Annotated in this window: 50 protein-coding genes, 1 tRNA gene and 1 pseudogene (1 of these 52 running past the window's edge); 22 read left to right on the top strand and 30 right to left on the bottom strand. The window is 63.9% G+C overall.

Going from position 1 to position 44,211, the window contains the following annotated elements:
• The first annotated feature begins 141 nt into the window (after window positions 1-141).
• On the top strand, window positions 142-690 hold the full coding sequence (locus CK215_RS16275) for an ankyrin repeat domain-containing protein (RefSeq protein WP_095831497.1): 549 nt from the start codon (window positions 142-144) through the stop codon (window positions 688-690).
• A 34-nt stretch (window positions 691-724) separates the two neighbouring features.
• Here CK215_RS16275 and CK215_RS16270 read toward each other — a convergent pair whose 3' ends face one another.
• Entirely contained in the window at window positions 725-1,252 is a 528-nt protein-coding gene (locus tag CK215_RS16270; protein ID WP_066989470.1) for a gamma carbonic anhydrase family protein, read from the bottom strand.
• 19 nt (window positions 1,253-1,271) lie between these two features.
• A complete protein-coding gene (locus CK215_RS16265) occupies window positions 1,272-1,616 on the bottom strand; it encodes a hypothetical protein (RefSeq protein ID WP_066989468.1) in 345 nt (114 codons plus the stop codon).
• A 109-nt stretch (window positions 1,617-1,725) separates the two neighbouring features.
• On the opposite strand from CK215_RS16265, the gene CK215_RS16260 reads away from it, so the two are divergent.
• The 3 genes from CK215_RS16260 to CK215_RS16250 all read left to right on the top strand — a co-directional run bounded on the left by CK215_RS16260 (window position 1,726) and on the right by CK215_RS16250 (window position 4,553).
• Window positions 1,726-2,448, top strand: coding sequence for a hypothetical protein (locus CK215_RS16260; protein ID WP_095831496.1), 723 nt, complete (start codon window positions 1,726-1,728; stop codon window positions 2,446-2,448).
• Window positions 2,449-2,580: 132 nt separating this feature from the next.
• The gene (locus tag CK215_RS16255) at window positions 2,581-3,819 is read left to right on the top strand and encodes a cytochrome P450 (RefSeq protein WP_095831495.1); all 1,239 of its coding nucleotides are present in this window, start codon (window positions 2,581-2,583) and stop codon (window positions 3,817-3,819) included.
• A gap of 26 nt (window positions 3,820-3,845) precedes the next feature.
• Complete coding sequence (locus CK215_RS16250; protein ID WP_095831494.1) at window positions 3,846-4,553, top strand: transporter substrate-binding domain-containing protein; 708 nt, start codon at window positions 3,846-3,848, stop codon at window positions 4,551-4,553.
• An 18-nt stretch (window positions 4,554-4,571) separates the two neighbouring features.
• Here the strand turns inward: CK215_RS16250 and CK215_RS16245 are convergent, their stop codons facing one another.
• From CK215_RS16245 to CK215_RS16225, 5 genes are all read right to left on the bottom strand, one after another.
• A complete protein-coding gene (locus tag CK215_RS16245) occupies window positions 4,572-4,916 on the bottom strand; it encodes a cupin domain-containing protein (protein WP_066989461.1) in 345 nt (114 codons plus the stop codon).
• Between the two features lie 5 nt (window positions 4,917-4,921).
• Window positions 4,922-6,202 (bottom strand): O-acetylhomoserine aminocarboxypropyltransferase, encoded by a 1,281-nt coding sequence (locus CK215_RS16240; RefSeq protein ID WP_066989881.1) that lies wholly within the window; start codon window positions 6,200-6,202, stop codon window positions 4,922-4,924.
• 155 nt (window positions 6,203-6,357) lie between these two features.
• A complete protein-coding gene (locus CK215_RS16235) occupies window positions 6,358-6,879 on the bottom strand; it encodes a CoA-binding protein (protein ID WP_066989458.1) in 522 nt (173 codons plus the stop codon).
• Window positions 6,876-7,652, bottom strand: a complete 777-nt coding sequence (locus CK215_RS16230) for an AAA family ATPase (protein WP_095831493.1) — start codon at window positions 7,650-7,652, stop codon at window positions 6,876-6,878. The genes CK215_RS16235 and CK215_RS16230 overlap by 4 nt, the downstream gene beginning before the upstream one ends.
• Window positions 7,653-7,697: 45 nt before the next feature.
• Window positions 7,698-8,519 (bottom strand): enoyl-CoA hydratase, encoded by an 822-nt coding sequence (locus CK215_RS16225; RefSeq protein ID WP_095831492.1) that lies wholly within the window; start codon window positions 8,517-8,519, stop codon window positions 7,698-7,700.
• A 148-nt stretch (window positions 8,520-8,667) separates the two neighbouring features.
• On the opposite strand from CK215_RS16225, the gene CK215_RS16220 reads away from it, so the two are divergent.
• The 3 genes from CK215_RS16220 (at window position 8,668) to rpsI (ending at window position 10,295) form a co-directional block, all read left to right on the top strand.
• Window positions 8,668-9,129 (top strand): PaaI family thioesterase, encoded by a 462-nt coding sequence (locus CK215_RS16220; protein ID WP_095831491.1) that lies wholly within the window; start codon window positions 8,668-8,670, stop codon window positions 9,127-9,129.
• A 225-nt stretch (window positions 9,130-9,354) separates the two neighbouring features.
• Window positions 9,355-9,819: a 50S ribosomal protein L13 gene (rplM, locus tag CK215_RS16215; protein WP_066989450.1), complete on the top strand. Its 465-nt coding sequence runs from the start codon at window positions 9,355-9,357 to the stop codon at window positions 9,817-9,819.
• Entirely contained in the window at window positions 9,819-10,295 is a 477-nt protein-coding gene (gene rpsI / locus CK215_RS16210; RefSeq protein ID WP_066989448.1) for a 30S ribosomal protein S9, read from the top strand. Before rplM ends, rpsI begins: the two co-directional genes overlap by 1 nt.
• Window positions 10,296-10,353: 58 nt before the next feature.
• Here rpsI and CK215_RS16205 read toward each other — a convergent pair whose 3' ends face one another.
• The gene (locus tag CK215_RS16205) at window positions 10,354-11,262 is read right to left on the bottom strand and encodes a LysR family transcriptional regulator (RefSeq protein ID WP_095831490.1); all 909 of its coding nucleotides are present in this window, start codon (window positions 11,260-11,262) and stop codon (window positions 10,354-10,356) included.
• Window positions 11,263-11,274: 12 nt separating this feature from the next.
• On the opposite strand from CK215_RS16205, the pseudogene CK215_RS16200 reads away from it, so the two are divergent.
• Window positions 11,275-11,589 (top strand): annotated as a pseudogene (locus CK215_RS16200) (aldo/keto reductase); the annotation flags it as partial.
• A gap of 202 nt (window positions 11,590-11,791) precedes the next feature.
• Here CK215_RS16200 and CK215_RS16195 read toward each other — a convergent pair.
• A complete protein-coding gene (locus CK215_RS16195; RefSeq protein WP_095831489.1) occupies window positions 11,792-12,850 on the bottom strand; it encodes a glycerophosphodiester phosphodiesterase family protein in 1,059 nt (352 codons plus the stop codon).
• A gap of 232 nt (window positions 12,851-13,082) precedes the next feature.
• Here CK215_RS16195 and speB point away from each other — a divergent pair, with 232 nt between their 5' ends.
• Window positions 13,083-14,084 (top strand): agmatinase, encoded by a 1,002-nt coding sequence (gene speB, locus CK215_RS16190; RefSeq protein WP_067000830.1) that lies wholly within the window; start codon window positions 13,083-13,085, stop codon window positions 14,082-14,084.
• 29 nt (window positions 14,085-14,113) lie between these two features.
• Window positions 14,114-15,046 carry an N-acetyl-gamma-glutamyl-phosphate reductase gene (gene argC / locus CK215_RS16185; RefSeq protein WP_067000827.1) on the top strand — a complete coding sequence of 311 codons (933 nt, stop codon included), beginning with the start codon at window positions 14,114-14,116 and terminating at the stop codon, window positions 15,044-15,046.
• Between the two features lie 22 nt (window positions 15,047-15,068).
• On the opposite strand, the gene CK215_RS16180 is transcribed toward argC, so the two are convergent.
• Entirely contained in the window at window positions 15,069-16,160 is a 1,092-nt protein-coding gene (locus tag CK215_RS16180) for a COX15/CtaA family protein (RefSeq protein WP_095831488.1), read from the bottom strand.
• Window positions 16,161-16,312: 152 nt separating this feature from the next.
• Between CK215_RS16180 and CK215_RS16175 the strand changes: the two genes are divergently transcribed.
• Window positions 16,313-16,528, top strand: coding sequence for a DUF2842 domain-containing protein (locus tag CK215_RS16175; RefSeq protein ID WP_067330098.1), 216 nt, complete (start codon window positions 16,313-16,315; stop codon window positions 16,526-16,528).
• A gap of 247 nt (window positions 16,529-16,775) precedes the next feature.
• Window positions 16,776-17,021: a hypothetical protein gene (locus CK215_RS31795; RefSeq protein ID WP_245418697.1), complete on the top strand. Its 246-nt coding sequence runs from the start codon at window positions 16,776-16,778 to the stop codon at window positions 17,019-17,021.
• Window positions 17,022-17,033: 12 nt separating this feature from the next.
• On the opposite strand, the gene CK215_RS16165 is transcribed toward CK215_RS31795, so the two are convergent.
• Complete coding sequence (locus CK215_RS16165; RefSeq protein ID WP_095831487.1) at window positions 17,034-18,092, bottom strand: polysaccharide deacetylase family protein; 1,059 nt, start codon at window positions 18,090-18,092, stop codon at window positions 17,034-17,036.
• Between the two features lie 81 nt (window positions 18,093-18,173).
• Here CK215_RS16165 and CK215_RS16160 point away from each other — a divergent pair, with 81 nt between their 5' ends.
• On the top strand, window positions 18,174-19,403 hold the full coding sequence (locus CK215_RS16160; protein ID WP_095831486.1) for a GNAT family N-acetyltransferase: 1,230 nt from the start codon (window positions 18,174-18,176) through the stop codon (window positions 19,401-19,403).
• Window positions 19,404-19,458: 55 nt separating this feature from the next.
• Here the strand turns inward: CK215_RS16160 and CK215_RS16155 are convergent, their stop codons facing one another.
• Window positions 19,459-21,663, bottom strand: coding sequence for an exopolysaccharide transport family protein (locus tag CK215_RS16155; protein WP_095831485.1), 2,205 nt, complete (start codon window positions 21,661-21,663; stop codon window positions 19,459-19,461).
• Between the two features lie 263 nt (window positions 21,664-21,926).
• Here CK215_RS16155 and CK215_RS16150 point away from each other — a divergent pair, with 263 nt between their 5' ends.
• The 5 genes from CK215_RS16150 to CK215_RS16130 all read left to right on the top strand — a co-directional run bounded on the left by CK215_RS16150 (window position 21,927) and on the right by CK215_RS16130 (window position 26,793).
• The gene (locus CK215_RS16150; RefSeq protein WP_067000804.1) at window positions 21,927-22,490 is read left to right on the top strand and encodes a polysaccharide biosynthesis/export family protein; all 564 of its coding nucleotides are present in this window, start codon (window positions 21,927-21,929) and stop codon (window positions 22,488-22,490) included.
• A gap of 8 nt (window positions 22,491-22,498) precedes the next feature.
• Window positions 22,499-23,629, top strand: coding sequence for a glycosyltransferase (locus CK215_RS16145; protein ID WP_095831484.1), 1,131 nt, complete (start codon window positions 22,499-22,501; stop codon window positions 23,627-23,629).
• Between the two features lie 139 nt (window positions 23,630-23,768).
• On the top strand, window positions 23,769-25,301 hold the full coding sequence (locus CK215_RS16140; RefSeq protein ID WP_095831483.1) for an undecaprenyl-phosphate glucose phosphotransferase: 1,533 nt from the start codon (window positions 23,769-23,771) through the stop codon (window positions 25,299-25,301).
• 113 nt (window positions 25,302-25,414) lie between these two features.
• Window positions 25,415-26,662, top strand: coding sequence for an O-antigen ligase family protein (locus tag CK215_RS16135; protein ID WP_095831524.1), 1,248 nt, complete (start codon window positions 25,415-25,417; stop codon window positions 26,660-26,662).
• A 54-nt stretch (window positions 26,663-26,716) separates the two neighbouring features.
• Window positions 26,717-26,793, top strand: a tRNA-Pro gene (locus tag CK215_RS16130).
• 45 nt (window positions 26,794-26,838) lie between these two features.
• Here CK215_RS16130 and CK215_RS16125 read toward each other — a convergent pair.
• On the bottom strand, window positions 26,839-27,297 hold the full coding sequence (locus CK215_RS16125) for a YbaK/EbsC family protein (RefSeq protein WP_095831523.1): 459 nt from the start codon (window positions 27,295-27,297) through the stop codon (window positions 26,839-26,841).
• Between the two features lie 176 nt (window positions 27,298-27,473).
• A complete protein-coding gene (locus CK215_RS16120; RefSeq protein WP_067330074.1) occupies window positions 27,474-27,740 on the bottom strand; it encodes a helix-turn-helix transcriptional regulator in 267 nt (88 codons plus the stop codon).
• A 305-nt stretch (window positions 27,741-28,045) separates the two neighbouring features.
• Between CK215_RS16120 and CK215_RS16115 the strand changes: the two genes are divergently transcribed.
• From CK215_RS16115 to CK215_RS16105, 3 genes are all read left to right on the top strand, one after another.
• Complete coding sequence (locus CK215_RS16115; RefSeq protein WP_067000792.1) at window positions 28,046-28,645, top strand: hypothetical protein; 600 nt, start codon at window positions 28,046-28,048, stop codon at window positions 28,643-28,645.
• 228 nt (window positions 28,646-28,873) lie between these two features.
• Window positions 28,874-29,068 carry a hypothetical protein gene (locus tag CK215_RS30780; RefSeq protein ID WP_127246941.1) on the top strand — a complete coding sequence of 65 codons (195 nt, stop codon included), beginning with the start codon at window positions 28,874-28,876 and terminating at the stop codon, window positions 29,066-29,068.
• Between the two features lie 406 nt (window positions 29,069-29,474).
• The gene (locus CK215_RS16105) at window positions 29,475-29,735 is read left to right on the top strand and encodes a hypothetical protein (RefSeq protein ID WP_067000787.1); all 261 of its coding nucleotides are present in this window, start codon (window positions 29,475-29,477) and stop codon (window positions 29,733-29,735) included.
• A gap of 105 nt (window positions 29,736-29,840) precedes the next feature.
• On the opposite strand, the gene CK215_RS16100 is transcribed toward CK215_RS16105, so the two are convergent.
• The 7 genes from CK215_RS16100 to CK215_RS16070 form a co-directional block, all read right to left on the bottom strand.
• Complete coding sequence (locus CK215_RS16100; RefSeq protein ID WP_095831482.1) at window positions 29,841-30,143, bottom strand: DUF883 family protein; 303 nt, start codon at window positions 30,141-30,143, stop codon at window positions 29,841-29,843.
• Between the two features lie 105 nt (window positions 30,144-30,248).
• Complete coding sequence (locus tag CK215_RS16095) at window positions 30,249-30,788, bottom strand: MerR family transcriptional regulator (protein ID WP_095831481.1); 540 nt, start codon at window positions 30,786-30,788, stop codon at window positions 30,249-30,251.
• A gap of 125 nt (window positions 30,789-30,913) precedes the next feature.
• Window positions 30,914-31,237 (bottom strand): integration host factor subunit alpha, encoded by a 324-nt coding sequence (locus tag CK215_RS16090; protein WP_067000778.1) that lies wholly within the window; start codon window positions 31,235-31,237, stop codon window positions 30,914-30,916.
• 102 nt (window positions 31,238-31,339) lie between these two features.
• Entirely contained in the window at window positions 31,340-32,311 is a 972-nt protein-coding gene (locus CK215_RS16085) for a beta-ketoacyl-ACP synthase III (RefSeq protein WP_067000775.1), read from the bottom strand.
• A gap of 9 nt (window positions 32,312-32,320) precedes the next feature.
• Entirely contained in the window at window positions 32,321-33,391 is a 1,071-nt protein-coding gene (gene plsX, locus CK215_RS16080; protein WP_067000757.1) for a phosphate acyltransferase PlsX, read from the bottom strand.
• A gap of 130 nt (window positions 33,392-33,521) precedes the next feature.
• Window positions 33,522-34,070, bottom strand: a complete 549-nt coding sequence (locus CK215_RS16075; RefSeq protein WP_095831480.1) for a DUF177 domain-containing protein — start codon at window positions 34,068-34,070, stop codon at window positions 33,522-33,524.
• 11 nt (window positions 34,071-34,081) lie between these two features.
• Entirely contained in the window at window positions 34,082-34,624 is a 543-nt protein-coding gene (locus CK215_RS16070; protein WP_095831479.1) for a ubiquinol-cytochrome C chaperone family protein, read from the bottom strand.
• Window positions 34,625-34,741: 117 nt separating this feature from the next.
• On the opposite strand from CK215_RS16070, the gene CK215_RS16065 reads away from it, so the two are divergent.
• Window positions 34,742-35,257 (top strand): outer membrane protein assembly factor BamE, encoded by a 516-nt coding sequence (locus CK215_RS16065; protein ID WP_067000750.1) that lies wholly within the window; start codon window positions 34,742-34,744, stop codon window positions 35,255-35,257.
• A 141-nt stretch (window positions 35,258-35,398) separates the two neighbouring features.
• Here the strand turns inward: CK215_RS16065 and CK215_RS16060 are convergent, their stop codons facing one another.
• The 9 genes from CK215_RS16060 to glyA form a co-directional block, all read right to left on the bottom strand.
• Window positions 35,399-37,540 carry a sodium-translocating pyrophosphatase gene (locus CK215_RS16060; protein WP_095783254.1) on the bottom strand — a complete coding sequence of 714 codons (2,142 nt, stop codon included), beginning with the start codon at window positions 37,538-37,540 and terminating at the stop codon, window positions 35,399-35,401.
• 235 nt (window positions 37,541-37,775) lie between these two features.
• On the bottom strand, window positions 37,776-38,996 hold the full coding sequence (locus CK215_RS16055; RefSeq protein ID WP_067000744.1) for an MFS transporter: 1,221 nt from the start codon (window positions 38,994-38,996) through the stop codon (window positions 37,776-37,778).
• Entirely contained in the window at window positions 38,993-39,487 is a 495-nt protein-coding gene (gene nusB, locus CK215_RS16050) for a transcription antitermination factor NusB (protein ID WP_095783252.1), read from the bottom strand. The genes CK215_RS16055 and nusB overlap by 4 nt, the downstream gene beginning before the upstream one ends.
• Window positions 39,484-39,978: a 6,7-dimethyl-8-ribityllumazine synthase gene (gene ribH, locus CK215_RS16045; protein WP_067000738.1), complete on the bottom strand. Its 495-nt coding sequence runs from the start codon at window positions 39,976-39,978 to the stop codon at window positions 39,484-39,486. Before ribH ends, nusB begins: the two co-directional genes overlap by 4 nt.
• Before the next feature lie 287 nt (window positions 39,979-40,265).
• Window positions 40,266-40,883: a riboflavin synthase gene (locus CK215_RS16040; protein ID WP_095778642.1), complete on the bottom strand. Its 618-nt coding sequence runs from the start codon at window positions 40,881-40,883 to the stop codon at window positions 40,266-40,268.
• A gap of 61 nt (window positions 40,884-40,944) precedes the next feature.
• Window positions 40,945-42,072, bottom strand: a complete 1,128-nt coding sequence (ribD, locus tag CK215_RS16035; protein WP_170950315.1) for a bifunctional diaminohydroxyphosphoribosylaminopyrimidine deaminase/5-amino-6-(5-phosphoribosylamino)uracil reductase RibD — start codon at window positions 42,070-42,072, stop codon at window positions 40,945-40,947.
• A gap of 2 nt (window positions 42,073-42,074) precedes the next feature.
• Window positions 42,075-42,554 (bottom strand): transcriptional regulator NrdR, encoded by a 480-nt coding sequence (nrdR, locus tag CK215_RS16030; RefSeq protein WP_059184872.1) that lies wholly within the window; start codon window positions 42,552-42,554, stop codon window positions 42,075-42,077.
• Window positions 42,555-42,771: 217 nt separating this feature from the next.
• Window positions 42,772-43,350: a hypothetical protein gene (locus CK215_RS16025; RefSeq protein ID WP_095831522.1), complete on the bottom strand. Its 579-nt coding sequence runs from the start codon at window positions 43,348-43,350 to the stop codon at window positions 42,772-42,774.
• 79 nt (window positions 43,351-43,429) lie between these two features.
• Window positions 43,430-44,211: the 3' portion of a serine hydroxymethyltransferase gene (gene glyA / locus CK215_RS16020; RefSeq protein WP_095831477.1), read on the bottom strand. 532 nt of this gene lie beyond the right edge of the window; only the last 782 of its 1,314 coding nucleotides appear in the window; the start codon falls outside the window, past its right edge; it ends in the stop codon at window positions 43,430-43,432.

Below are 44,211 nucleotides of genomic sequence, written 5' to 3'. Positions count from 1 at the left end.
CACCCTCCCCGTCCCCAACGACCGGGTTTTAGGAGCCGGCCCTGTCCCCGGGCCGGCTCCGCTTTTTTTGCCGCCGCCTGCGGGCCTTTCTCGTAGCGGCAGACCGGAGCAATATCGCCGTTTATTTTTGGATGGACGGCGATGCTGGAAATCCCTGACGACCGCTATGAGCGCGCCAAGCTGTTCAAGGCGATAGACGACGCCTTCAAGGCGGGCGATTTCGAGGGGCTTGGCAAGGCGCTGGGCGGCTCCGCACGATGGTACGACGAGAGGATGCCGTTCGAGCTCGGCCTCGGCCATCCGTTGGAATATGCGATCTATTGGAGCCCGACCGGCTTCATCGCCACGCTGCTTGATGCAGGCTCGAATCCGAATTACGAGGATCCCGCCGGCTTCCCGTCGGTCATCGCCGCGCTATCCACCGAGCGGCCGGACAGGCTGCAGCTTATCCAAATCCTGCTCGAGCAGGGCGCCGACCCGAACATGCGCGGGGTCAACGACTGGACGCCTCTGCATTACGCCGTGGCGCTGCGCGACGCCGAGGCAATCCGCCTGCTGCTGGCGTCGGGCGCGGATCCGTCGCTCAGGACGCGCATCGATGATTATGAAACCGCCCTGGAAGGTGCAGACCACGCCGGTTTCGAAGCGGGCGCGTCGCTGCTGCGTGAGGCGATGTCCAGACGCAATTAATAGGCCGCAGGCGAAACGGCAGACCGAACCGCTCTCAGAGCTCCTTCAATCCGGCCTTGAAGCGCCTGCCGTTGGCGACATAGTGCGCGGCCGATACCCGCAGCCTCTCGATTGCCGCGTCATCCAGCACCCTTATCACCTTGGCGGGCGAGCCGACGATCAGCGAATTGTCCGGGAAAGCCTTGTTTTCCGTCACCAAAGCGCCGGCACCGACCAGCGAATTCTTGCCGATCCTCGCGCCGTTGAGCACGATGGCGCCCATGCCGATCAGGCTGTTGTCGCCGACCGTACAGCCATGCAGCAGGGCGCGATGGCCGATCGTGCAGCCCTGCCCGATGGTGAGCGGATAGCCCGGGTCGGTGTGCATGACCGTATGTTCCTGCACATTGGTGTCGGCGCCGATGGTGATCGGTTCACCGTCGCCGCGGATGACGACGCCGAACCAGAAGCCGGCATTGCGGCCTATCGCGATATCGCCGATCAGCGTGGCGTCGGGCGCCACCCAATTGGTTTCAGCGTCCTCGAACCGGGGCGCCTTCCCGTCGATCGCATAGATCGGCATCTTTTCTCCGATTCGTCTCTCAAGCCGAGAATTCGGCGGAGCTTAGGAGACCCGTTGCCCAGGAAGCAATGGTGATCAGCACGATCCCGAGCGCCAGTGCCCACGCAATCGCCGTGCAGCCGCAGGAAAGCAGCGCAAGCGTGCCGATGCGCCCCTCGCGCCGCGCAGCCAGAGCATCATTGGTGAGCATGAACGGGCCGGCGCAGGCGGTCACCGCGAGCGAGCGCACAATATGGGCAGGCGTGACATAGGGATCGGCGAAGGCCAGCCGGCGGCCGCAGACGATTTCCATCGCCGAGCCGGCGAGGCCGCAAGCCGTCAGGCCGACCGCAAAAGCGTAGAGAGGGAGCAGCATGAGATCCATCTTTACCAACCGTTTACCATGAGACCGCACAGTCGTGCCGACGCGCTGCAAGAGCCATGCCGCGCCAGTTGTGCCACCTGAGGACAGGTGAGCGGATCGGGGAATCGCGATGAGAGAGGCAGCCGCCGCGGAGGAATTCGAGGTTGTCGACTCGACCTTGATGAAGCGGGTCTTCTACGTCTTCGCGGCGCTCGCCCTGCTTTCAGTGGCTATCAGTCTCGGCGGCAAATGGCTCGGCCGGTCGATCGCCATGGCCGGCTATACCGACGACACGACCGTGCGCCAGGTCGTCATGGACAACAATGTGATCAGTGTGCCGGCCAACTTCATCCGCTTCGACCAGGCCAGGCGCGACGGCATCGCCTCGCGCTTCGACCTTTATCTGCGCTATCCCGAAATGGACGGCTACAGCACCGCCGCGCGCGACGACTTCAACCACGTCACGACCAGGAAGATCATCTTCCTGTCATTCGAGCCGCGGATGATGTCGCGCGACATGAGCGGCCGTTTCGCCCCAATCTACAGCGCCCTGATCGTCACGCCGGGCACGCCCGGCCCGGGCGGTACAAGGCTCTACGGCTTCACCGAGAAATCGGGCTATCTCAACGAGGTCCTGGCGGTCGCCGAGCGCCCCGGCAAAGACCCGTTCGTCGCCCGCTGCCTGAGCGGCCCAACTGCCGAGGATTCGCTGGCCCCCTGCGAGCGCGACATCCAGGTCGGCGACGATCTCAGCCTCACCTACCGCTTCCCGCGCGAGTTGCTCGGGAACTGGCAGGCGCTCGATGCCGCGATAGCCACCAAGGTGGCCGGTATCCTGAAAACGGGACGCTGAAGCGCTCCGCCGGAGCCATGGCGCGCCACCCCGCTCTTCCTCTCCAGCGGCCAGCCTGGCTCAATATATCGGCACGACCGGCTCGGCGATGCGGTCTGGCATCGGGCCGGCAAGGCGCGCTATTGGTCGAACATGATGCCACCCTATCTCACGTTCGATCCCGTCAGCCGCCGCCTGCGCCTCGACCCGCATGAACCTGCCTTTGTGCAGAACCCGTATGAGGCCTACGCCTTCTTGCACGGCGCTTCGAACGCCTTCTTCTGGGAGAATTACGGTTTTTGGTGTTTCGGCGGCTTCGACGACGTCAACCGCCTGCTTCGCGATCGTCGCTTCGGCCGCCAGAACCCGGCCGGCATTCCCGACAGCCGCGGGGTTGGCGACGACCGTTCGCACCTGACAGCCTTCGACGCCATCGAAGCCAATTCGATGCTTGAGCTCGAGCCGCCGGTGCATACTAGGCTGAGAACTTTGGTCAATCGAGCCTTTGTCTCGCGCCAGGTCGAGCGGCTGCGGCCGCGCATCGAGGCTCTGGCCAATGAGCTGATCGACCGCTTCGAGCCGGGCTCCGCCGATGTTCTGCCCGCTTACGCCTCGCCCTTGCCGATCACCATCATCGCCGAAATGCTCGGCGTTCCGGTCGAGATGGGGCCGCAACTGCTCGACTGGTCGCATCAGATGGTCGCCATGTACATGCACGGCCGCACGCGCGAGACCGAGGAGACGGCCAACCGCGCCGCGCGCGATTTCGCGGCGTTCCTGCGCGGCTATGTCGCCGAGCGGCGCAAGAGACCCAGCGACGATCTGCTTTCGCTGCTGATCGAGGCCCAGGACAACGGCCAGAAGCTCTCGGAGGACGAGCTGGTTTCCTCAGCTATCCTTCTGCTCAACGCAGGGCACGAAGCGACTGTGCATCAGACCGGAAATGCCGTGAGAACGATCCTCGCGCAGGGCGGCGATGCGCGCCGCTTCTTCGCAACACCGGAGGCCAATGCCGCCACGGTCGAGGAATGCCTGCGCTACGATGCGCCGCTGCACATGTTCCTGCGCTATGCCTATGAAGAGATGGAAGCTGCTCCGGGCATTTTGCTCAAGCCCGGCGAGACGGTGGCGCTGCTGCTCGGCATGGCCAATCACGACCCGCTGGCTTTCGCCGGACCGGCCACATTCAACCCCGCGCGGACGGACCAGAAGAACGTGTCGTTCGGCGCCGGCATCCACTTCTGCATCGGCGCGCCGCTGGCCAGGTTGGAGTTGCAGGTGTCGCTGAAGACGCTGTTCGACCGGCTGCCGGATCTAGGCCTGACGGAAGAGCCGCGCTTCCGCGACACCTATCATTTTCATGGATTGGAAGCGCTGTCGGTGCGCTTCTGAGCCGCAAAAATCCGAAGGCCTGGAAAATGAGATTCGCATTTCTGCAGGAACCTCCCTTCTGCTTCACCGATGCATCCGGGAAAGTCGGCGGCTGCGACGCTATGCTGGCCGAGAAGATCTTCGCGATGTCCGAAACGATGGCTTTCACGCCCGTCGAGACTGAATTCGCCGAGTTGCTGCCGGGATTGGCCGACGGTCGCTGGGACATGACCACCGGTCTGTTCATCTCAGAAGAGCGCAGCAAGCTGGTGGACTTCAGTCGCCCGATCTGGTCGCTGCCGGACGGCTTGATGGTCGCCAAGGGCAACCCGCTCGACCTTGAGGGCTATCGCTCTCTTGCAGGCCACCCTTCCGCGAGGCTTGGCGTGATATCGAACCAGATCCAGCATCGGACGGCCCTTGAGAATGGCCTGCCGCCGGAGCGGATCAGTGTGTTCGCCACGCAGGCCGAGGCAGCGGAGGCGGTGGCTACCGGCATGGTGCAGGCCTATGCCAGCGTTGCCATGGCGCATCGCGGCTACATCGCGCGGCGACCGGCTGCGCTGGCCGATGTCATTGACGTTCCCGCGTCCGAACGGTTGCCCGCCGCCGGCGCGTTTGCGGTCGCCAAAGGCAACGACGCGTTGAGGCGGCGTGTCGATGACGGTCTGGGCGACCTGCTTGGAAGCCGCTGGCACCGCGACCTGATGGCCGGATTCGGTTTCTCCGATGCGGATGTCGACCGGCTGCTCTAACAGCCCGGCGAGCGCGCTTCACAGCTTGATCACATATTCCTTCCGCGTCGTCTCCAGCACTTCCCAGGTTCCCTTGAAACCCGGCCGCAGCACAAAACTGTCGCCGGCCTTGACCGTGCGCGCGTCGCCGCCGTCTTCGGCGATCACCGAGACGCCGGACAGGATGTGGCAGAATTCCCATTCGTCATAGACGATGCGCCACTTGCCCGGCGTCGCTTCCCAGATGCCGGCATAAAGGCTGCCGTCCCGCTCCTCGACATTCCAGGTGCGGAATTTCGGATCGCCGGAGATCAAGCGGTCCGGGGCCGGCGCGCCGGCCTCCGGCTCGACAGTTTCGGGATCAACCGCGAGAAAGGCGGACATCGCGCTCAGACCTTGCTCAGCGCCTGTTCGAGGTCGGCGACGATGTCGTTGACGTCCTCGATGCCGATCGACAGGCGGACCGTGTCCGGGCCGGCACCGGCCTTTACCTTCTGCTCGTCGGACAGTTGCCGGTGCGTGGTCGAAGCCGGGTGAATGACCAGCGACTTGGTGTCGCCAACATTGGCGAGGTGCGAGAACAGTTCCAGCGCCTCGACGAACTTGACGCCGGCCTCGTAGCCGGCCTTGAGGCCAAAGGTGAAAACGGCGCCGGCACCCTGCGGCGAGTATTTCTTCTGCAGCGCATTGTTCTTGTCGCTCGGCAGTCCGGGATAGTTCACCCAGGCGACTTTCGGATGGTTGGAAAGCCAGGCGGCGACGCTCGCTGCGTTGTCGCAATGACGCTGCATCCTGAGCGGCAAGGTTTCCAGGCCGGTCAGGATCAGGAAGGCGTTGAAGGGCGAGATCGCCGGGCCGAGGTCGCGCAGGCCGAGCACGCGCGCGGCAATGGCAAAGGCGAAGTTGCCGAAAGTCTCGTGCAGGACGAGGCCGCCATATTCAGGGCGAGGCTCCGACAGCATCGGGTATTTGCCCGACTTCGACCAATCGAAGGTGCCGCCGTCGACGATGGCGCCGCCGATCGAATTGCCGTGGCCGCCGATGAACTTGGTGAGCGAATGCACCACGATATCGGCGCCATGCTCGATCGGCCGCACGAGATAGGGCGAGGCCAGCGTGTTGTCGACGATCAGCGGCAGGCCGTGCCTGCGAGCGATGTCGCCGATCTTCTCGATGTCGACGAAGATGCCGCCCGGATTGGCGAGACTTTCGATGAAGATCGCCCTGGTGTTGTCGTCGATTTGGCTCTCAAAGGTCGATGGATCGTTGGTATCGGCCCAGCGAACCTCCCAGCCATAATTCTTGAAGGCGTGGCCGAATTGGTTGATGGAGCCGCCATAAAGCTTTGTGGCAGATACGAAATTGTCACCCGGCCGCATCAGATTGTGGAAGACGATGACCTGGGCGGCGTGGCCGGAGGCGACGGCCAGCGCGGCAGTGCCACCTTCGAGCGCGGCGAGACGCTCCTCGAGAACAGCCTGCGTGGGGTTCATGATGCGGGTGTAGATGTTCCCGAAGGCCTTCAGCCCGAACAGCGAGGCGGCGTGGTCGGCGTCATCGAAGACATAGGAGGTGGTCTGATAGATCGGCGTGGCGCGCGCGCCGGTCGCCGGGTCCGGCTTGGCGCCGGCATGGACGGCGAGCGTGTTGAAACCGGGCGTACGGGTCATCGAAGCCTCCCTCTCAAACTTGCGGAAATCCCCGGGCATTCTTGGCCAAGCGCGGTCGTGAATGCAAAGAACAAAATACCTTTCGGCGTGCGATCTGCGTCGAACGCCCGGGAAAATCCGTTTCTTCCCGGAATTTTGCGCCCATGGTGGTCCGCCTATTTCTGGCGCACGCCAAAACTCTGGAAACCCTTGCGCATCAAAGGCTTCTTCGACGACAGCACGCCGGAGTTGACGCCGGTCCAGCCGATCTCGCCCGACAGCTTGCCATATTCGATCTTGGGACAGCGGTTCATGACCACCTTGATGCCGGCTGCCTCGGCGCGCGCGGCGGCCTCGTCATGGCGAACGCCGAGTTGCATCCAAACGACCTTCGGCAGCGGATCGAGCTTCAGTACCTGCTCGACGATGCCAGGGACAGCGGCCGAGCCGCGAAAAATGTCGATCATGTCAACCGGATGCGGCAGGTCGGCCAGGCTGGCATAGACCGTCTGTCCAAGGATCTGCTTGCCGGCATGACCGGGATTGATCGGCAACACCGAAAAACCCTTGGCCAGCAGATATTTCAGCACGAAATAGCTCGGCCGCACGTCGTTGGGCGAGGCGCCGACCATGGCAATGGTCTTCACCGAGTTCAGAATGCCAGCAATGTAGCTGTTGTCGTAGGCGTCGTGATTCATGGCTCGTCCTCATACAGCGCATCGGCGAGAAAGGCAGCCGGATCGCTGCAGAAGTCACGCATCATGCGAAAATGATCGGTGTCCTGAAGATCAATCAGATCGAGGCCGATGCGGCTGATGCGGAAGAGCCGCGCGTTCGGGCAGGCCATCAGCAACGGAGAGTGCGTCGCCATGATCACCTGCGCGGTGCCGGACCGCTCCATGCGCTGAAGCAGCTTCAGCAACTCGATCTGGCGCGTCGGCGAGAGCGCGCTTTCGGGCTCGTCGAGGATGTAGATGCCCTGTCGTCGGCAGCGTTCCTCGAAGAAGCGGATGAACCCTTCGCCATGCGACCATGACAGGAAGTCCGGCGGCGCTCCGCCAGACTCCAGCGCCGCCTGGTCAAGATAACGAGCCACGGAGTAAAAGGACTCCGCCCGAAAGAACCAGCCCGCGGTGACCTTCGGCAGCCAATGGCAGCGCAGCGCAGCGGCAAGTGCAGCACCACTTTTGTCGATGGCGCCTGAGTGGTCGACGGGCATATAGCCTTTGCCGCCGCCGGCCTCGTCATAGCCGGCCAGCGCGCCGATGGCTTCGAGCAGCGTCGATTTGCCGGTGCCGTTCTCGCCAACGATGATGGTGATGGCCGACGTGAATTCGAACTCGAATTCGCGATCCCGGAAGATCGGCAGGCTCCATGGATATCCGTCCCAATACGCGACGCGCGAAGGCTCAAGCAGAATGCGCTTGAGATAGGGCGCTTTCAGCCGCGTCAGTTGCTTGCGGGCAGCCACGTCGGACCTTCAATCATGAAAAAGCGCGCTGCATTCTCGGGTCAATTATTCGTCGGCCCATTCCGGCTTGCGCTTGCCGATGAAGGCGCCGATGCCCTCCTCGGCGTCGCGCGCCAGCATGTTTTCCACCATCACGCGGCCGGTATAGGCGTAGGCGTCGGCCAGGCCCATTTCGGCCTGGGCGTAGAACGCCTCCTTGCCGGTCTTGACCACCAAAGACGATTTTGAAGCAATCGTTTGCGCGTATCTGTTGACAACCTGATTCAGATATTCGCGCGGCACGATCCGGTTGATGAGACCGAACTCCTTGGCCGTCGCCGCATCGATCGTCTCGCCGGTGAGAAGCATTTCCATCGCCTGCTTGCGCGAGACGTTGCGCGACAGCGCAACCATCGGCGTCGAGCAGAACAGGCCGATATTGACGCCGGGCGTGCAGAAGGTCGCTTCGTGCGAGGCGATGGCGAGGTCGCAGCTCGCGACAAGCTGCAATCCGGCCGCGGTAGCCAGACCGTCGACCTCGGCGATCACCGGCCTCGGATGGCGCACGATGGTCTGCATCAGCTTTGCGCAGGCGACAAAGGTCTTTTCGAAGAAGGCGCGGCCGCGATCCGGTTCTGCGCGGTGCGCCGTCATTTCCTTGAGGTCGTGGCCGGCGCAAAACACTTTGCCTGACGCTGCCAGGATGATGACGCGTACGGATTTGTCGTCCTTCACGCGGTCGAACTCGGCCTCCAGCGCCGCCATCGTCGCCAGCGACAGCGCGTTGGCCGGCGGGCTTGCAAGGGTGAGGCGCAGCACGCCCTTGTCTTGGCTGACAAGAACCGGGCCGTCGGCGACGGCGGGCTTGATGGCAACGACTTCGGCCATTTTTGAACCTCTCGATCAGCGGTCCCGGGTTATGGAGCAACAGAACTAACATGCTGCCGATTGAAGAACAGCCGCGAGACGTGTTTTCTCCGTGGCACCGTTTGGTCCAGGCGCGCCGCCTGGAACTTCCCGTATATAGGAATCGCGCATGCCCGCTCAAAGCAAGCTCAAGCCGGTGCTGACCGCGGCCGAAGTCAACGCGCTGATGGCAAACGTCTATCCGCAGCTCAACGACCAGTTCTCCTTCTATGAGGCGCTGGAAGTGTTTCCGGGCGGCTGCACGGTGCGGCTCAATGCCGACCAGCGCCATCTGCGCCCCGGCGGCACCGTCTCGGGTCCAGCCCTGTTCACGCTTGCCGACATCGGCGGCTATGTGTGCGTGCTCAGCCATGCCGGGCCGGATGCGCTTTCGGTGACGACCAATCTCAACATCAACTTCATGCGCAAGGCCGAGGCCGGACCGATCGACGGCCATTGCCGTATCCTTAAGCTCGGAAAGAGCCTGATGGTCTTCGACATCGACATCGTCGCCGGGGCCGACCGGCACACGGTGGCCCACGCCACCGGGACCTATTCGATCCCGCCGAAGCGAATGGATGAGGTAAAATAATACCGTTTCGCCAATTGATTGTTTTTGCTTTATTTTCAGCGCCAGTAGAGTTTCCGCTTGGCTTGACGCATCCGGCACCCTCGCCTATAAGCCGTCACGAAACAGCGGCCGCAAGGGCCGCCGTTTTGTTATTGCCGGACGGCTTGGCCTCTCCGTCAATTCAAGCAACAAAAAACGCCTGTTCCTGCCGTTCGCGGACAGGACGGTCAACCTGAGAGCAAAACCATGGCTACCTTTTCGCAGAAGCCTGCGGATGTGGTGAAGAAGTGGGTGCTGATCGACGCCGAGGGTCTCGTCGTCGGCCGCCTTGCCACTGTCATCGCCAACCATCTGCGCGGCAAGCACAAGCCCACTTTCACCCCGCATGTCGATGATGGCGACAATGTCATCGTCATCAATGCCGACAAGGTGGTGTTCACCGGCAAGAAGTACACCGACAAGGTCTATTACTGGCACACCGGCCATCCCGGCGGCATCAAGGAGCGCACCGCGCGCCAGCTGCTCGAGGGCCGCTTCCCCGAGCGCGTCGTCGAGAAGGCTGTCGAACGCATGATCCCGCGCGGCCCGCTTGGCCGCCGCCAGATGAAGAATCTCCGCGTCTATGCAGGCACTGAGCATCCGCACGCGGCCCAGCAGCCCGTCACGCTCGACGTGGCCAAGCTGAACTCCAAGAACAAGAGGGCCTCGTAATGGCTGAGCTTTCCTCGCTCGCAGAACTCGGGACTGTCACGACCGCCGCGCAGCCGGCCGCGCCTGTCCACGTCCAGAAGCTCGACAAGTCGGGCCGCGCCTATGCCACTGGCAAGCGCAAGAACGCGATCGCGCGCGTCTGGGTGAAGCCGGGCTCCGGCAAGATCATCGTCAACGACAAGGAATTCGCGACCTATTTTGCGCGTCCCGTGCTGCAGATGATTCTCAACCAGCCGATCGTCGCCGCCAACCGCGCCGGCCAGTACGACATCGTCGCCACCGTCATCGGCGGCGGTCTCTCCGGCCAGGCGGGCGCCGTGCGTCACGGCATCTCCAAGGCGCTGACCTATTACGAGCCGGGCCTGCGTTCGGTGCTCAAGAAGGGCGGCTTCCTCACCCGCGACAGCCGCGTGGTCGAGCGCAAGAAGTACGGCAAGGCCAAGGCCCGCCGCAGCTTCCAGTTCTCGAAGCGCTAAGCGCTGCGAAGTCCAAGCATTTCGAAAAGGCCGCCTCCGGGCGGCTTTTTTGTTTCCGTCACCAGTGCCCGGCCGGCGTCTTTATGTAGTCGATGAACGCGCGCAGCGGTGCCGGCACCAAGCGCCGGCCAGGGTAATAAAGAAACGGCCCCGAGAAGTTTTGCCACCACGGCTGGAGCACAGGTTCCAGGACGCCGCTGTCGAAATACGGGCGGACCCAGTCCTCGAAGAGCCAAAGGATGCCGACGCCGGCGATCGCCGCATCGACAGCGAGATCGACGCCTCCACCGATGCTGACGACCAATGGCCCCGTGGGATCGACCCGCACCACCTCGCCGTCCCGCTCGAACTCCCAGGGCGTCATGACCCCGCTCGGAAAGCGGCCGCGCACGCAGGCATGGCCAAGCAGGTCGCGCGGGTGCTGCGGCCGACCGTGCCGGTCAAGGTAGGACGGCGCGGCGAAGGTCGTGAAGCGCTGCGCGCGCGGTCCGATCGGCACCGCGATCATGTCCTGCTCCAGCCGCTCGTCATAGCGGATTCCGGCGTCGCAGCCGGCCACCAGCACATCGACAAAGTTCTCCTCGGCGATCACCTCCAGGCGAATGGCGGGATAGGCCGCGAGAAATCCCGGAACGATTTTGGGCAGCACCAGCCGCGAGGCGCTTATCGGCACGTTGAGACGCAAGGTTCCGGCGGGCCGGTCGCGAAAGCCGTTCACCACATCGAGCGCAGCTTCTACCTCGCCCAATGCGGGGCCGAGCCGCGCCAGCAGGCTGGCACCAGCCTCGGTCAAAGCAACGCTACGCGTGGTGCGGTTGAAGAGCCTAACACCGAGTTGAGTTTCCAGACGGCGGATGGCTTCGCTGAGCGCTGACGCGCTGCCGGCGGTGGCGCGAGCTGCTTCGCGAAAGCCGCCGGCGCGGGCCACGGCCATGAATGCCTGGAGGTCGTTGAGTTCGGCCGCCATTGTCCTAAATACCAGTACAATCTGGCGCATCGCGACGACGACGCGCTGATCGATGAACTGGCGCGCCACGGCATCGCCTATGTGCCGTTCTTTCCGCTTGGCGGCTTCAGCCCGTTGCAATCGTCGACGCTGTCCGGCGTGGCCGAGCGGCTCGGCGCGACGCCGATGCAGGTTGCGCTGGCGTGGTTGTTGCAGCGTTCGCCCAACGTCCTTTTGATCCCGGGCACGTCGTCGGTCGGGCATCTGCGGGAGAACCTTGCGGCAGCGGAGCTGGAGCTGTCGGCGGATGTGCTGCGCGAGTTGGATGGGGTGGCGAAAGCGGCGTAGGTCGGCGCAGCACCCCGCCCGCGCCTGCGGCGCGACCTCCCCATCAAGGGGAGGTAAGGCGCCGCGCTTTACGCTCAAGCGCTGGTTTAGCATTTCATGGATGTCGCAGGCATGCGGCGATGGCAGGCTGGCACGACGCTCTACCTCCCTCGATGGGGAGGTCGGCGCGAAGCGCCGGGCGGGGTGAAGCGCCGACGTCAGCTTAGTTAATACTGGCCGTATGCGCCGACTCGGCTTGCTTGATGTCCGTCGTGTACGGCACGCGATAGCCATTGGCAGCCAGCCATTCGATCGCCGCTTTTGGCTCGTCGGTCTGGATGATGGTGGCGCCGCGATCGACCCAGAAACCCCAAGCCTCGCGCGGCAGGCTGGCAGCGACCGCCAGCTCGTCGCCACGGCCGCCGGCAAGGAAGCCGCCCGGCTTGTTGACGATGGCATAGGTATCGGCCCAGAGGTGCCAGTCGCCGCGGACGGCTGTAGCCCGCATGCGCGTGCTGAACAGCGGGCCGCCGTTTGCGGTCAGCGTCTCGGCGCCGTTGCGCCAGTTGATCAGCTCGATAGCGCGTGGCGCGAACGCCTTGTCGACTTGGCCGGCAAAGGCGGCATCGTGCACGGCGTCATCGGCAAGGATCGGCATGAACTGGAAGCCGCCGCCCGCCTGGGCGAGCGCGGCCTTCGCGGCTTCAATGCGCGCCTGGTTCCACAGGTTCTCCTTGACGATCACCTGATCGGCCATGCCGAGATCGCGGGCGACCGCGATCATTCCGGGCAGATCCGTCACCTTGAGCTTGTTGTCGAGATTGATCAGGATCCTGTCCTTGGTCGTCAGCAGCATTTCGCGCAGCGTCGACACCGGCTCGCTGGTGACGGCGCCGGTGCCCTCGATCACCAGCCGGCACTTCTTCAGCTCCGCCAGCGTATATTCCGCCACCTCGCCCTTGCAGTTCGTGGTACGGTCGAGCCAGCTGTCATGCATGATGACGAACGCGCCGTCCTTCGAGCGCCTCACATCGACCTCGACTATCTCGGCGCCGATCGCGATCGAGCCCTCGACCGCGGCAAGCGAATTCTCGGCATAAAGCGTCTTGCCGGCCTGCATGCTGCCGGCCCGATGCGCCGCGATCATCACATGGTCGCGCCACTGGTTGGCGTGTTCGAAGCGGTCGAGGATTTGGGCGGCGCGCGTCTCACCGGCTAAGGTTTGACTCGAGGCCGTCGCAAGCGCGGCGGACAGAAGAAGGCTCAGCCAGAGTGTTCGCATCGGGGAATCGCTCCGTTCCGGGTCGGGACCCGGTTAGGCGATGCCCATGACAGGGAGGTGAACGAAGCCGGCTAGGTGTTTGCTCAAATCCGCCTGGCGAGGCGTCATGGCGAGACAAATCCTGTGTTGCCGTGGCACTCCTCGAGCGCCGCTCGATATCGGCAAGCTGTGACTGGCAAGTTGCGTGCCGGTTCTGTAGTTGTGGCTCCCCGATGACAACCGAGGACCCGTAATGGCGAACCAAGAGATCGACCACGCCTTCACCGCCCGTTCCAAAACGGGCGCTTCGTTGGAGCCGACCTATGCCGGCGCGCTGTCGTTCATGCGACGCAAATATACGAAGGATGCGAAGGGCGCGGACGCCGTCGTGTGGGGCATTCCCTTCGACGCCGCGGTCACCAATCGTCCCGGCGCGCGCTTCGGGCCGCAGGCGATTCGCCGCGCCTCGGCGATCCTCGACAACGATCCGCAATATCCGTTCTCGCGCGACCTGTTCGAACAGCTCGCCGTGGTCGACTACGGCGATTGCCTGCTCGACAGCGGCAACCACCAGAAGACGCCCGGTACGATCGAGCGCGAGGCGGCCAAGATCCTGAGCTCAGGCGCATTTCTTTTGACGCTCGGCGGCGATCATTTCGTCACTTGGCCGCTGCTGAAGGCGCATGCAGCGATCCATGGGCCGCTGGCCCTGGTGCAGTTCGACGCGCATCAGGACACCTGGCCGGACGACGGCAGGCGCATCGATCACGGCTCCTTCGTCGCCCGCGCGGTCAAAGAAGGCGTCATCGATCCAGACCGCTCGATCCAGATCGGCATCCGCACCCATGCGCCGGACACGTTCGGTATCAAGATCATCTACGGCCATGAAGTCGAGGAGATGCGCGCCTCCGACATCGCCTACGCGATCGTGGAGCGCACAGGCGGCAGGAAGACCTATCTTACCTTCGACATCGATTGCCTCGATCCGGCGTTCGCGCCGGGCACCGGCACGCCTGTGGCCGGCGGCCCGTCTTCGGCCAAGATGCTTTCGACGCTGCGCCAACTCGGCCAGATCGATATCGTCGGTGCCGACGTCGTCGAGGTTGCGCCGGCCTATGATCATGCCGATATTACGGCGATCGCCGGATCGATCATCGCCATGCACTATCTCGGCCTGGTGGCCGAAAGGAAGGCGCGGCTCGACGACCTGAACAACGGCACTCATGCCGTCCTACATAACGCTCAAGGCATATAGCTCTGGAATCGCAGGGATTTTGGCAACCGATGAAACCGAAAATCTTCATTGACGGCGAACATGGCACGACAGGCCTACAGATCAGGGCGCTGCTGGCCGACCGCGGCGATCTGGAGATCATCTCCATTCCCGCCGACCGCCGCAAGGAAGCCGCCGCCAGGGCCGAATTCCTCAACGCCGCCGATGTCGCGATCCTCTGCCTGCCGGATGCCGCGGCCAAGGAAAGCGTATCGCTGATCGAGAACGATACGACCAAGGTCATCGACGCATCGACTGCGCATCGTGTGGCCGAAGGCTGGGAATACGGCTTTGCCGAGATGGACAAGGATCAGGCCAACAAGATCGCCAGCGCAAATCGCATCGCCAATCCCGGCTGCTGGCCGCAGGGCCCTATCGCGACGCTGCGTCCGCTGGTCTCGGCCGGCCTGCTGCCTGCCGATTTCCCCGTCACCGTCAACGGCATCTCCGGCTATTCCGGCGGCGGCCGGCCGATGATCGAGGACTATGTCGGCAAGGGCGAGGACGCGCCTGAATTCCTGCCCTATGGGCTCACGTTGCAGCACAAGCATGTGCCGGAGCTCAGGACCTACGCGAAGCTGTCGCACGATCCGATCATGCAGCCCGCCGTCGGCAATTTCGCGCAAGGCATGATCACGGTGGTGCCGCTGCAGTTGGGCGGCCTCGACCGTGTGCCGAGCGGCGCCGAGCTTCATGCGGCGATCGCCGATCACTATGCGTCGGTCGGCGGCGGCGTGGTCGAGGTTGCGCCCTATACGCATATGGAGCGCATGCCGGAGATCGATCCGGAGGCCTATAACGGCACCAACCGGATGAAGGTCTATGTGTTCGCCAATGACGAGCGGGCGCAGGCGCTGCTTTTGGCCGTCTACGACAATCTCGGCAAGGGTGCTTCCGGCGCTGCCGTGCAGAATCTGGACCTGATGCTCGGCATCAAGCACTGAGCGACAATGCGCAAGGCGCGCCTCAGCCTCTGACGGCGATCTCGGTCGGCAGCGGATAGGCACCCTTGGTGCCGCGCCAGTGCGCGGCGGCGAAGCCGAGCACGATCAGCGCGACGCCTTGATGGGTGAGCGCCATATGCAGTGGCACCTGCATCAAAAGCGTGCCGATGCCGATCGAGGCCTGCGCCAGCACCAGCAGGAACAGCAGCGTGGCGCGGCGGGCATGCGTGGTGCCGGGCTGACGCCGCCAGGTGGCGATCATGTGCCAGAGCGCCACCGCAAAGAGCGTGTAAGCGCCGAGCCGGTGCACGAACTGCACAGTCTTGGGGTTCTCGAAGAAATTCAGCCAGGCGGGTTTCAAGAGCAGGAGATCGGCCGGGATCACCTTGCCGTCCATCAGCGGCCAGGTGTTGTAGGAGAGGCCGGCGTGGAGGCCGGCAACCAGGCCGCCGAGATAGATCTGGATCATTGCCAAGAGCACGATCGCGCCGGCAAGCCGCTGGGTCGAGCGGTCGGCGGTGCGCTCGGAGTGCGGCGCCAATCCTCGCGCGACAACCATGGTGGCGGTGAAGATTAGCGCCGCGAGCGTCAGATGCGTCGCCAGCCGGTACTGGCTGACCGAGACACGGTCGACCAGACCCGAGGCCACCATCCACCAGCCGATGGCGCCCTGCAGGCCGCCGAGCAGAAGTATACCTAGAAGCTTCGGCCCGAGGCCGCGTTCGATGCGCCCCGTCGCCCAGAAGAACAGCAGCGGCAAGGCGAAGACCGCGCCGGCGCTGCGGGCGAGGATGCGGTGCACCCATTCCCACCAGAAGAGCGACTTGAACGCATCTAGGCTCATGCCCTTGTTGAGCTCTGTATATTGGGGGATCTGCTGGTAGCGCTGGAACTCCTCCTGCCATTCGGCATCGTTAAGCGGCGGGATCACGCCGTGGATCGGCTGCCATTCGGTGATCGACAGGCCGGAACCGGTGAGCCTTGTGGCGCCGCCGACCAGCACCAGCGCGGCCAGCACGACCAGCACAAAATAAAGCCAGCCGCGCACCAGCGCGCGGTTGTGCAGATCGCGGTCGCGGGCGGCGTATGGGGCCGTGGTGGGTATGGCGGCCATGGGAGTTTCCCGGCAGTTGAAATCGCGGGATTGGTGGACCATGGCCGCCCGGCTGGCAAGACCGGACAGCGCGGCACGCCGTCGCGCCGGCCCGCGGCGGTTGCGCCCGCTCCCCGATCGGCCTAAGCGAGGCGGGTCAACGGGACCGCGACATGCCCATTCGCCTGAAAAAGCTGATCGGAACCATCCTGCTGGTGGCGCTGGTCGTCATCTACGCGCTGATCGCCTCGGCCATCGCGGTCACAAGGCTCGCCGAATACGGCTCCCTGGCGCATTTCCTGTTCTTCCTGCTCAGCGGCCTGCTCTGGGTGCTGCCGGCGATGGGCATCATCAAATGGCTGATCTTGGAGCCGCCTCAGAAGGGCTGAGCGCGGCCGCGCCAACGCTAACGTGATTCATACCTGATTGCGCCTTGGGAGTAACTTGCCTGGCTTGACCGCATGGCAGGGAGGGCTTGCGTCATGCCAAAAGCCTCGTTCGCGGGATTGATCCTGATCATCGCCTGCATGGCGGCCTCGATGGCAGCCGCCGAAACCATCAACGTGTCGGACGATCATGGCGGCAGCGTCGCCGCGTACAGCCAGCGCTGGAAGGGGCTCGCCGCGCGCGGCGTCAATGTCCGCAGGCAAATGCCAGTCGGCCTGCACGGTGCTGCTCGGCTATATTCGCCGCAGCCGCATCTGCGTGATGCCTGCGGCAAGCTTCGGCTTCCATCTGGCGCACCGCACCGACATGACCGCCGTCTTGTGGAATGCCTATGCTGCCGACATCCGAGGCTGGATCAACGCGCATGGCGGGCTTGCGTCACAGCTCAAATGGATGAACGCGCCGGACACCTACCGCTATTTCCACAGATGCTGACGCGCCTTCGGGCTAAATGGTGACGACCATCTTGCCGGCATTGGCAAGCGGCGTCGTCACACCCGACAGCATCGTGCGGATATGGGCGACGCTCTGGTAGCGGCCGTTGACGGAGATGCGCGGCAGCGCATGCAGGAAACCGGCATGCTCGGGTCTCAGGACGCCATGCCGGGTCGTCACCGCCGAGACATAGCCGGCATCACGAGCGAAGCCGACCTCGCGGCAGCCGACCGCGCTGGGATAACCGTAGGGGTAAGCGAAGTGGCGCGGCTCTGCGCCCAGCCGTTCCATGAGGATACGGCGGACGTCGCCGATCTCGTGACGCGCTTCCGCCTCGGACAGCCGCTTGAGGTTGCGGTGGTTGACGGTGTGCGCGCCGATCGTCACCAGCGGATGGGCGGCCACCTTGCGAATCTCATCCCAGCTCATCAGGGTGCCGGGGCGGCCGGTGCCGAGCTCGATGCCGTTGGAGCGCGCCAGTTCACGCAGCGCGGCGCCCTGTTCTTCCTCCGGGACCTCCAGGGTCAACCACGCGTTCAGCCTTGCAATGGTCTGGATCTTTCGGCCGGGTGTCGAGCAATCGACGACCGTCGATCCTCTCGCAGTCTTCAGCGTCAGGTGCGAGCCGGTGTCGACGATATCCTCGATGACCTCCCACCACAGGTCGACGGCACCGTCGATCAGGCCGGGCGCGACATAGATGGTGATCGGCGCACCGTGCTTCTCCAATACCGGCAGCGCCTCCGTCATGTTGTCGCGATAGGCATCGTCGGCGGTGATGGTGGCGAACTGGCCGTGTTTGCCGCCCGCTTCGATGCGTTCGATCGCTTCATCAAGGGCAACAAAGGCATAGCCCCTTTCCTTCATGTCGGCGATCAGCTTGTCGAGGAAGGCAGGGGCGATGTTCAGATGGCGATTGACGCTGTTCGGCTTCTCGGGCGTCGCGGTCACGCGATGCAACATCAAGATGGCACCGATGCCGCCGACAAACGGCCTCGCCAGCGGAGCGAGACCGGTGTAGCGGGCAACGTTCAACGCCAGCTTCCGGATTGCCTCGGCCCCGTCGATCATTCCTTCACCTTTTGCGCCTAGGCTCATCCAAGGACCTACGCGAACCCCAGGTTGCAACCAATACGTCTTAAGGATTGAGGGATGGTTGACGCCGCCGCGTCATTTGACGGCAATCGCGTCGCTGCCAACGAAGCGCCGGCGCGTGCGCCTGCCTCGAGCCGAGGCAGACTGACGGCGGCGGTGACCGACGGCACCGGTCTTGCGGGCTATGCAGAATTCTGCGCTTCGGCGCTGTTTGCTCCGGCGCAGAGCGCGTCCTGGGTGAGCAACTGGGCGGCCAAGACCAAAGCCGATATGGCGGTCGCCACGCTAAGCATCGAGGGTCGACCGGCTCTTTCGCTGGCGCTGGAAGTGGTCCGAAACGGCCCGTTCCGCGTCGCTCGTTTCACCGGCGGACGTCATGCCAACGGCAATTTCCCCGCAACCGACCCGCGGCTTTTGCCTGCTGTAAACGGTCCTGCGATCCGCTCCCTGCTCTCGTCAATCGCCACGGCACGGCCCGACATCGACCTCGTTTCGCTGGAGCGGCTGCTGCCCGATCTCGACGGCACCGCCAACCCGCTCGCCGCGTTGCCCAATTTTCCGAGCCCTAACCTTGCGCTGGCCGTCGACCTCGATGGCGGCTTCGACGCGCTGCTCAGCCGCGCGAGCGGCAAGCGGAAGCGCAAGAAGCACCGCTCGCAGACGCGCAAGTTCGAGGCCGTCGGCAGCTTCCGCCGTATCGAGGGGCGAAGCCGCAAGGAGGTCGACAGGTTGCTCGACGCTTTCTTCGACATGAAGCAGGCGCGCTTCGCCAAGATGGGCATCGCCAACGTGTTCGGCGATGAAGGCGTGCGCGCCTTCTTCCGGGCGCTGTTTGCCGATGCGCTTGCCGAGCAGGAGCCATCCTTCCTGCTGCATGGGCTGGAGGTAGCGGGAAAACTTCGCGCCGTTACCAGCTCCAGCCGCTCAGGCAAGCGCCTGATCTGCGAGTTCGGCGCGATCGCCGAGGATGATCTCGCCTTCACCAGCCCTGGCGACTTCCTGTTCTTCGACAACATCCAGGAAGCCTGCGAGCAAGGCTTCGACCTCTATGATTTCTCGGTCGGCGACGAGCCCTACAAGCGGCTCTGGTGCGACATTGAGGTCCAGCATTTCGAGGTGCTGATGCCGCTGACGCTGAAAGGTCGCGTGCTAGCCACAGGGTTACGGCAAGGCGCGCGGGCGAAGGCCTTCATCAAGAACAGTCCGACGGTGTGGAAACTGACCAAGAGCTTGCGACGGAAGGCTGCCGGACAGGCCGCCCCTATTGTTGCCGAGGACGACGCCTGACCGTCGTCCGCCAGCGCGAGACTCAAAATCCGAGCGCTTCGCGGGCGATATCTGTTCAGGCTGCCGACCGGCGTCCGGGCAATGGATCTCCCGGTTCATGGCCAACCGGCGTGACCAGCGTGACATCCGGATAGCCGTTCTCGATCAGCTTGACCGCCGCCTGCGTCACCTCGTCATCGGCTTCAAGCATCGACAGGAAGACTTCCGTGCCATCGCCGACCAGTCGGCCAATGCCTTGTGCGTCGGCAGGGCCGCATTCGACAACGACGAGGTCGTAAGCCGTGGTCAGCGACTGCATGATGATCGGCAGCCGGTCGGCGGCGCGCATGGCGCGGATAGGATCGGCGGTACCGACCGGAATCACATGCGCGTCCGAATAGAGATCGGGATGGATGACGTCGCTGAACTGCGCCTCGGAGGCCAGCAGATTGGTGATGCCGGGAAGCAGTCCGCTGTCCAGCATCGGGCGCGAGGCGGCGCCCGAGGCGGTGAGATCGAGCAGGAGCACCCGGAGGCCCGCATCCGACACTTCGCGCGCCACCAGCACGGCGGTGGCGGCGGCCTCGTCGCCTTCCGGGGAGACAAAGATGGCGCGCGCGGCACCCGAGGCAATCAGCTTTTCCGCCGCCTTCTCGACATCGATCTCGCCAAGCCTCGGCTGCCATGACCGGCGCGCTTCGGGCTGTGCCGGGTCTGGTGGATCTACCGGCTCGGCAGGCGCTGCCTCCATGACGGTGCCCTGCCCGATCCGCTCGTCAGCGACCGAATCGTCGCTAGCTTCATCCTCGGCATCGGCGAGCGCCGGTTCGGTGCGCGCCACCGGCATCGCCACCTGTTCGATCGGCTCGAATCGGGCTCCGGCGGCCGGACGCATGGCACGGCCGGAGAACAATTCCCTCAGAAGCGTGCTGATCGCCATCAGCAGCAGCGACGCGGCGGCGGCGGCACCAGTGATCGGGCCGATCTTCGGGAAATACGGTTCGGTCGGCACCTGTGCTTTGGAAAGCAGACGGGCGTCGACCGGCAGATAGTTGCGGTCCGCGCGCGAGGCCGCCTCGCGGTAGCTTGCCATATAGGATTCGAGCTGCTGGCGCTGGGCATTGGCGTCGCGCTGCAGCGCATCGAGCTCCACCTGCTGCTCGCCGGCGCGGGCCGAAGCGGCTTTCAGCGTGTTGACCTCCTGGACCAGCTGGTCCTCGCGAGCCTTGGCGGTCTGTGCCTGAGTCGCCAATCCCTTGAGGATCTTCTGCGCCTCGTTGCGGATCTGGCCGTTGAGATCGGCAAGCTGCGACTTCAGCGCCCGGATGCGAGGATGGTTGTCGAGCAGCGTCGTCGACAGATCGGCAATATTGGTCCTGAGCTCTACCTGCCGCTCGAGCAGGCGCTGGATCAGCTCGGAAGACAGAACTTCCGGCACGCTGTCCAGCGTGCCGCCATTCTGCAGCGCCTTGCGCACGCTGTCGGCGGTCGCCTCTGCGGCGGCGCGGTTGGCGCGCACCCGTGAAAGCTCGCTCGACAGTTCCGAGAGCTGCTGCGTCGCGAGCACCGAATTGTTGCCGCCCATCAACAGGTCGGATTGCGCGCGATAGGCGGCAACCTTGGCTTCGGCATCCTTCACCCGGTTCTGCAGATCGGTGATTTCCGGGCCAAGGAAGCCTGTGGCGGCGGTGTTCGATTCCATCTTTGCACTGCCCTTTGAGGCAAGGTAGGCCTGCGCAATGGCGTCCGCGACCTGGGCGGCGAGCTTTGGATCGTTCGAGGAGAACTCAACGGCGATTACGCGGGATTTTTCAACGCCGTAGACGTTGAGCTTATCGTGCATTGCCTTGAGCACGCGCTCTTCCGGCGGGATGTCGAAGGGATCGCTCTTCAGCCCGACAAGCACAAGCGCGCGACTGAGCGCCGACATCTTCAGCGCTTCGTCGAATTCCGGCAGTTTTTCCAGGTTGAGGTCCGAGGCAACCTTCTTGAGGATATCGGGCGACGATATGATCTGGACCTCGGTGGCCACCGCCTCCTCATCGGTTGCCGGCTTGTCGTCGTTCGTTGTGCCGGCCGGCCGAGTGAAGACCGATTCGCGCGGCCCGATCTCCAGCTTGGCCACTGCCTTATATTGCGGCGTGGCCAGCCAGGCGAAGGCAAACGCCAGCCCGGTCACGACAAGCGCGACGAGAACAATACGCAGCCAATTCCTCGCCAGGCTGGCGAAGAGCTGTCTCAGGTCGACATCGACATCTGCGGCCGCGGACTGAACGGACATGCATCCTGCTCCGAACTTTGAGTCGAGGATGGACCGTAAACAACTATGGTAACTCAGCCGTTAAGATCAGGATGCGTACTTATTAGAACGCACTCAAAGAACGTCCTGCGAAAGCAATAGAACAATTGGCTTTTTTGCCAGCAGCCGATGAGTCTAAGGCCCATCCTTTACCGACCATTAACCCTAACAGGATGATAACGGGCGCACTTCCTGGGGTTGGCCGCCTCACCGGTGGCGAGAGCGACGAAGGTTCGTGTCCGATCATGAAAAGCACTGCTCATCTCTTTCGCGCCATGCTCGCCTTGTCGCTGCTTACCGGCTGTTCCAGCTACCGGCCGGCGCCCGCCGCCTTTCATGAAGTGCTCGACCAGCCATACAGACTCGGCGCCGGCGACCGCATCCGCGTCACGGTGTTCGAGCAGGACGGGCTGACCAACACCTACAGCGTCGACCAGTCCGGCTACATCTCCTTCCCGCTCGTCGGCGCCGTGCCGGCGCGCGGCCACACCGCCCAGCAGCTCGAGAAGGAAATCGCCGATAAATTGCGCCAGGGATATCTGCGCGATCCCGACGTCTCGGTCGAGATCGACCGCTACCGGCCGATCTTCGTCATGGGCGAAGTCGGTGCCGCAGGGCAATATTCCTATGTGCCCGGATTGACAGTGCAGAAGGCGATCGCGATCGCCGGCGGCTTCACACCGCGCGCCAACCAGGAAAGCGTCGACATCACCCGCGACATCAACGGCAAGGTGATGACCGGCAGGGTGCAGACATCCGATCCACTCCTGCCCGGCGACACCGTCTACGTCCGCGAACGCCTGTTCTGAAAATCAACGTGGCGGCTCACCTTCGGATCGTCCACTGCTTCCGCTCACCTGTCGGGGGAATCTTCCGGCATGTGCGCGACCTGACCGAGGCGCAGGTCGCCGCCGGCCATTCCGTGGGTATCGTCTGCGATTCGACCACGGGCGGCGACTATGAGGAGCGGCTGTTCGGAGCGATGAAGGAGCGCCTGGCGCTCGGCATCCATCGCACGCCCATGCAGCGCCATATCGGACCGGGCGACATCGCCGCGGCCTGGCGCACCTATCAAATCATCAAGGAATTGCGGCCGGACGTGCTGCACGGGCATGGCGCCAAGGGTGGCGCCTATGCCCGTCTGTTCGGCTCACTGTTGCGGGTTTCAAGGTCTCGCGTGGCCCGCCTTTATTCGCCGCATGGCGGCTCGCTGCACTATGACGAAACGACGGCCACCGGAAGGCTGTTCTTCGCGCTGGAGCGTTTCATGGCCCGCTTCAGCGACTGCCTTCTGTTCGTTTCCGATTATGAGCGGACAACCTATCGACGGAAGGTCGGCGAGCCGCCCATCCCCAACAGGCTGGTCTATAACGGCCTGCGGGCCGTCGAGTTCGAACCGGTGGCGCCGGCGGCCGATGCGGCCGATCTCATATACATCGGCATGATGCGCGATCTCAAAGGCCCGGACATCTTCATCGACGCGCTGGCGCGGGCCGGCAGGGCGCTCGGCCGCCGGTTAAGCGCGGTGATGGTCGGCGCCGGCGACGACCTGCCACGCTACCACGCTCAGGTGGAGCGACTAGGACTTAAGGGCCATGTCCGCTTCCTGCCGCCGATGCCGGCCAGAGAAGCCTTCGCCCTGGCCGAGTTGATCGTCGTCCCGTCCCGCGCGGAAGCAATGCCCTATATCGTGCTCGAGGCGCTGGCAGCCGGCATGCCGATGATTGCCACCGCCGTGGGCGGCATTCCCGAGATCTTCGGCGAAGACTCCCCTGCCCTGATCCGGCCCGATGCCCGCCAGCTCGCCGACAGGCTCAGAACGGCTCTCGACGATCGCGGCACCTACCGCAAGCTGATGCCGCAGAACCCCGAGTTGAAGGCGCGATTCGGGGCCGACGTGATGGCGGCCGAGATCGAGAAGGCTTACTTCGCGGCGCTAAAGCTTTAGAATTTACTAATCCAGCAATACGCGCGAAAAAGCCACCAGTCGTCGCAAGCAACAATACGCATTCAAAGCCACCTGTTGTTTCAAGGCTTTCTTAGCTCTCTTTTGCTATTCACTCGCGCGAAGCTCGCGGACAATCCCCATGAACGAGATCGACCCCGCGCACCGCTTTTCGATGGAGGCGGTGCGCAAATTCGACGGCCCGGCCGAAGGTCAAGTGCCCGGTATCAATGACGTGGCGCGACAGGTCGCCTCGCAGTACCGGCGCGATACGATGTCGCCGATCATGGTCAGCGGCGTGCTGCGCATGGTCGAATTCGCCGTGCTCTTCGTGTCAGGCATGTGCCTCTATTTCTACTATGTCGGGTTCTTCAACTATCTCGCCTGGCAATATCCGCTGACGATCGCGGCAGCCTCGTTCCTGGCGGTGGTGCTGCTTGACGTCAGCGACAGCTACCAGATCGCGGCGCTGATGCGCCCCCTCGCCAATTTCGGCCGCGTGCTCCTCGTCTGGGCCGGCACCTTCGCGCTGATGGCTCTCACGGCCTTCGCCATGAAGGCCTCGGAGGACTATTCGCGCCTCCTGTTCGGCAGCTGGTTCGTGGTCGGCTTCGTGCTGATCTTCGGGCTCAGACTGGTGATGTCCAGGCTGATCAGGCGCTGGGCGCGCGACGGGCGCATGGAGCGCCGCGCGCTCATCGTTGGTGGCGGCAAGTCGGCCGAAATGCTGATCCGCTCGGTCGAGAAGCAGCCCTATAACGATATTCGCATCTGCGGCATCTTCGACGATCGCGGTGACAAGCGCTCGCCGCCGATCGTCGCCGGCTACCCGAAGCTCGGCACCATTTCCGAGCTGATCGAGTTCGCCCGCATCGCCCGCATCGACATGCTGATCGTGTCGCTGCCGCTGACGGCCGAATCGCGCGTGCTGCAGCTTTTGAAGAAGCTCTGGGTTCTGCCGGTCGACATCCGGCTCTCGGCGCATTCCAACGCGCTGCAGTTCCGCCCGCGCGCCTATTCCTACATCGGCTCGGTGCCGATGCTCGACATCTTCGACAAGCCGATCAACGACTGGGACTCGGTCGCCAAGCGTAGCTTCGACATCATCTTCTCGCTTGTCGGCATCATCGTCTTCTCGCCGGTGATGCTCGCCACCGCGATCGCCATCAAGCTCGACAGCAAGGGGCCGGTGCTGTTCAAGCAGAAGCGCCACGGCTTCAACAACGAGGTCATCGAGGTCTACAAGTTCCGGTCGATGTATACCGACAGGTCGGACCCGACCGCCAAGCAGACGGTCACCAAGAACGACCCGCGCGTCACCCGCGTCGGCCGCTTCATCCGCAAGACCTCGATCGACGAGCTGCCGCAGTTCTTCAACTCGCTGTTCGGCTCGCTGTCGCTGGTCGGGCCGCGCCCGCATGCGATCGCCGCCCAATCGCACAACCTGCTCTACAACGAGGTGGTCGACGGCTATTTCGCCCGCCACAAGGTCAAGCCCGGCGTCACCGGCTGGGCGCAGATCAACGGCTGGCGCGGCGAGATGGACACCAATGAAAAGATCCGCATGCGCACCGAATACGATCTCTACTACATCGAGAACTGGTCGATGCTGTTCGACCTGCGCATCCTGTTCCTGACACCCGTGCGCCTGCTCAATACGGAAAACGCCTATTGAGCGCGCTCGCGCAGGAGTTGCCAGCGGACGCGGTCAACCAGTTGCCGCCTCAAGCGGTCAACCAGTTGCCGCCTCAAGCGGTCAACCAGTTGCCGCCGCAGGCGGTCAAGCAGTTGTCGCCGCAGGCGGTCAACGCCAAGCTGATCGCGCTGATCTCGTCGGCCGCTATCGTCGTCGGCATCCTGCTTTCCGGCTTCGTCATCAGCGAGCCGGCGCCTTACGAACTCTACATGGCCGGGCTGATCGCCGTCTGGGCGCTGTTTCGCCTCAGAATATCGCGAGCGATATTGCCGCTGCTCGTGCTGTTGGTGGCGATGAACATCGGCGGCATGATCGCAATGACGCAGATGGCGGAACTTGCCAACACACCGCTCTATCTGGCGGTCTCGCTGTTTCTCGCCTTCAGCGCGGTCTTCTTCGCCTCGGTGACATCGGTCCAGCCTGACCTCTACCGGCTGATCTTCATCGCCTATGTGGTCTCGGCTGTGGCGACCTCGCTGCTCGGCATCGCCGGCTACTTCCATACCTTTCCGGGCGCGGAGATGTTCACCAAATACGACCGCGCCGCCGGCGCCTTTCAGGACCCGAACGTGTTCGGTCCGTTCCTGGTGCTGCCCGGCACCTACCTGCTCTATCTGCTCTTGACCGGCCCAGTATCGCGCATGCCGCTTCTGGCGGTGCCGCTATTGATCATCACCGCCGGCATCTTCTTCTCCTTCTCTCGCGGCGCCTGGGGCATGTTCGCGGTGTCGGCGGTGCTGCTCACCGCATGCCTCTTCCTGCAGAGCGCCAGCGGCATGTTCCGCCTGCGGGTCGTGGTGATGACGATCGCCGCGCTCGCGCTGCTGATCATCGCCATCCTCGTCATCCTGCAACTGCCCGGCGTGTCGGACATGTTCACCCAGCGCGCGCATCTCGAGCAAAGCTACGATACCGCGCGCCTCGGCCGCTTCGCACGCTATACGATCGGCTTCCAGCTGGCACTGGAACACCCGTTCGGCATCGGCCCGCTGGTCTTCGGCACGATCTACGGCGAGGACACGCACGACATCTGGCTGAAGGCGCTGATGGACTATGGCTGGCTGGGCTTCGTCTCGTTCCTGACGCTGACCCTGTGGACGATCTGCGCCGGCTTCCGCATCCTCCTTCGCGCTCGTCCCTGGCAGCCCTATCTGCTTTGCGCCTATGTCGCCTATCTCGGCAATATCGGGCTCGGCACCTTCATCGACATCGATCACTGGCGCCATCTCTATCTGCTGCTCGGGCTGATCTGGGGCGCGATCGCGCTGGAATACCGGCACCAAAAGGAATTGCGGTTGGCGCGCGCCATCCCTGCTGCGGCACAGTCATCGGCGAAATAGCCGCCGAATTCGGTTGACCCGCACGGGGTTCTCACGATACATCGCCACCCGGTCCGGAGTGTAGCGCAGCCCGGTAGCGCACTTGACTGGGGGTCAAGGGGTCGTCGGTTCGAATCCGGCCACTCCGACCATTTTTCAAGCCTGAGACTTGCCCCCCAGAAGTCCCCTCCAATCTCCTACTGGCACACGTCGACCCATTTGGCGTCTACAAGTTCGGCCATCCGCTGCGGCGCAATCCGCACGGCGGCATTCGTCGCGCCGGCGGCGGGGACGACCTCGTCGAAGGCTTTGAGCGTCACATCGCAAAAGACCGGCAGCGGCGCCGGCAGACCGAAGGGACAGACGCCGCCCGGCGGGTGGCTGGTCGCGGCAAGCACCTGTTCGCCGTCGAGCATGCGCGGCTTGCCGCCGAGCGTGTCCTTGCATTTGCGGTTGTCGAGCCTGGCAGTGCCGCTGGTCACGACCAGCATGGTCTCCTCGCCGACGCGCAGGCAGATGGTCTTGGCGATCTGCGCCGGCAGCACGCCATGGGCGTCGGCCGCCAGTGCCACGGTCGCCGAGCTCGCTTCGGTGACCAGCACCTCGATGTCGGGAGCATGTTCGGCAAAGAAGGCGCGGACCGATTCCAAGCTCATGAGCGAAACCTCAATCAGGCATGTTGGCAACTCGATGCCGCCGAATCGTGGCAGCGGCCGGGATTGCCGCATGGCGCGCTGGCAGTTGGCAAGGGCCGGGGGACCATCTGTGGAAGGCGCAAAAAGCCCGCCAGGGCGGGCCATGGCGGGCTTTTTTCGCGGACGCTTCGGCGTCTCTATTGCTGTGTGGGCCGATTCTCTTCGGTCGGCATCATGATCAATTCCTCTTCCGGCACTTGCAGCGCGGAAGCGATACGCCTGAGCTTGGCGGGGTCGGCATCCTTGCCGTCCTCGATGTCGACGATCTCGCCCACGGCCAGGCCGCAGGTCAAGGAAAGCTCCTCAATCGTATATCCCCTCGTTTCGCGGACGGCTTTCAGCGGATTGAGGCCGGACGCGGCAATGATGTTGTTGGAAACAGCGTTTCTTGCGGTGTTGGGCATGGCAACTCCTTGGGATGAAACAACACAGATGAAATGTGGCGTTGCCTGAGACGGGCGGGAGAATGGCCGTTAACGGATGATTTGCCAAGAGGCCGTTTTGGCCGTCACGCCATCGTGACCGTGGTTCATCGGCTGGGAGCCGAGGCCGCAGGCCACCGACATGTAAGGTGGCGCGAGGCCCAATCAAGATCTTTTGAAGCGCCGAAGGCCGCACCCGCCGGCATTTTGCCCACTCCGATTCGTTAGCTCTCCGTCGCTTGCCGGAAGGCGGGCGACGCCAGCCCCTTTGAAGAGGATCGGAATCCATGAAACTGAAGCTATTCGCTATCGTACTCGGCATGATTTCAGGCTTTGCGGGCGCCGCTCAGGCGGACACCGTGCGCTTGCGCGGCACGGTGGTCGACCTCGCCGGTACGACGCTGACGGTGAAAGCCCGCGACGGCAAGACCGAAACGATCACCCTTTCCCCCGACTGGATGATCTCCGGTGTCGCCAAGGCGTCGGCCGCCGATATCAAACAGGGCGATTTCCTCGGCATCGCATCGGTGTCCAAGGCCGACGGCGGCAGCGGCGCGCTGGAAGTAGTGATCTTCCCGGCGGCGTTAAAGGGAACCGGAGAAGGCGACCGCGATTGGGATTTGCAGCCCAACAGCCGAATGACCAACGGCACTGTCGCCGACGTGACCGAGGTCAACGGCAGGACCGTGACGCTGACCTACAGCAATGGCCAGAAGAAAGAGATCGCCATCCCGCAATCGACGCCGATCGTGAAATTCGCGCCCGCTGCGCCTGCGGATCTCAAGCCAGGCATGACCGTGTTCGTCAGCGCCGAGCGCGGCAGCGGCGGCAAGCTCGTTTCGCGCCGGGTGGTGGTCGGCAATCATGGCGTGGCTCCGCCGATGTGAGGCGCGCAGCTGACGCATCAGGCTCGAAAAGCATGATGTCGAGCCGTCCATGCGCGCCCGCAAGAGCGCGCGGCGCGATCGTGGTTCGCCAGAAACAATCCAGAAACAAAAATCTACAGTCCGGAAAAAGTGTCGAAAAAATCGAGGAGGATAGTGCCGATCGCGGGGCTTGGGTCACCGATTTGGTCCGGTGAACTCCGGAACGCCCGCGTAAAAGGAAACGAAATCATGAAGAAGTCCCTCCTCTCCGCGCTCGGGCTGGCTCTGGCCCTGGCATTCACCATGCCGATCCTCGGCACGACCAGCGCCGATGCGGCCCCGGTGGTAAAGCACCACCATCACAAGCATCATCGCCGGCACCATCATCATCATCACCACCACCATCATCACCACCATAAGAAGGTGGTTGAGAAGAAGGCCTGATCCTTCCCACCTGCCGATGGGAAGACAGGCCTTCATTGTATTGGTCGCGCAAGTCTTCCCATCGGAATTTTTCGCTTCGTGGGACAAGCCTCTCCTTTGAGCACCCGCTGTCCCCTGATGAGCGCGCAGCCGGGTTCGATCGCTTTTCAAGCGGTCCCGACCTCTTGCCGCATCAAGTCGCCACTGCCCAACGAGCGCTTAGCGCTGCTGGCAGATCCGGCACCTACGGTAATCCCTGAACCCTGACACCTTCACAGCAATGCTCGCCAGGCGACAAAAATCGCGCGGGCCATGAACCTTTCCATTGGAGGCCGCACCAAGCGGTCATGGACGCCACTAAGGCGTTCCTCAACCCGACCGGGACGCCAGAAAGCGCTCCCAGCAACCAATGGAAGGAAATGCTCAAATGACCAACTTCAAGCGTATCTCGCTCGCCGCCGCCTTCGTCGTCTCGGCTTTCGGCTCGGTTTCCGCGCCGGCCTTTGCCGGCACGCATCCGACCGGCGACGGCGGCGCGGTCTGCAAAGGCTCCGGCTCCTGTCTGGTGCTGCAGCTCGATTGTAAGGGCACCTACACCGACGCCACCGATAAGAACGGCACCGTCTACGGCAAGTGCAGCCAGGTCATGAAGGTCGATCCTAAGAGCCGGATCAAGCTCGCGAACTGATCGAAGCCGGAGCCCACTCCATCCCGATTTCATCCGGTTGGGCTCTCGTGCTGACGGAATGGCGGCCGGCGCGAACGGTCGCCATTTCTGTTTCGCAGCCCGGGGTCAGCGCCGGCTGATCAGAAGGCCGGCAAGCAGGCCGACCACGACCAGTCCGACGGCGGCCACGGTGGCCGGATGCTCGCGCGCGGTGTGCTCGAGCGCCCTGCCCCGGCGCCTGATTGCCGGCAGCGCCTCGTGAAAGCGGTCGGCGAGGTGCGAATAATAATCGGACGCCGCCTCGCGGCCGTCCTCGTAATAGGTGTCGCCCCGTTTTGCCAAGGCTTTCCTGACATCGTCAAGTTGACGCGAGAGCGCCGCGACCTGCCTGTCCAGATCGAGATCGGAAAGGGTCGAAAACCACGCCATGCCTGATGTCCTTCTCTTGCAGAGAAGGGCTAACGCATGGATGCCACAGCAGTTCCGGCTGTCAGGGACGCCGGCCGTCCAAGCTGCGGGAGCGGCAACCGAAGCTCAACGCACCTGGTCGAGCAGGCGCTTGCACTCCAGAAGGTCGAAGAGCGCCTCCTGCAGCAAGGCCCGGTTGTCGCGCGACAATTTCGAGGAGTCCGGCTGCACGGGACCTTCGTCGTCTCCCTTGCCAAGGCCGAAGAAACGGCGGCTGGGCTTCACCTTGGGCTGACCGACGAGCGCATCCTCGTCGCCGCGCGGCTGGGCAGCCGCGGTCAGCGGCACTTGCTCAACCTGGCGGCGTTGCGCGATCGCCTCGACGGCTGCCATGTCGCCATTGCCGATCGCGACCAGGAAATGGTTGCCGTTCTCGCGCAACAGCTTCTGCACGCCTTTGATCGTATAGCCCTGATCATAAAGCATGTGCCGGATGCCCTTGATCAGTTCGACATCCTGCGGCCGGTAGTAACGGCGGCCGCCACCACGCTTCATCGGCTTGATCTGGTTGAAACGGGTTTCCCAGAAACGCAGCACGTGCTGCGGCAGGTCGAGATCTTCCGCAACCTCGCTGATGGTGCGGAAAGCATCGGGGCTCTTGTCCATGGGCGAATCCTCACGCTGGACCGCAATCCGGAGTTGATCCGAATCGCACCTTATTTCAGCGGTTTATGAAGCGATATTCAAGCCCGGCGTCAAAGGGGCCGCGGTTTTCAACCGGCATTCGAGGGTTACTTGACGCCCTTGGCCTTGCTGTTCTGGTGCGAACGCAAGATGCGGTTCTTCAGCACGTTCGAGGATTTGAAGGTCATCACGCGGCGCGGCAGGATCGGCACTTCTTCGCCGGTTTTGGGATTGCGGCCGATGCGCTCATTCTTGGAGCGGACATGGAAAGTCGCGAAGGAAGACAGCTTCACCGTCTCGCCGCGAACGATGGCTTCGCAAATCTCATCCAGGACGGCCTCGACCAACTCGGCCGATTCAGTTCGCGACAAACCAACCTTGCGGTAAACGGCTTCGGCTAGGTCGGCACGCGTCAGTGTCTTTCCCCCCATGCGACCGTCCCATCAGCTCAAAAACATAAATCGATACAGGCAGCGGCAGAGCCTAAGTAATTGATCCGGCAAGGTCAAGGACCGAACCCCCGCGTTCGGCACTTACCAGCGCAGCAACACCGCGCCCCAGGTAAAACCCCCGCCCATCGCCTCGAGCAGAACAAGGTCGCCCTTCTTGATGCGGCCGTCGGCGACGGCCACCGACAAAGCGAGCGGCACGGAGGCAGCCGAGGTATTACCGTGCAAATCGACGGTGACCACGACTTTCTCTTCGGCTATCCCGAGCTTCTTGGCGGAAGCGTCAATGATCCGTTTATTGGCCTGATGCGGCACGAACCAGTCGAGGTCTTCCGCCGTGATGCCGGCCTCGGCGAAAGTGGCCTCGATAACGTCGGTGATCATGCCGACCGCGTGCTTGAACACCTCGCGGCCTTCCATCTTGAGATGGCCGACCGTTCCCGTGGTGGACGGGCCGCCGTCGACGAAGAGTTTTTCCTTGTGGACGCCATCCGAACGCAGGCTGGCGGCCAGCACGCCGCGATCGGCGATGTTGCCAGCCCCTTTCGCCGCTTCGAGCACCACGGCGCCGGCGCCATCGCCAAACAGCACGCAGGTCGAGCGGTCGCTCCAGTCGAGGATGCGCGAGAAGGTTTCGGAGCCGATCACCAGGACGCGTTTTGCCAGCCCGCCGCGGATATAGAGATCGGCGGTGGCGACCGCATAGACGAAGCCGGAACACACGGCCTGCATGTCGAAGGCGAAGCCGTGATGCATGCCGAGGCGGTTCTGGATTTCGACAGCCGTCGCCGGGAACGTGTTATTGGGCGTCGAGGTCGCCAGCACGATCAGGTCGATATCGGCTGGCGTCAGGCCGGCGCTGTCGAGCGCGGCGCGCGCCGCCGCCTCGCCCAGCGAGGCCGTCGTCTCGTCATCGGCCGCGACGTGGCGCTGGCGAATGCCGGTGCGCTGGACGATCCACTCGTCGGAGGTCTCGACCATGCCTTCGAAATCGGCATTCTTCATGATGCGGCGGGGCAGCGCGGCACCGTTGCCGCGCACAACTGATCTGATCAAGGTTCGTTCCTATTCCTCGGCCTCGACGGCGACGCCGGATTTCCTGTTTGCCTGGGCAGTCGGATTGCGCGCATGGAACAGATCGAGATCGGCCTCGATCCGGTCAAGCAGATTGTTGCGCACCATGTCGTAGCCGAGCTCGATCGCCGCGGCAAAGCCATCCGAATCGGCACCGCCATGGCTCTTCACCACAATGCCGTTCAGGCCCAGAAAGACGCCGCCATTGGAGCGGCCGACATCCATCTTTTCGCGCAGCCGGTCGAAGGCACCTTTGGCAAACACGTAGCCGATCCTGGCCATCAGCGTGCGGCTCATGGCGGCCCGCAAATAGCCCGCGATCTGCCTTGCCGTGCCCTCGGCGGTCTTGAGCGCGATGTTGCCGGCAAAGCCCTCGGTGACGACCACGTCGACCGTTCCCTTGCCGATGTCGTCGCCCTCGACGAAGCCGCGATAGTTCATCGAGGCCATGTTGGCCTCGCGCAGCATGCGCCCGGCCTCCTTGACCTCCTCCTGGCCCTTGATCTCCTCGACGCCGACATTGAGCAGGCCGACGCTCGGCCGCTCGATACCGAACACCGAGCGCGCCATTCCGGTGCCCAAGATGGCGAAATCGACGAGCTGATGCGCATCCGCACCGATGGTGGCGCCGACATCGAGCACCACGCTCTCGCCGCGCGTCGTCGGCCAAAGCGCCGCGATCGCCGGGCGGTCGATGGTGGCCATGGTGCGCAGGCAGAATTTCGACATCGCCATCAACGCGCCGGTGTTGCCGGCCGAGATGCAGGCCTGCGCGGCGCCGTTCTTCACCGCCTCGACCGCTTTCCACATCGACGATTTCCAGCGGCCGTGGCGCAGCGCCTGGCTCGGCTTGTCGTCCATCCTGACAGCGATCTCGCAATGGACGAACTCGCTCACCTCGGCGAGCTTGGGAAACTTGGCCAGTTCGGGACGCACGGCGTCCTCGCGGCCATAGATGACGAAACGGATGTCAGGGCGGCGGATGGCGACCGTCATCAGCGCGGGGATGACGACGCCTGGTCCGTGATCCCCGCCCATGGCATCGATGGAAATCCTGATCACGCGGTGTTTTTCTCACGGTTTGCCTGGCTAGCGGCGGGCGCCTGCCGAGGTAAGGGGGCTCGCGAAGGTTCGGCGAAAATAGCGGTTTTGGGCTGCCGCACAACCAACTTTTCCAAAATCCAGGCCGCCTTCAGGATTTTCCGAGCAGCGAGCGCAGCTTTTTCTGGAATTCGCTTTCCTCGGGCTGATCGTCACCCGCGCCCTCGAGCGAGGCGCCGGGCTTGCGCGGATAAGGGTCGATCGCCAGGCCGAAAAACTGCTCGGCGAGCGCTCCGACATCGATGGTGTCGCCGGAAAAAGTTTCCGGGCTGTCGGGTCCGTCGGCGTCGAGGACGATCTCGCCGCCGCCGTCGAAGCCTTCGCTTCCGAGTTTCGACTGCTCCGGCAAGAACAGCGCCTCGACGGGCTCGTCGATGTGAGCCGCGACCGGATCGAGTGTGACGATGCAGGCCTGGGTGATGTCGGCTTCGACGCGGCCGCTGACCTTGACGCCGTTGCGTTTCCAGGACGCCACCAAGAGCTCGGCGCGGTAGCTTTCGACGGAAAGCAGGTCATGTTCGGCGGCAAGCGCAGTGCGCTGCCTTTCGTCGGCCTCGATCGCAACCGGCAAACCCTTTTGCGGCAGGCGGGCGACATTGGCGACAAAGGATACGGGGCTCTGCGGTTCGGCGTGCTTCATTCTCGCCTCCTTCAGGTGGCTCCGGCGACCGGGAACGCGACGGCGCCGGCCATGATCGATTCGGTCGGCTGAGCGGCAAGCTGCCCGGTCGCCGCGCCAACGTAATTCGCCAGCAGCGACGCCTCAGGCCATTCGCCGGCATCGGGCCTGACATTGCGGGCGAGCGCCGCGGCAAGCGCCGCGCCGTCGTCGTCCCGCAAGGCTTCGTCGTAGGCCGCAGTGCGGCCATAGAACATCTTTGCCAGCTTCTTCATGCGCTTCGGCACGCCGACATCGCTGATGCCGAGTTCCCTCAGCGAATGGTCGACATCGAGGAAGAACTCGTCGATCAGCACCTGAGCGATCTCGGCCGCGGCTCCGCCCTCGCCGCGCAGCCGGTGCTGGATCAGGTACATATGGAGCGACAGCATCTCGAAGCGGCCGAGCGGCGTATCCGGCACATTCCAGTCGGAATAAAACACCGTTTGCCGCGCCGCCGCCACGATTTGTGCGTAGAGCGCCTCGGTGATGGCGCGGTTGGCGTGACGTTCGCGACCAAAAAGGCGCTGGAACATTGAGGGTGGTCTCCCGGGGACCTTTTGTTTGATTTGGCCTTGTTGCATCGGCATGCAAGCTGGTTTACCGGTTTTGCGGCCCAGCGCAAGCTGCGGGGATGTGATGGAGAATTGTTGTTGGGTGCGCTGAAATTCAAGTCGTTTTTCATGCCTGTGCGGGCGGGCGTGGCCACTCTGCTGGTGGCGGTATCCGCGCTTTCCGCCTGCAATTCGTCCAAGATGTTCGGTGATCTGCGTCCGAGCGAGACGCTGACGAAAGGCTACGTCATCGACCAGGCGGCGATCGACTCGGTGCCGGTCGGATCGAGTCGCGAGCAGGTTCTTCTTGCGCTGGGCACGCCGTCGACGACGGCCACCTTCGACAACGAGGCGTTCTATTACATCTCGCAGACGCGCAAGCGCTACGTCGCCTTCGACAACCCGCGCATCGTCGACCAGCACGTGCTGGCGGTCTATTTCGGCGCCGACGGCCGCGTCACCCAGATCGCCAATTACGGCCTGAAGGACGGCAAGGTCTTCGACTTCATCTCGAGGACGACGCCGACGGGCGGCAAGGACCAGAACTTCCTCAGCCAGATCATCAACGGCGCCAGCAAGCTAGCGCCCGGCATCCCGGGCGGCGGCACGCCCTGAGTTCGCTGTCAGCGACGTCCACGGACCAAGACCCGCCGAATCCGCTTCGGCGGGTTATTTGTTTCGCCGAAACGGCCTGGCCTAAACAAAACCCGCGGGATCGCTCCCGCGGGCTCACTTGGTGCGGAAAGAACGCTTAGCTCAGCCGTGCGCGAGCACGGCCAGGAGCAGCAGCGCCACGATATTGGTGATCTTGATCGCCGGATTGACCGCCGGGCCGGCGGTGTCCTTGTAGGGATCGCCGACAGTGTCGCCGGTGACCGAGGCCTTATGCGCCTCGGAGCCCTTCAGGTGCTTGACGCCATTCTTGTCGGTAAAGCCGTCCTCGAACGACTTTTTGGCGTTGTCCCAGGCGCCGCCGCCGGAGGTCATCGAGACGGCGACGAAGAGGCCGTTGACGATGACGCCGAGCAGCGAGGCGCCAAGGGCCGCGAAGGCCGAGGCCTTCGAGCCCGAGATCAGGAGCACGCCGAAATAGACGACGAGCGGCGCCAGCACGGGCAGCAGCGACGGGATGATCATTTCCCGGATTGCTGCCCGGGTCAGCAGGTCGACGGCGCGCGCGTAGTTCGGTTTCGAGGTTCCGGCCATAATGCCTTTATCCTCGCGGAACTGCTTGCGCACTTCCTCGACGATCGAGCCCGCCGCGCGGCCGACGGCGGTCATGGCGATGCCGCCGAACAGATACGGAATGAGGCCGCCAAAGATCAGGCCGGCAACGACATACGGGTTGGAAAGGTCGAAGGAGATCTCGCCCATGCCCTGGAAGTATGGGTACTTGTCGCCATTGGCGGCAAAGAACCTGAGGTCGTTCGAATAGGCCGCGAACAACACCAGCGCGCCGAGGCCGGCGGAGCCGATGGCATAGCCTTTGGTCACGGCCTTGGTGGTGTTGCCGACCGCGTCGAGCGCGTCGGTGGAGTGGCGCACTTCCTTGGGCAGGCCCGACATTTCGGCGATGCCGCCGGCATTGTCGGTGACCGGGCCGAAGGCGTCGAGCGCCACGATCATGCCGGCGAGCCCGAGCATGGTGGTGACGGCGATTGCCGTTCCGAACAGGCCGCCAAGCTGGTAGGTGGCGATGATCCCGCCGACGATGACGATGGCCGGCAGCGCCGTCGATTCCAAGGAGACCGCGAGGCCCTGGATGACGTTGGTGCCGTGGCCGGTCACCGAGGCCTGGGCGATCGAATTCACCGGGCGCTTGTTGGTGCCGGTGTAGTATTCGGTGATCACCACGATGAGGCCGGTCACCAGAAGACCGATCAGGCCGCAGATGAACAGGTTCTTGCCGGTGATGGCGATGCCGGCAACGGTGCCGACCTCTCCCCAACCGAGCGTCGCCGAAGTGGCGACGGCCAGGCCGACGATCGACAGCAGGCCGGTGACGATCAGGCCCTTGTAGAGGGCGCCCATGATCGAGCCGTTGGAGCCTAGCTTGACGAAGAAGGTGCCGACGATCGACGTCAGGATGCAGGCGCCGCAAATGGCGAGCGGATAGAGCATGGCGGCGCCCAGCACCGCCGTGCCGCCGAAGAAGATTGCGGCCAGAACCATGGTGGCGACGACCGTCACCGCATAGGTCTCGAACAGGTCGGCGGCCATGCCGGCGCAGTCGCCGACATTGTCGCCGACATTGTCGGCGATGGTGGCCGGGTTGCGCGGATCGTCTTCCGGAATGCCGGCTTCCACCTTGCCGACGAGGTCGCCGCCGACGTCGGCGCCCTTGGTGAAGATGCCGCCGCCGAGACGGGCGAAGATCGAGATCAGCGAGGCGCCGAAGCCGAGCGAGACCAGCGCGTCGATGACGACGCGGTCGTTCGGCTGCAGGCCCATCGGGCCGGTCAGGATGAGGTAGTAGATGGAGACGCCGAGCAGCGCCAGGCCCGCCACCAGCAGGCCGGTAATGGCGCCCGACTTGAAGGCGATGTCGAGGCCGGCGGCGAGGCTGTTGGAAGCGGCCTGCGCGGTGCGGACATTGGCGCGCACCGAGACATGCATGCCTATGAAGCCGGCAGCGCCCGAAAGCACGGCGCCGATCAGGAAGCCGATCGCGGAGGTGATGGAGAGCAGCCACCAGGCGAGAAGAAGCACGACGATGCCGACGACGGCGATGGTGGTGTACTGGCGCGCCAGATAGGCTTGAGCACCTTCGCGAATGGCGGCGGAGATTTCCTGCATGCGCTGGTTGCCCTGATCGGACGCCAGGACCGATCGTGTCGCCCAGATGGCGTACAGGACTGACAGCAAGCCGCAGGCGATGACGGCGGTAATGATGGTCATTGCCGAATTTTCCTCGATTGATGGCCCAGAAGAACCCCTCCCTGGGCCGTTGGGACGGAGATGAACGCCGCACGCGGAATCCACCCCTTGGCTAAGGTGTATGCGAAACAGGGCTGGGAACGTCAAGATATTGTTCGGTTTTTGCCCGGCTTTCGCCGGAAAGACGAACGCCGCGACTCACCGGCAGGGGCCGCCGTGCATTTAGATCGATTGCGCGCCGGCAAACGGCGCAATGTCAGTTGGCGCGGCGCAAGCCCGGCAGCTTCAGCGTGCCGAGCGCCAGGAAGCAGAGCACAACGACCGGGAACACGATCCAGTTCAGCATGGTCCAGCCCCAGGCATTGTAGACCGCACCCGACATCAGCGAGGCGAAGGCGACGGAGCCGAACAGGACGAAGTCGTGGAAGCCCTGCACCTTGCCTTTTTCGGATGGATGGTAGCTCGCGGCGACCATGGCGGTCGCGCCGATGAAACCGAAATTCCAGCCGAGGCCGAGCAGGATCAGCGCGGTCCAGAACTGCCATAGCGCAAGGCCTGAGAGCGCCACCACTGCGCAGGCGATGAGCAGCACCAACCCAATAGCGACGATGCGCTCGGCGCCGAAGCGGTGGATCAGCGAACCGGTGAAGAAGCTCGGCCCGAACATCGCCATAACGTGCCAGGAGATGCCAAGCGTGGCATCGTCGGTCGAAAGACCGCAGCCGACCATGGCGAGCGGCGCGCCGGTCATGACGAAGCTCATCAGCGCATAGCTGCCTACGGCACAGAACAGCGCCGCGACGAAACGCGGTTGGGTGGCGATCTCGACCAGCGGACGTGCGTCGCTTGCGGCGGCTTCGGCGGCGCTGCTCGTCCGCCTGGACGTATGCAGGAAGGAAAGGATAATCGCGCCTATGGCGGCCAGCACCAGGATGGAGGCGAAGGATCCGGCAAACATCACCGGCGCCAGAAGGTCGCCGGTGTAGATGACGATCTGAGGCCCGAGGATGGCGGTGACGATGCCGCCAGCCAGCACGAAAGAAATGGCGCGCGCCTTGAATTGCGGCGGCGCGTTGTCGGCGGCGGCGAAGCGGAACTGCTGCACGAAGGCGCCGCCGACACCGATCACGCCCAGGCCAAAGGCGAACAGCCAGAAGCTCGCCTGAAAGAGCGCGAGCGTCGCGATCAGCCCGCCGAGGGCAGTGACGATGGTGCCGGTCATGAAGCCGCCGCGATGGCCGAGCCGGCGGATGATGGCGGCCGCCGGCAGGGCGCCGAGCGCAACGCCGAGGTTGAAGCCGGTGACCGGCGCCGTCGCCAGAGATTTGTCGGGGCCAAGCAGATATTGGCCGGCAAGCGCGCCGATCGAAATGGCGATCGGCGCGGCGGAACCGACGATCGCCTGCGCGGCCGCGAGGAGCACTGCCGTGCGGCGCGCTTCCCTGCCGGCGTCAGCGACGACTGCCGTGGCGGTCACGTTGCATCCTTGCCGCGACCCTCGCCACGTACCCGGCGCGAGACACGGTCGAGCAGGGCGTTGACCAGCTTAGGCTCGTCTTCCTCGTAGAAGGCCTTGGCGATGTCGACATATTCCGACACGATCACGGCCACGGGAACGTCCTCGCGCTTCATCAGCTCATAGACGCCGGCGCGCAGGATGGCGCGCAGCGTCGAGTCCAGCCGCGACAGCGGCCAGTCGTCGGTCAGCGCCTGGCGGATGATCGGATCGATGGTCTTCTGGTTCTCGACGACGCCGGTCAGGATGGCGCGGAACCACTGCGCGTCGGCCTCGCGATAGAGCGCGCCGTCGACTTCCTTGCCGAGGCGGAAGGCCTCGTATTCGGCGGTGATCTCGAAAACACCGCTGCCGGCCACGTCCATCTGGTAGAGCGCCTGGACGGCGGCAAGACGGGCGGCACCGCGCTTGTTGGCGTGGCGCGCCGCACCGGTCTGGGCAGGATCGCTCACGATTGGGCTCCGAATTTCTCTTTGAGCGCGATCATGGTCAGCGCCGCGCGGGCGGCAAAGCCGCCCTTGTCGCCTTCGGTGCGCTTGGCCCGCGTCCAGGCCTGCGCATCGTTTTCGGTGGTCAGGATGCCGTTGCCGATCGCGACCGCTTCCTGCACGGAAAGATCCATCAGCGCACGGCTCGATTCATTGGCGACGATGTCGAAATGATAGGTGTCGCCACGGATGATGGTGCCGAGCGCGACGAAGCCGTCATAGTGTACGCCGCCCTCGCCGGCACCGTCCAGCGCGAAGGTGATGACGGCCGGAATTTCGAGCGAGCCAGGAACAGTCACGACGTCATAAGTGGCGCCGGCCTCGTCCAGCGCGCTGGTCGCGCCTTCGAGCAGCGCGTCGGCGAGGTCGTCGTGGAAACGCGCCTCGACGATAAGCAGATGCGCCTTCGCCTGCGGACGAATGAACGCTTTGCCGTGTTGGGATATGCCTGCCATAAACGTCTCCGGGGGGTTGCCGGTGACTTAGGCCGAAGCCGGATCGATCGCAAGCACAAGATTGCCGCCCGACACAGGTCCAGCATCTCCCGACAGGCCAAGATCCCAAGCATCGCGATCTTCCGGGGCTTTCTTCAGCTAGCAGGCGAAGCCTCGAGGATCGAGATCGGTGCTCGAGGGTGCCGATCACCCCGCTCAAGCTTCAGTCCGAGAAGGGAAGCTGAGGCGCCGGCGCGACCTGGCACCTCAGCGATCCGCGCCGCCTCCCCGGAACCCCTCGGCTGCGCTCAAAGCCCCTGTTTCGCCGCCTCGGCTAAGCGCGCGGCATAACGGGCCATGGTATCGATCTCGATGTTGACGCGGTCGCCAGCCTGGCGCTCGCCCCAGGTAGTGACGCTCAGCGAGTGCTGGATCAGAAGCACATCGAAGCGCGTAGCTTCGACCTTGTTCACCGTAAGCGAGGTGCCGTCGAGCGCGACGGAGCCTTTCGGCGCGATGAACTTCGCCAGGTGACGCGGCGCCTCCAGCGTGAAGCGCACGGCATCGCCCTCTTCCTTGCGCTCGACGATTTCCGCCGTGCCGTCGACATGGCCGGAGACGATATGGCCACCGAGCTCGTCGCCGATCTTCAGCGCCCGTTCGAGATTGATCCTGGTGCCCGATTTCCAACCGGATGCAGTCGTCAGCCTGAGCGCCTCTTCCCAGGCTTCGACCTCAAACCAGCGCGCGTTCGAGCCGTTCTCGGGCAGCGCCGTCACGGTCAGGCAGACGCCGCCGCAGGAAATCGAAGCGCCGATCGCGATCGTTTCCGGGTCATAGGCCGTGTCGATGCGCAGGCCGACGCCTTCGCTGAGCGGCTTCACCGAAGCGACAGTGCCGACATCCGTAACGATTCCCGTAAACATCAGATCGTGTCTTCCAGTTTGACCATGCTCTTATCCGAAACCATTTTCCCACTTTTTGGGATCATGGTCTTACCCACTCGGCATAGCTGTCCTCGCCGAAGCGCATCTCACGCAATTTGCGGAAACCCGGCGGGATATGCGCAGCGTCGATCGGCGAGGTGATACCATCCTCGCCGATCGCCTCCGGTCCCTGGAACAGGACGATGCGGTCAACGAGGTCTTCCGCCAGGAAGGCCTCGGCCACCTTGGCGCCGCCCTCGACCAGTACGCTCGCCATGCCGAGCGCTGCAATGTCCTCGAGCAGTTCCGGCAGGGCTACTTCGCTCTCGTAGGTTTCAGTGCCGATGAAGTGCACGCCTGCGCGTTCGAGCGCAGCCCGCCGCTGCGGATCGGCCTCGGCGCACGCCGCGACATAGAGCGGTACACGATCGACCCCGGAAACAAGCTTCGACGACTCCGGCAGCCGGATCTGGCGATCGAGGATGATGCGAGCCGGGGAGCGGTTCTCCAACCCCGGTAGGCGCACGGTCAGCGCCGGGTCGTCCTCCAGCGCAGTGCCGATGCCGACCAGAATAGCGTCGGCCTCCGCGCGCATAAGATAGACTTCGCGCCTGGCGATCTCGCCCGTGATGGCGACCTGGCCGGCGCCTTTCCGGCCGATCTTGCCGTCGCTCGAAAGCGCAAGCTTCAGAGTCACTTCGGGACGTTTCTTCAAAGATCGAATCAGATAGCCGGCCATCTGCTCGGCGGCCTCTGTGGCGAGCACCTTCTCCACGACCTCGATGCCGGCGGCGCGCAGCATGGCGTAGCCCTTGCCGGAAACGCGCGGATCGGGATCGCTTGCCGCGCCGACGACGCGCGCAATGCCGGCATTGACCAGCGCGGTGGCGCAAGGCGGCGTGCGGCCGTGATGGGCGCAGGGCTCAAGCGTCACATAGGCGGTGGCGCCGCGGGCCAGTTCGCCGGCCTCGGCCAGCGCCTCGGTCTCGGCGTGCGGCCGGCCGCCGACAGCAGTGACGCCGCTACCGACGATCATCGGGCCGGCGCCGTCGTCGCGCACGATGATGGTGCCGACGGAAGGGTTGGTCGAAGTGCGGCCGGCATTGCGGCGCGACAGCCGGATGGCCGCCGCCATGAAACGGCTATCAAGGGCTGCTTGCTCGGCCTCGCCCAATTGAGCTTTCGCCATGATCAGCCGGCGTCCTCTTCGGTCTTTTCTTCGTCGCCCTTCAGTTCGCCCAGCAATTCATGGAAATCCTTGGCTTCACGGAAATTGCGATAGACCGAAGCGAAGCGGACATAGGCGACGTCGTCGAGCGATTTCAGCGCCTCCATGACGAGCCGACCGACCTCGCCGGAGGCCACTTCCGTCTCGCCGGAGCTTTCGAGCTGGCGCACGATACCGGTCACGGCGCGATCGATCCGCTCGGGATCGACATTGCGCTTGCGCACCGCGATCTCGACCGAGCGCAGCAGCTTGTCGCGGTCGAACGGCACCTTGCGGCCGGACTTCTTGATGACGACGAGATCGCGCAGCTGCACGCGCTCGAAGGTGGTGAAGCGGCCGCCGCAGTCCGGACAGACGCGGCGCCTGCGGATCGCCGCGCCATCCTCGGCGGGACGCGAATCCTTCACCTGCGTATCTTCGGACTGGCAATAGGGGCAGCGCATGGAGAGCCTTGGGTTTGCGATTCAGAGAATGATCCCGAAAAGTTGCAGACTCTTCGGGGAAGATCATGATTCAAAAACAAAATCTTAGAGCGAGATGGCGATACAAGGAAGCGTCATCTCGCTCTGGTGGGCGAAAGGCTTGGAGCCTTTCATGCCTCAGAGATAGCGAGGTGCGAGAAAGATTGCCAGCGCCCTGCCCCTGTCGTGCCCGGTCTGTTCAGGGCGCGACGTCCTTGGTCGGGAATCCGCAGGACGTGCCGAGGTTGCGGTAGGCCTTGGTGAAGCCGTCCATTGGAATGCTGGCGACGGTCTGCTTGCCAAAAACAACATCGAGCGAGGTGACTTTGCGCATCGCGCGCAGCAGAGCGAGACTTGTCTTCGCCTGGTTGTCGACCGTCCAGTTGGGGCGACCGCCGACGGCATTCGAATAGACTTTCGCGGAAACCTTGATGCCGGGGTCGCCGAAGGTCGCCGCGATGTCCTTGCCGGTCGGCAGGTCCTTGTTGTCGACAGCGATCATGATGGCGGGATAGGCATCCGGCGGCAGCGCGTCGCCGGTCGAGATCGACAGCGTGAGCGTGCCAGCATTGCCGATGCCGTCGACGAAAGCTGCGGAGGCCGCGCAGGTCTTGTGCGCATCCTGCCCGGTGTCGAGCGTGTCGATGATCGTGGTCCATCTGCCGAAGGTGTTTGTGGCCGGTTCTGGCTGCGCCTGCTCCTGCCCGGCCGCGCCGGACACGGCGAAACCGGCCAGCGAGCCGACCAGGGCCAAGGCGGCAAGATGGAAAATGCGCATCATCAAATCTCCAGTTCGCGACGCCGCCCAATCAGGACGGCGCACTGCCGGCGGATAAAAGATGACGCGCGGCTTCCGGTCAACCGAGATAAGGATAGAGCGGGAAGCGATCCGTCAACGCCGTGACTTTGGCCTTGACCGCAGCCTCGACTGCCGCATTGCCCTCGTCGGAATTCGCCGCCTTCAACCCGTCCAGCACCTCGGCGATCAGCTTGCCGATCTCGCGGAACTCGGCCTGGCCGAAGCCGCGCGTGGTGCCGGCCGGCGTGCCGAGACGGACGCCGGAGGTGACGAACGGCTTTTCGGGGTCGAAGGGGATGCCGTTCTTGTTGCAGGTGATGTTGGCGCGGCCGAGAGCCGCCTCGGCGCGCTTGCCGGTGGCGTTCTTCGGGCGCAGGTCGACCAGCATCAGATGGTTGTCGGTGCCGCCCGCAACGATGTCGAGGCCAGTTTCCTGCAGGCTCGAAGCCAGCGCCTTGGCGTTGGCGACGATGCTCTCGGCATAGGCCTTGAAGCTCGGCTTCAGCGCCTCGCCGAGCGCCACCGCCTTGGCTGCGACGACATGCATCAGCGGGCCGCCCTGGAGGCCTGGGAAGACCGCCGAGTTCATCTTCTTGGCGATCTCCTCGTCGTTGCAGAGGATCATGCCGCCGCGCGGCCCGCGCAGCGACTTGTGCGTGGTCGTGGTCACGACATGCGCATAAGGCAGCGGCGACGGATGCATACCGCCGGCGACCAGACCGGCGATATGCGCCATGTCGACCATCAGATAGGCGCCGATCGAATCGGCAATCTCGCGGAAACGCTTCCAGTCCCAGATGCGCGAATAGGCGGTGCCGCCGGCCAGGATCAGCTTCGGCT

This window comes from Mesorhizobium sp. WSM3864, from assembly GCF_002294955.1.
In the GTDB taxonomy this organism is placed as follows: Bacteria; Pseudomonadota; Alphaproteobacteria; order Rhizobiales; family Rhizobiaceae; genus Mesorhizobium.
Note: the sequence above shows the minus strand (reverse complement) of the source record. Positions and strands in the feature narration are given on the sequence as shown.

Coding starts and splice junctions, on each gene's coding strand:
- CK215_RS16140 (WP_095831483.1), top strand. CDS start 23,769: ATGAACGAGATCGACCCCGCGCACCGCTTTTCGATGGAGGCGGTGCGC.
- argC (WP_067000827.1), top strand. CDS start 14,114: ATGAAACCGAAAATCTTCATTGACGGCGAACATGGCACGACAGGCCTA.
- CK215_RS16180 (WP_095831488.1), bottom strand. CDS start 16,160: ATGGCCGCCATACCCACCACGGCCCCATACGCCGCCCGCGACCGCGAT.
- CK215_RS16100 (WP_095831482.1), bottom strand. CDS start 30,143: ATGGCGTGGTTTTCGACCCTTTCCGATCTCGATCTGGACAGGCAGGTC.
- nrdR (WP_059184872.1), bottom strand. CDS start 42,554: ATGCGCTGCCCCTATTGCCAGTCCGAAGATACGCAGGTGAAGGATTCG.
- CK215_RS16250 (WP_095831494.1), top strand. CDS start 3,846: ATGAGATTCGCATTTCTGCAGGAACCTCCCTTCTGCTTCACCGATGCA.
- CK215_RS16235 (WP_066989458.1), bottom strand. CDS start 6,879: ATGAATCACGACGCCTACGACAACAGCTACATTGCTGGCATTCTGAAC.
- CK215_RS16175 (WP_067330098.1), top strand. CDS start 16,313: ATGCCCATTCGCCTGAAAAAGCTGATCGGAACCATCCTGCTGGTGGCG.
- CK215_RS31795 (WP_245418697.1), top strand. CDS start 16,776: ATGTCCGCAGGCAAATGCCAGTCGGCCTGCACGGTGCTGCTCGGCTAT.
- CK215_RS16265 (WP_066989468.1), bottom strand. CDS start 1,616: ATGGATCTCATGCTGCTCCCTCTCTACGCTTTTGCGGTCGGCCTGACG.
- CK215_RS16105 (WP_067000787.1), top strand. CDS start 29,475: ATGACCAACTTCAAGCGTATCTCGCTCGCCGCCGCCTTCGTCGTCTCG.
- CK215_RS30780 (WP_127246941.1), top strand. CDS start 28,874: ATGAAGAAGTCCCTCCTCTCCGCGCTCGGGCTGGCTCTGGCCCTGGCA.
- CK215_RS16240 (WP_066989881.1), bottom strand. CDS start 6,202: ATGACCCGTACGCCCGGTTTCAACACGCTCGCCGTCCATGCCGGCGCC.
- CK215_RS16120 (WP_067330074.1), bottom strand. CDS start 27,740: ATGCCCAACACCGCAAGAAACGCTGTTTCCAACAACATCATTGCCGCG.
- CK215_RS16205 (WP_095831490.1), bottom strand. CDS start 11,262: ATGGCGGCCGAACTCAACGACCTCCAGGCATTCATGGCCGTGGCCCGC.
- CK215_RS16255 (WP_095831495.1), top strand. CDS start 2,581: ATGATGCCACCCTATCTCACGTTCGATCCCGTCAGCCGCCGCCTGCGC.
- CK215_RS16040 (WP_095778642.1), bottom strand. CDS start 40,883: ATGTTTACGGGAATCGTTACGGATGTCGGCACTGTCGCTTCGGTGAAG.
- CK215_RS16025 (WP_095831522.1), bottom strand. CDS start 43,350: ATGCGCATTTTCCATCTTGCCGCCTTGGCCCTGGTCGGCTCGCTGGCC.
- CK215_RS16270 (WP_066989470.1), bottom strand. CDS start 1,252: ATGCCGATCTATGCGATCGACGGGAAGGCGCCCCGGTTCGAGGACGCT.
- CK215_RS16165 (WP_095831487.1), bottom strand. CDS start 18,092: ATGATCGACGGGGCCGAGGCAATCCGGAAGCTGGCGTTGAACGTTGCC.
- CK215_RS16125 (WP_095831523.1), bottom strand. CDS start 27,297: ATGAGCTTGGAATCGGTCCGCGCCTTCTTTGCCGAACATGCTCCCGAC.
- CK215_RS16070 (WP_095831479.1), bottom strand. CDS start 34,624: ATGTTCCAGCGCCTTTTTGGTCGCGAACGTCACGCCAACCGCGCCATC.
- CK215_RS16060 (WP_095783254.1), bottom strand. CDS start 37,540: ATGACCATCATTACCGCCGTCATCGCCTGCGGCTTGCTGTCAGTCCTG.
- CK215_RS16225 (WP_095831492.1), bottom strand. CDS start 8,519: ATGGCCGAAGTCGTTGCCATCAAGCCCGCCGTCGCCGACGGCCCGGTT.
- CK215_RS16150 (WP_067000804.1), top strand. CDS start 21,927: ATGAAAAGCACTGCTCATCTCTTTCGCGCCATGCTCGCCTTGTCGCTG.
- CK215_RS16155 (WP_095831485.1), bottom strand. CDS start 21,663: ATGTCCGTTCAGTCCGCGGCCGCAGATGTCGATGTCGACCTGAGACAG.
- CK215_RS16160 (WP_095831486.1), top strand. CDS start 18,174: ATGGTTGACGCCGCCGCGTCATTTGACGGCAATCGCGTCGCTGCCAAC.
- CK215_RS16245 (WP_066989461.1), bottom strand. CDS start 4,916: ATGTCCGCCTTTCTCGCGGTTGATCCCGAAACTGTCGAGCCGGAGGCC.
- CK215_RS16220 (WP_095831491.1), top strand. CDS start 8,668: ATGCCCGCTCAAAGCAAGCTCAAGCCGGTGCTGACCGCGGCCGAAGTC.
- CK215_RS16115 (WP_067000792.1), top strand. CDS start 28,046: ATGAAACTGAAGCTATTCGCTATCGTACTCGGCATGATTTCAGGCTTT.
- CK215_RS16260 (WP_095831496.1), top strand. CDS start 1,726: ATGAGAGAGGCAGCCGCCGCGGAGGAATTCGAGGTTGTCGACTCGACC.
- rpsI (WP_066989448.1), top strand. CDS start 9,819: ATGGCTGAGCTTTCCTCGCTCGCAGAACTCGGGACTGTCACGACCGCC.
- CK215_RS16195 (WP_095831489.1), bottom strand. CDS start 12,850: ATGCGAACACTCTGGCTGAGCCTTCTTCTGTCCGCCGCGCTTGCGACG.
- speB (WP_067000830.1), top strand. CDS start 13,083: ATGGCGAACCAAGAGATCGACCACGCCTTCACCGCCCGTTCCAAAACG.
- CK215_RS16275 (WP_095831497.1), top strand. CDS start 142: ATGCTGGAAATCCCTGACGACCGCTATGAGCGCGCCAAGCTGTTCAAG.
- ribH (WP_067000738.1), bottom strand. CDS start 39,978: ATGGCAGGCATATCCCAACACGGCAAAGCGTTCATTCGTCCGCAGGCG.
- CK215_RS16090 (WP_067000778.1), bottom strand. CDS start 31,237: ATGGGGGGAAAGACACTGACGCGTGCCGACCTAGCCGAAGCCGTTTAC.
- rplM (WP_066989450.1), top strand. CDS start 9,355: ATGGCTACCTTTTCGCAGAAGCCTGCGGATGTGGTGAAGAAGTGGGTG.
- ribD (WP_170950315.1), bottom strand. CDS start 42,072: ATGGCGAAAGCTCAATTGGGCGAGGCCGAGCAAGCAGCCCTTGATAGC.
- CK215_RS16095 (WP_095831481.1), bottom strand. CDS start 30,788: ATGGACAAGAGCCCCGATGCTTTCCGCACCATCAGCGAGGTTGCGGAA.
- CK215_RS16075 (WP_095831480.1), bottom strand. CDS start 34,070: ATGAAGCACGCCGAACCGCAGAGCCCCGTATCCTTTGTCGCCAATGTC.